Below are 56,853 nucleotides of genomic sequence, written 5' to 3'. Positions count from 1 at the left end.
GGTCGCCATCCCGGCCACGTCGACGCCGCGTCCCGTCTGCCGCGGCGACGGCCCGAACACGAAGGCGGACAACACGATCGCCACCGCCGCGATAGGCAGGTTCACGAAGAAGATCCACCGCCACGACAGCAGATCGGTCAGCACGCCGCCGAGCACCACCCCGATGCCGGCCGCCGCGCCCGCCACCGCACCCCAGGCGCCGAAGGCGACGCCCCGGTCGCGCCCGGTGTAGGTCGCGTGCAGCAGCGACAGCGTGGTAGCGAACATCGCCGCGCCGCCGACGCCCTGAAAAGCCCGCGCCGCCACCAGGATCGCCGACGACTGCGCGACCCCGCAGGCCAGCGAGGCGACGGTGAACACTACCAGTCCGGCCAGGTAGGTGGGTTTGGCGCCGAGCCGGTCGGCCAGTGACCCGAGCACCAGCAGCAGCGCCGCCAGCGCCAGCGCGTAACCGTCGATGACCCATGTCAGGCCGGACAGTCCGGTGCCGAGATCGTCGGCGATGTCGGGCAGCGCGATATTCACGATGGTGACGTCGATGAGCAGCATCAGCGTGCCGAGGCACGCGGCGAACAAGGGAAGCCATTTTCGCATGGCGAACTCCAGAACCTCGAGCGAACGATATCGACGACAAGCGTGGGACATGCTTGAATATCCACCTACTCAACCGCCACTTCACGTTGGATTCCGCATATGATGCTCGAAGATATCGACGAAACCTCCGTACTGGATCTGCTCGACAAGCAGATCGTGCACGGACTGGTCACCGACCCGCGCATCCCGTTCGCCCGGCTCGCCGGGATTCTCGGCGTCTCCGAGCAGACGGTGGCGCGGCGTTACCGCTCGATGCGGCAGCGCGGCATGGTTCATATCGCCGGACTGGTCAACGCGGTGCCGCTGGGCAGCACCCGCTGGATGGTGCGGCTGCGGTCCACCCCGGACAAGGCGCTGCGGCTGGCCGAGGCGCTGGCCCGGCTGCCCGATGTCAGCTGGGTGTCGCTGCTGTCGACCGGATCCGAGGTGACCTGCATGAGCCGCCCGCGCACGCTCGAACAGCGAGATCATTTGCTGCTCAACACACTTCCGCGCGCCAGCCAGGTGGTCGGGCTCGCCGCGTACGAGATCATGCACCGCTTCCCGCTGGACGAGGAGTGGCCGCGCTACGGGCGGCTGCTGACCGCGCGGCAGCGGCGTGAACTGGGCCCGGCGCGGCGGTGGCGTGACGACGCCGGACCCGAGACGGCGATGGACCTGTCGCCCGGCGACGAGGCGATGCTGGCCCTGCTGGCCCGGGACGGACGGGTCTCCTACGCGCAACTGGCCGCCGAAACAGGGTGGAGCGCAACCAGAGTCGCGCGCCGGATGGCCGAACTGGAGCAGGCGGGGGTCCTGTATTTCGATCTCGACTTCGCGATCGAGCGGATGGGCTACGCGACGCGCGGCATGCTGTGGTTACGGGTGCATCCGGGCGCTCTGGACACGGTGGGCCGGGCGCTGGCGACCTGTCCGGAGGTGACGTTCGTCGCGGTCACGACGGGCGCGACCAACCTGGTGGCATCGGTGGTCTGCCGGCACATCGCGCACCTGTACCGCTTCGTCACCGAGCGGCTGGGGCGGCTGGACGGCATCACCGACATCGAGATCACCCCCGCGCTGCGAGTGTTCAAACAGGCTCAGGCGCTGCTGCACACCGACCACGTCACCCTGGTGCCGCAGCCGAAACGCGGATAGCCGGGCAGACGGTGCGCGGGAGTCCAGGCGCGTCGCTTGCCTCGAACACGTGTTCGTCTAAGCTGTGCCACAGAACTTGTCGGTGCCGCCCTCTAACGTAGGCGTCAACCACAGCAGAGACCCACCCGTCGAGAAGGGGACCAGACGATGGCACCACAGGCTTACGACCGCGACAAGGCGCTCGAATTGGCGCTGGCACAGGTCGAGAAGAACTTCGGCAAGGGCGCCGTGATGCGCCTGGGCGAGGAAGCGCGCCAGCCCATCTCGGTGATCCCGACCGGGTCGATCGCGCTGGACGTGGCGCTGGGCCTCGGCGGGCTGCCGCGCGGCCGGGTGGTGGAGATCTACGGCCCGGAATCCTCGGGTAAGACCACCGTCGCCCTGCACGCGGTCGCCAATGCGCAGGCCGCCGGCGGTGTCGCGGCGTTCATCGATGCGGAGCACGCACTCGATCCCGACTACGCCAAAAAGCTCGGCGTCGACACCGACGCATTGCTGGTCTCCCAGCCCGATACCGGTGAGCAGGCGCTCGAGATCGCCGACATGCTGGTCCGCTCGGGCGCCATCGACATCATCGTCATCGACTCGGTGGCCGCGCTGGTACCGCGCGCCGAGATCGAGGGCGAGATGGGCGACAGCCACGTCGGCCTGCAGGCCCGCCTGATGAGCCAGGCGCTGCGCAAGATGACCAGCGCGCTCAACAATTCCGGCACCACCGCCATCTTCATCAACCAGCTGCGCGAGAAGATCGGCGTCATGTTCGGCTCGCCCGAGACCACCACCGGTGGTAAGGCGCTGAAGTTCTACGCCTCGGTGCGCCTGGACGTACGCCGCATCGAGACGCTCAAGGACGGCAGCGACGCGGTCGGCAACCGCACCCGCGTCAAGGTCGTCAAGAACAAGGTCGCACCGCCGTTCAAGCAGGCCGAATTCGACATCCTCTACGGCCACGGCATCTCCAAGGAGGGCTCGCTCATCGATATGGGTGTCGAGCACGGCTTCGTCCGCAAGTCCGGCTCCTGGTACACCTACGAGGGCGACCAACTCGGCCAGGGCAAGGAGAACGCGCGCAAGTTCCTGCTGGAGAACACCGACGTACGCGACGAGATCGAGAAGAAGATCAAAGAGAAGCTCGGCATCGGGGCAGATGTCACCGCAGACGCGGGCGCCGAGGCGCCCGTCGACTTCTAGCCGATGCCAGACCGGGAAGCGTCGGGGTCTCGGGAAGGCCAAGGCCCCGACGCGACTCGGCTCGATGCAGTGGAACGACTGCGCCGCCAGGCGGAGCAGTCGGAGCGCGGGGGAACGGGTGACCCAGTAGACGACTGGGCCGCGCCTGCTCCCGGCCGCCGTCCGAAACGACCGAAACGTGTGTCTCCGAGCGGTTCCGGCCCACAGGGGGTATGGCGTTCCGACACGGACCCATCAGCGAGACCCGTACGGGGAAGCGACTCGGCGGGCGAGGGTAGGAGCCCGGCGGGTGAGGGCGAGGTGGTGGCGCAAGCCAAGGCGGCGTGTCTGCGGCTGTTGATCGGTCGGCGAGGGGTTGACCGATCGGAGCTGACGCAGGCTCTGTCAGCCGAGGGGTATGCGGGCGATGTGATCCGGCAGGTGCTCGGCCAACTGGCCGAGACCGGTCTGCTCGACGGCTCCCACACCGTCCGTCGCCGCGCCGTCCGGGAAGACTCCGAGTCCGCGGGAGCGGGCGACGATATGGCGCAGTCCGACCAGGGAAGCGAGACGCCGCGTGCGGCCGGGGAGCGCCGAGGTCGGCGGAGTCGTAGCGGTGACGAGCGCGGGGGCGGGAGCGAGGCACAGGCCAAGGAGTTGTGTTTGCGGTTGTTGACCGACCGGGCGCGGAGCCGGGCCGAGTTGGCCGAGAAGTTGGCGGCCAAGGGTTTTGCGGTCGAGGTGGGTGAGCGGGTGCTGGATCGGCTTGCCGAGGTCGGGCTCATCGATGACGCCGCCTTTGCCGAGCAGTGGGTGCACTCCCGGCACACCTATGCGGGCAAGGGCAAGAAGGCCATCGCGCGCGAGCTGCATCGCAAGGGGGTGGACCCGGCCGACGCGGAACCGGCCCTCGCGGGCGTCACCGCGGAGGCGGAGATCGACCGTGCCACCAAACTCGTGCGCCGGAAACTCAACTCCTTGCCACCGGATCTGGACCGCGACAAGGCGATTCGCCGCTTGGTCGGCATGCTGGCCCGGCGCGGATACAACCAGTCCGCCGCCTACACGGTAGTGAAAGAGGAGCTGTCCACCGTCGATTTCGCGCCCACCCCGAAAACTTCGTCGCCCCGGATCGGCAGTACATCGCGACCATCGGCCGCCCCGTCCCCGGACGACGATCTCGGCGAGGCCCACGAATCCGAGGGCAACGAAACCGTAGACGAGCACGCGGCGGCCACCGAGCTGGTACGCCGGAAGCTACGCACCCTGCCGCACAATCTGGAGCGCGACAAGGCGATTCGCCGCTTGGTGGGCATGCTGGCCCGGCGCGGATACAACCAGTCGACGGCCTACACCGTGGTGAAGGCCGAGCTGTCGGCACTCGATTCCGAGCGCTGACCGGCGGCTACATTTTCCTGACCGATATCACTGCCGCAGTGCGCTACTCGACGTAGTGCCCGCGCTGGCCATGGGACCCGGCGGCACCCGGTCCGCACCCCAGCTGCGATGCACGTAGCCGACCACACGGTCCAGTTCCTCGCGCCCCACCGCCGCCGACTCGCCCGGCTCCAGCGGATCGAAATGGAAGATGTAGAGCCGGGACGCGAATTGCTCGAAGGGCAGCGACGCCTCGCCGAAGCGTTCCCCGTGCCCGGCGGTCCCGACGACCACGCCGTCGCCCCAGTCCTGGCCGCTGTCATTGTTCGGGTTGTAGAAGTAGACCCGCATCGTGTCCTGCGGGTCGAGAGTCACCCGCAGCACGGTGATCGCGTGCCAGCCGATGAAACGGGCCGCACTGTCGGTGACGGCGACGCCGGCCGGCTGCGGGTGGATCAACGGCTGATTGCCGTTGTAGTAGGGGTGATAAGCGGCGTAGAAGTGGCGGAGGAACTCTTCGAGATCGGTCAGATTGCCGGTCGCCACATCGACATTGATGCGGAATCCGCGCCCGGCCCACCAGCCGTGGAACTCCGGATTGACCCAGCGGTGCGGGTCGCCCGGACGACCGACGCAGCGCCGGCCCATCTCGGTGTAGATCCGGTCCAGGTGCGGAACCACCAGCAGCGACACCGGATCCAGGTCGGACGGCAGCCCGGCGGCCAGGCCCGCGCCGCTCTCGCGCGACGAGATCGGCTGCCCCTCGAAATGCATGACGACCTCGTCGTCGCGCGCCGCCCAGGCGACGGTCTGCAACAGGTAGTCCGGATCGTTGTACGCCCACATCGACAACGCCCGCGCCGATTGACAGGTCGGGTTGTCGCCCTGCCCGACCCCCAGCGGCTGCCCCAGCAGGGACAGCACGCCCGACAGCAGCCACGCCCGCGGCTCGGGCGCGGGCCCGAACACCGCGGACAAGCGCTGCCGTGCGTGCGGCGAGAGTTGCAGTCCCAGCTGCCGCCAGATCCCCGGAGCCACGGGCGGCTGATACAGAATGCCGCGCTCCAGCAGCAGCGCCAGCCCGTAGATGCACTGGGCCGTCTCGACGTGCACGACATCTTCGATGAGCTTGCGCACCAGCGCGTGATAGCAGAGCAGGCCATCGCGCCCGGTGTTCGACAACCCCATCGCCTCGGCGAGCAGGTACTCGCCCTTCCCGAGCAGAAAGCGCAGCAGCACCGCGTGATACGGCGAGACCAGCCCGGTGTCGTGCATTGATCGGGCGAAACCGGCCGCCTCGAACTGCAGCGTGCCGTCGTCCATCGTTTCCAGCCGGGCCCGATACACCTCCACGCCCGGATCCTCCCGGCAGGCGTCGGTGGTGCCGTAGAGGCTGCTGATCAACCGGTCGGCGCCGAGCCCGGTGGCGCCCAGATCGATGTCCGGATTGCTGCGGGCCACGGCGATCTGGGTGATCATCCGCTTCACCGCGTCGACCTGGATCGGGCGCTGCCGCAGAATCCGCCAGATCTCGTCCACCAGGTGCTCGAGCACCTTCTCGTACCCGACCTCCTCGACCAGGTAGCCGAGCAGACTCCGCGACACCTGCGCCATCCGCCCCTGCTGCGTCCGCTCGGCCTCCGTAGGCGGCGTCAGCAACAGCGTCAGGTTGGCCGCCAGCACCTGCGAAAGATGCTGCTGTGCCTGCTCGGCCGTGATCAGCGGATGCGCGTAGGCGCCCTTGGCCACGGCCAGCAGGCGCAGATCGCTCACCGTCTCCAGCACCACCGTGTCAGCGTTCGGGCTCCGCAGTGAACCGGTGCTCAACGCCGGAATCAGGATCTGCGGAGACGCCCAGTCCGTACCGAGGAACAGGCCGGAGTCCTCGATCCGTTCGGCGCGGTGCCGGATCGCGGCGCATCCGCCCGGGATGAGCAGCACTCGGCGCAGGGCGGCCAGCATCCGGGACAGTCTGGTCTGCTTGCCGAGATCGCTCGCGTCCGTGAGGGACTGCGTGGCGTCGTCCAGCTGAGCGAGCCGTCTGTCCAGGGTCGCACTGTCGCTGCTGGGTGAACTCAATTACAGGACCCTCCCGTGATCCGATGCTGCCGCGGATCAGATGTAGAAATCGAGTTCTTCCTGTCGCTTCAGCAGATCCCGCAGAGTGTACGGATCGTCACCGAAGAAGTACAGCAGCCCCCAATGGTTTCCGTACGCGGTGCGTTTGGTCACCTTGTCGGTCAGGGGAGCGGTGAGCTCGTGCGATTCGAAGTAATCGTGATCCTCGGTCTCCTCCGGCATGGACAAATGGCTGACCACGCGTCGACGTGGATACACGCCGAAACATCCGGCGTGGCCTCGTGCGTCCACCACTTCCTTGGGGAAGAACGCGTCTATCTCCGCCTCGGTCGTTTTCGGGTCGAAGGCCAGGACCAGCGCGTGGTAGGCGTTGAAACCGTAGGCCCGCTCCAGCAGTTCGAATACCTTGAAACCCGGTGGCCGGTAGGCGACTTCGCCGAAATACATCTCGCCGTCGCTGGTGACGAAGTACTCGGGATGGACGAAACCGAACTCGATGTCGAAGGTCTTGATCAGCTTCTCGACCTGCCGGGTGATCTCCGGCCGGTACTGTTCGAGTTCCGGTGTCGCCGGGACGAACACCGAATAGCCGAGCGTGACGTATTCGGAAATGTTGAGAAAACGGATGCGCCCCTTGTGGATCCAGGCCTCCACCGCGAATTCCCGCCCGTCCAGATGGGACTCCATCAGCAGCGGGAACTCGTCGTCGGGAATGGTGTCGATCTCATCCGGGGTGCGGATGATCCGGTGCCCGAGGCAGCCGGCCTTGTCGAAGGCCTTGATGTGGATCGGGTCGTTGGGATCGCCGTCCAGCTTCAGTAGGGTCTGGTTGACGCGCTTGAGGAAGCGGATGACGTCGTCGCGTTCGTGGGCCTCCTCGAAGATGCCCACGCGGATGCCGCCGAGCTGCGCCCGCCGCTTCATCAGCGACTTGTCGCGCAGCAGCATGGACTGGCCCAGCAGACGGGGGTTGTCGAGCAGCACGGAGTTGATCGCACCGGCCCACTCCACGGTCTCCTCGTAGATCGGAATGGCGACGTCCACCCCGCGTTCCTGCAGTGTCTCCGCGATCTCCACCGAACGATCGTTGAGCCGCTCGAAATTCCACGGGATGTAGGGGATATCGTGTGCGGCACAATATTCTTCGGCCCACTCCGGGGCCACCACGATATAGCGCCGGTCGAAGCGATCAATTGCCTCGACGGCGTTCAAACTCCAGCCCAACAGGGCCACATAACCTTTGTTCGGATCCTTGGCCTTCGACTGCTGTGTTGAAGTCGGCAAAACCTGTCCCCTCTCGACCTCGAGGCGTGGCGCGGTAACTCGATTTCTGATCGTTCGTCTCGCATCTCCTACTCGTGTGGCCGGCACATGGGCGCGCGCGATCGGATGCCGAGACGACCGGAAGTCGACAAGCAATCGACGGTTACGCCGACATGATTCGATGCGCCGGTACAGAACCCCGCTCGCCGTGGACATTCGGCCCGGATCTCCGTAGCGCCGTCATTGTCCGCGAATACCCGGTACGCCGCCGCTTCAAACAGCGCCACCGCCCTCGGCACGCCTCACGAACGGCCGAAACCCCTGCTGGAAGCCACATTTGGGCACCCGCTACAGTAGGGTGCCCACCCGACCCACATCCGAGATTTGCGCTCAGCGCGATGTGGTCAGATCCATCCCGGGCGCGGCATCGGTGAGGATCGCCGAGGCCGGAACCACCGCGTGCCCCTTGCGCCGCGACCGCAGCCGCTTCTCCAGCCAGGTGGCGACCCTGGTCAGCGACCAGTTCAGCGCGACCATGATAACCGCGATGACGATCAACGACGGCACGGTGTTCTGCTCGGCCGCACCGAGCTGCTGGCCTTGTCGCACGATCTCCTGGTAGGTGATCTGATAGCCCAGCGCCGTGTCCTTCAACGCCACCACCATCTGCGACACGATGGCGGGCAGCATTGCCGTAATCGCCTGCGGCAGCAGGATGATCCGCATCATCTGCACCTTGCGCAGGCCCAGCGCGACGGCCGCTTCGGTCTGGCCCTTGGGCAGCGACCGGATGCCCGAGCGGACGATCTCGGCGATCACCGAGCCGTTGTAGACGGTCAGCGCGATCACCACCGAGGTCAGCGCGTACTGGCTGGAGTCGGTGAGGTCGTACTTCGAGATCACCGCGTACAGGAAGATCATGAGAATCAGCACGGGAATAGCCCGGGCGAATTCGACGATCGCGCCCGCCACGATGCGTACGCTGCGGTGGTCCGACAATCGCAGCAGCCCGAAGATCATCCCGATCGCCAGCGCGAACACGATCGACAGCGCCGCGGCCACGATGGTCCCGCGCAAGCCGGGCAGGATGTAGGTCTCCCAGACCTCGCCGTCGATGAACGGCTTCCATTTCGCGGCGGTGAGCTGCCCCTTGTCGGAGAGCTTGGCGATCACGAGCCAGAGCAGCCCGGCGATCACGGCGGCGACCAGCACCGAGTAGACGGCGTACCGCACCCGGGCCTTGGGGCCGGGCGCGTCGAAGAGTACGGAGGCGCCTGAACTCATCGCTTCACCTCGAATTTTCTTGCCAGCCAGCCGAACAGGAGGCCGGTCGGCAGGGTCAGGATGACGAAGGCGAGGGCGAAGATCACGCCCACGACGATGACGTCGGCCTCGGTCTCGATCATCTCCGACATCAGTTTGGCGGCCTCGGCGACACCGATCGCGGCGGCAATGGTGGAGTTCTTGGTCAGCGCGATCAGCACGCTGCCCAGCGGCGCGATGACCGACCGGAACGCTTGCGGGAGAACGATATACCGCAGGTTCTGACCGAACGTCAGCCCCAGCGAACGTCCCGCCTCGGACTGGCCCAGCGGCACGGTGTTGATGCCCGAGCGCAGCGACTCGCACACGAAAGCCGCCGTATAGACGGACAAACCGACTACGGCGAAGCGAAAGTTGTTGGTCGCCAGGAAGTTCAGGTTGTTACTGTCGCCGGCCAGCTGAACGCCGAGGGTGGTGTACACGCCCAGCGAGCAGAAGACGAGGATGAGGGTCAGGGGCGTGTTGCGGAAGAGGGTCACGTAGGCGGTGCCGACCCAGCGCGCCACCGGCACCGGCGACACCCGCATCGCGGCCACGACGACACCGAGGACCACCGCCCCGACCGTCGACAACAGGGTCAACTTGATGGTCATCCAGAAGGCGTCGAGCAGCTGGTCTTGGTATCGGGAGATCAAGTCGAACACGGCGGACGTGTCCCTCCGATCGTCATGGGTGAAACTGGCTGGGCGAGAGGCGATCCCGATCCGAGACCGCCCCTCACGCGAAGGATCAGTACCGGTCGACCTGCGGCGGGGCCGAGGGCTGGAACCCGGTGCTGCCGAAGTTCTTGTCCAGCGAGGCCTTCCAGGCGCCGTCGTTGATCATCGCCTCGATGGCGTCGTTGATCTTGGCGCGCGACTCGGTGTCGCCCTTCTTCACGCCGATGCCGTACTTCTCGGTGGTGAACGGCTTACCGGCCAGCTTCAACTGGCCCGGGTTCTGCGCGGCGAAGCCGGCCAGGATGATGTCGTCGGTGGTCAGCGCGTCCACCGCGCCGGCCTTCAGCGCCTCGACACACAGCGAATAGGTGTCGTACTCCTGCAGCTGTACGTCGTTGGCGTAATTCTTCTGAATGTTCTGCGCCGGAGTGGAACCGCGCACCGAGCACAGCTTCTTCCCGCCGTTCAACGACTCCGGACCGGTAATGGAGGTGTTGTCCGAGCGAATGAGCAGGCCCTGACCGGCGAGGTAGTACGGCCCGGCGAAGTCGACCTTCTCCTTGCGCTGGTCGGTGATCGAGTACGTGCCGACCACGAAATCGACCTGCCGGTTCTGGATCAACGTCTCGCGTTGCGCGGAGGGCGCCTCCTTGAACGTGATCTTGTCCTCCGCCACGCCCAGCTTTCCGGCGACATACTTGGCGACATCGATATCGAAGCCGGAGAACGAGCCGTCCTTGTTGCGCAGGCTCAGGCCGGGCTGGTCGAACTTGACGCCGATGGTCAGTTTGCCGTCGGCGGCGTTCTCGGTCGCGGTTTTGGAACCGCCTCCGCCACAGCCTGTTACGGCGACCGCCACGGCGAGGGCGCCTATTCCGATTTGCAATGCACGGGTGATCCTCATCGATTTCCTTTTCTCTCGTGCAGTGACTAGGTTCCGGTCACCGGTCAGTGACTCAAGATCTTGCCGAGAAAATCCTTGGCGCGATCGGAACGCGGTGCGGTGAAGAACGCCTCCGGTTCGGCGTCCTCCATGATCAGACCGTCAGCCATGAACAACACCCGGTCGCCGGCACGGCGGGCGAAGCCCATCTCGTGGGTGACCACCAGCATGGTCATCCCTTCTTTGGCCAAGGACACCATTACTTCGAGCACCTCGTTGACCATCTCCGGATCCAGCGCGGAGGTGGGCTCGTCGAACAGCATTACCTTGGGGTTCATCGCCAGCGCGCGAGCGATCGCGACGCGCTGCTGCTGCCCGCCGGACAGCTGGGCCGGATATTTCTCCGCCTGATCGGCGATGCCTACCCGTTCCAGCAGTTCCATCGCCTTCCGGCGGGCCTGCTTCTTGTCGATGCGCCGCACCTTGATCGGCGCGAGCATCACATTCTCGAGAATCGTCTTGTGCGCGAACAGATTGAACGACTGGAACACCATGCCGACGTCGGCGCGCAGCTTGGCCAGTGCCCGGCCCTCGGCGGGCAGTTCCACGCCGTCGACGGCGATGGTGCCGGAATCGATGGGTTCGAGGCGGTTGATGGTGCGGCACAGCGTCGACTTCCCGGAACCCGACGGGCCCAGCACGATCACGACCTGCCCCTTGGGCACTTCGAGGTTGATGTCCTGCAGCACGTGCAGAGCGCCGAAATGCTTTTGCACGTCACGCATCGAGATCATCGGTGGCGCGTCGGCGTCGGCGGGAGTCGGCTCGGTGGCAGTGCCGGGTGTTGCATCGGCAGCGTCGGTCATGAAAACAGACCCTAGAGCGAAGGCGCTGGAAATGCGCAGTATTCGGGCATGCGTCGCGCTGTTGCCTCCTGCCTTTAACCCGAGCTTGACATTGGTGACCGGTATCACGCCCGCTCAGCGGCGGGTGGACGGGCCGGTCCCGAATTTCCGCGAGCCGATACCCTGGACGGGTGAATTCGTCTACGCAGGTTGGAGTGCGTTCTGCCGTCGGCGCCGAGCAGCAGCGGACCTACGAGGTCCGCACGCACGGCTGTCAGATGAATGTGCACGACTCCGAACGCCTGTCGGGCCTGCTCGAGGACGCCGGATACGTCCGGGCCACGCCCGGCGCGACCGCGGACCTCGTCGTGTTCAACACCTGCGCGGTGCGCGAGAACGCCGACAACAAGCTCTACGGCACGCTGGGACATCTGGCCCCGGTCAAGGCCGAGCGGCCGGGGATGCAGATCGCCGTCGGCGGCTGCCTGGCGCAGAAGGACCGCGACACCGTGGTGCGCAAGGCGCCGTGGGTCGACGTGGTGTTCGGCACCCACAACATCGGCTCGCTGCCGGTGCTGCTGGAACGCGCCCGGCACAACGAACAGGCCCAGGTCGAGATCCTCGAATCGCTGGAGGCGTTCCCCTCGACCCTGCCCGCCAAGCGGGAGTCCGCCTATGCCGGGTGGGTGTCGATCTCGGTGGGCTGCAACAACACCTGCACCTTCTGCATCGTGCCGGCGCTGCGCGGCAAGGAGGTCGACCGCCGTCCCGGTGACGTGCTGGCCGAGGTGCAGGCGCTGGTCGAGCAGGGCGTGCTGGAGGTGACGCTGCTGGGCCAGAACGTGAACTCCTACGGAATCAACTTCGCCGACCCCGACGAGCACCGTGACCGCGGCGCGTTCGCGAAACTGTTGCGCGCCTGCGGGACCATCGACGGGCTGGAGCGGGTCCGCTTCACCTCGCCGCATCCGGCGGAATTCACCGACGACGTCATCGAGGCCATGGCGCAGACGCCGAACGTGTGCCCGCAGCTGCACATGCCGTTGCAGTCGGGGTCCGATCGCGTGCTCAAGGCCATGCGGCGGTCCTACCGCAAGGCGCGGTATCTCGGAATCATCGAGAAGGTGCGTGCCGCCATGCCGCACGCGGCCATCACCACCGACATCATCGTCGGCTTCCCGGGCGAGACCGAGGAGGATTTCCAGGAGACCCTGGACGTGGTGCGGCAGGCCCGATTCACCAGCGCCTTCACCTTCCAGTACTCGATCCGGCCCGGCACGCCCGCCGCCACCATGGCCGACCAGGTGCCGAAGGCCGTGGTGCAGGAGCGCTACGACCGGCTCGTCGCGTTGCAGGAGCAGGTGTCGCTGGAGGCGAATCAGGCGTTGCTCGGCACCGAGGTCGAACTGCTGGTCGCCGAGGGCGCGGGCAAGAAGAACGCCGCCACCGCGCGCATGAGCGGGCGTGCCCGCGACGGTCGGCTGGTGCATTTCCGCCCGCCCGCCGACAACACCATCCGGCCGGGCGACATCGTCACCGTCGACATCACCGGGGCGGCCCCGCACCACCTGATCGCCGACGGCCCGGTCCACAGCCACCGCCGCACCCGCGCCGGTGATGCTCACGAACGCGGCATCACGCCCAAGACCGAGCCCATCGGTGTCGGCCTGGGCATCCCGCGCATCGGTGCGCCCGAGCCGGTCGCCGCGAGCGCGGGGTGCGACACGGGCTGCGGGGTCTGACCGATGGCCGATCGCGGCGAGGACGAAGCGAAGGACGACGGCGATCGTTCGCGGTCTTCCGGCGATGCTCGGCCAGACGGAGATACGACGGCCGGTAGTATCTCCTCCGATGCCGGTTCCGGTCCTGCGCGTGACGCGGCGGAGCGGCGAACCTCCGAGCCGAACGAGGAGCAGATGAATCCGGCCGAGTCCAAGGTGTTCGAGGAATTCCGCGACGATCTGGAAGCGGTCGAGCGCAAGATCGCGGGGGAGATCGATCCGGGGGCGCGCGCCATGGTGGTGGCGGTGTCGGTCTTCGTGCTGCTGCTGTCGCTGGTGCTGCCGCACGCGGGCAGCGCGCGCGGGCTCGACGTGATCCTCTACGACGCCACCGCCGAGGCCGAGCACATCGGCCTGCCGTCGCGGGTGTTCGAGTGGTTCGTGGTGGTCTTCGGGATCTGCTTCTCGTCGCTGGCGCTGGTGACGCGGCGGTGGGTGCTGGCCTGGATCGCGGTGGCCGGGTCGGCCGTCGGCAGCGTGTTCGGCGTGCTGTCGATCTGGCACCGGCAGACCCCCGGGCTGGGCAACTACGAGGGCGCCGGGCCGGGCATCGGCCTGATCCTCGCGCTGCTCGCGATCGTCGTGCTGACCTTCCACTGGGTAAAGGTGGTGTGGAGCCGCACCGCCCTGCACCTGGAGGCCGAGGAGAAGCGCCGCCAGGCCGCCGCGGAGCGAGAGAAGCGCGAGCGCACCTGGCTGATCGGCAACGAGGAAGACCACAGGAACGACGAATAACCCTGCGCCGCTACAGGCCGGGATCCAACATGACCACCGGGATCGTGCGCCCTGCCTGCTTCTCGTGATCGGCGAAGAACGGATACAGCCTTTTGATGTCGGCCCACACGCGGTCGTAGTCCTCGCCGCGCAGCGGTTCGGCTGTGGCCGAATAGGTTTCGTCGCCGAGTTCCACCGTCACGGCCGGGTTCGCGGCCAGGTTCAGGTACCACTCCGGGTGCTGGGGCGCGCCTTGGTTGGAGGCGATCACCAGCACCCGGTCGTCGTCGCGGTGGAACATCATCGGCGTCGTGTGCGGCGCGCTCGAGCGGCGGCCGGTCGTGGTGAGCAGCAGCAACCGATCACGGTGCATACCCTCGATCTCGGCGCCCGCACGGTACTGCGCGATCACCCGCTTGTTGATCTCCCGCACGTCCATCCGGCCCGACCTCCTCAGCGCTGGCTGACCGCGCCCTCGGCCGCCTCCGCCCATTCTCGCCACTGCTTGGCTTGCTCGAGGGCCTTCTCCTCATCGCGGGCACGCCCGGCCGCGCGCGCCTTGGCCGCCTGTTCCTCGAACTGCGCCACCCGCTCGCGGAACTGCGCGGCCCGGGCGACGGCCTCGGGGTCGGTGCGCCGCCACTGCTGGTCGACCGCGTCGCGTACCCGCCGCTCGATCGCGCGCAGCTTGCCCTCCAGGTCCTGCATGCGCTCGCGCGGGACCTTGCCGATCGCGTCCCACCTCTCCTGCAGTTCGCGCAGCGCCGCGCGGGCGTTGTCGAGGGCCGCCGACCCGGCGTCGAGATGGGCGGGGATCCGGTCCTCGTAGGTGCGCAGCAGTTCTTCCTTGGCGGCCGCGTTGTCCTCGAACTCCGCGTCGCGTTCGGAGGCCGCGGCGTTGCGGGCGGCGAAGAAGACGTCCTGCGCGCTCTTGAACCGCCGCCACAGCTGCTCGTCGGCCTCACGGGGGGCGCGGCCCGCGGATTTCCATTCGTTCAGTAGCTCGCGGAACACCGCGGCGGTACCGGCCCAGTCGGTGGAGTCGGACAACTCCTCGGCCCGCACGCACAGATCCTCCTTGCGTGTCTTGGCCGCCGCGCGCTCCCGGTCCAGTTCGGCGAAGTGCGCGCCGCGGCGGCGGTTGAAGGCCTCGCGAGCCTTGGAGAACCGCCGCCACAGCGCGTCGTCGACCTTGCGGTCCACGCCGCGGATCGTCTTCCACTCGTCGAGAATCTCGCGCAGCCGGTCACCGGCGGCCTTCCACTGGGTGGAGTCGGTGGCGATCTGCTCGGCCTCCGCGCACAGCGCCTCCTTGCGCTCGGTCTGCTCGTGGCGAGTGCGTTCCTTTTCCTCCATGGCGTGCGCTGCCGCCTCGTCGGAGTGCTCGATGATCGCCTGCAGACGCCGGGCCAGCCCGTCGACATCGCCGATGACCGACGCGGTCGGCAACGTTTCGGCAAGCGCGAGGGCGGCCGCCTTCGTCTTGCGAGCGTCGGTGCCGGCCGCCAGCCGCGCCTCCAGCAGCGCGACCTCGGTGGCGAGATCGTCGAACCGGCGGCCGAAGTGGGCCAGGCCCTCGGCCGCGTCGCCGGCCTGCCAGGAGCCCACGACGCGCTCGCCGTCGGCGGTCCGCACCCAGGCGGTGCCGTCCTCGTCGACCCGGCCCCACCTGCTGGGATCGCTCACCGTCGGCACCACGACAGGATGCGGGTGCTCCTGCGCGGGGCCCGGGGCGGGTTTGATCGCATGCGGCTTGGGGGACTCCGGTTTCCGCGATCCGGGCTTCGGCACGCCGGGTCGCCGCGGTGTGGCGGCGGGCTTGGCCGCGTCGGCGGGCGTGGGCCGCTTCGCGACGGAGTCGCTGGACCGCTGCGCCGTGCCGGTGTCCGGATGGGTAGCCTTCTCGGTTCCGCTGTTCTCGGTCATCGCTCCTCGTCCCTGCCGCGCGTCACGGCTGCCTGGTTACGCCCTAGCTCACCCCATTCAACCAGGCAGCCGGAGGATTTGCCGGGTCTTGCCGGCGGTGGCGCGACTCGAGCGGTTGCCGTGCGCTCCGACCCGCGTTACGGTGTGTGGCTTCGCGTCGCCATCGGCTCCGTGCCTGCGCCGGTCGCGACACCTGCGCGGCCGGTCGGCGGCGCCGCACCGCTGCTCGGTGCACCGCGTGCGAGCTGTTTGCCGACACCGTGTCCGCCGCGGCCTCGTCCACGGGGGTAGGCGAGGTCGGACCCGTCCGGACCGGCGAACCGCACCCGATGTTCGCGTCGCGCGAGCCGGAACGCCGGTGTCGCGCCGGGGTGGGAGGCACGGTCGCTACGGTGGACGCGTGTTTCGCGTCGCTGTGCTGATTCCGTCGCCACCCGTGCTGGTTCCCTCATTGTGCGGGGGGACGCCGGTGGCCGATGCCGGGCATCCGGCCGCGGAGGTGCCGGCTTTGCAGGCGGCGGTGCTGGCGGCCGGGCGGATATTGGCGGCGCGCGCAACCCGGTGGACCGTGGTCGGGACGGGCGAGGCGGAGGCGGTCCTCGATGCGGACGCGGCGGGGACCTTCGGCGGATACGGCGTGGACGTGCGCGTCGGGCTGTCGGACGCGGCGACGGTCCCTGCTGCCGGACCGGCCGACCCCGATCTGCCGTTGCCCGCCTTGATCGGCGGCTGGCTGCGCGGGGAAGTGGCGCCGAACGCGGTGGCGGAGGCACGGATCGTGGACACGCGCGCCGATCCGCAGTACTGCGCGGAGGCCGGTGCGAAACTGCGTCGCGAATTGGACGCGAGCCCGCAGGACCGCGGCGTGCTGGTGGTCGCCGACGGCGCGGCCACGCTGTCGACGCGCGCGCCCGGCTATCTCGACCCCCGCGCCGAAGGCGTACAGGAGGGCATCGACCGCGCCCTGGCGGCGGGGGACCGGTCGGGGCTGGCCGCGTTGGACGAGCGTCTGTGCGCGGAACTCGACGTGTCCGGGCGGGCCGCGTTCCAGGTCCTGGCCGGGCTGTTCGACGTCGACGAGTCCGCACCCGAGGTCGAAACCCTTTACCGCGCGGCGCCTTTCGGCGTGGGCTACCAGGTGAGTGTGTGGCGCCCGGGGTCCCGGTCGTGACGACCCCGATCGCCGTGGTCGGCCCCACCGCCACCGGAAAATCCGAGCTGGCGCTGGATCTGGCGCAGCGCCTCGACGGCGAGATCGTCAACATCGACGCCATGCAGCTGTACCGCGGCATGGACATCGGCACCGCGAAACTGCCGGTGGCACAGCGCCGCGGCATCCCGCACCATCAGCTCGATGTCCTGGAGGTGACCGAAACCGCCACGGCCGCAACGTATCAGGCCGCGGCCGCCGCCGATGTGGAGGCGATCCGGGCGCGCGGCCGCACACCGGTGATCGTGGGCGGCTCGATGATGTACGTGCAGGCGTTGCTGGATCAGTGGGAGTTCCCCGCCACCGACCCGCGGGTGCGGGCGAAATGGGAGGCGGTGCTGGCCGACGGCGGCGTCGAGGCGGTGCACGCCGCGCTGCGCACCGCCGACCCGGTGGCGGCCGCGACCATCCTGCCCACCGACGGCCGCCGCCTGGTGCGCGCGTTGGAAGTGGTCGAACTGACCGGACGCCCATTCGCCGCCTCCCAGCCGCGGATCGGCGAACCACGCTGGGGCACAACCATTCTCGGCATCGACCGGGAGACCGCCGAACTCGATGCCCGGATCGAGACCCGGACGGCGACGATGTTCGACCGCGGCTTGGTCGACGAGGTACGCGGTCTCATCGATCGCGGCCTGCGGGAGGGGCAGACCGCCCGGCGCGCCCTCGGATACGCCCAGGTGCTGGCCCATCTCGACGGTGAGTACGACCTCGAGCAGGCGCGAGAGCAAACCTATTTCGGCACTCGCCGCTACGTGCGCCGCCAGCGTTCGTGGTTCCGCCGCGACCCTAGGGTCCACTGGCTGGACGGCGCCGACCCGGACTTGACGACCACGGCCCTGGCTCGCGTGTCCGCCGAAACACGCGGCGGCAAGACAGCGCCCAGCAGCCACAACGGTGACCCTCGGTAGCCGCATACCGAGCGCATGCCACCTCTCCGGCCACCAGTCGCGCCGCGGTATCGTGCGCGGGATCGATCGCCCCGTACGAAATGTTCCGGCGGTGCCGGATGTTGGCGTGAGGACCATGAAGATGACCGAGCAGATCGAACCGCGGGACGGCGTCGCGTTCGCGAAGGGGCACGGCACCCAGAACGATTTCGTCGTCCTGCCCGACCCGGACGCCCGGCTGGACCTGCCCGCCGAACGGGTGGCCGCCCTGTGCGACCGGCAGCGCGGGATCGGCGCCGACGGGGTGCTCCGGGTCGCGCGCGCCGGAGCCCTGGTCGCGAACGGCGTGCTGACCGAACTGCCCGAGGACGTCGCGCCCGGCGACTGGTTCATGGACTACCGCAACGCCGACGGTTCCCTCGCCGAGATGTGCGGCAACGGCGTGCGAGTCTTCGCCCACTACGTGGTGGCGACCGGGCTGGACACCCGCACCGAGTTCGTCGTCGGCAGCCGCGCCGGCGCCCGCCCGGTCACCGTGCACGCGGCCGGCCCCGTGCACGGCGAGGTCACCGTCGCGATGGGGCCGGTGCGGGTGCTGGGTGAATCCACCGCCACGATCGGCGGCCACGCGCTGCGCGGGCTCGGCATCGACGTCGGTAATCCGCATCTGGCCTGCGTGGACGCGGAGTCGACGGCCGACGCGCTGGCGAAGCTGGACCTCGGCGTGCCGCCCGGGTTCGACCCGGAGCTGTTCCCGCACGGCGTGAATATCGAGATCCTCACCGCGCTGGACGCCACGGGCGCGGTGGACATGCGGGTCTACGAGCGCGGAGTCGGCGAGACCCGCTCGTGCGGCACGGGGACCGTCGCGGCGGCGGCCGCCGCGCTGTCCCGCCAGGGTTTCGCGCTCGACAGCGAGCGCGGCGAGGTGCGGGTGCGGGTGCCCGGCGGCGCGGTCGTCGTCGACTTCGACGGTGGATCCGCGTGGCTGCGCGGTCCCTCGGAACTCGTCGCGTCCGGCCATCTGGCCGCGGACTGGTGGTACGGAGCCTGACCGCGCGATCGCGCCCACGCGGGCAGCCGATAGGCCCCCGGAATAACTGACGTGCGCGGGTCCGTTGAGTCGTGGGAGCATGGAGGTGTATGAGAAAACCAGAAACGTACGAGTTCACCCCGATCGAGGAGCTCGACGACACCGATGAGGCCCGCGACGGCTGGGCCTCCGATCCGACGGTCGGCGAACTGCAACTCGAGGAGCGCAGCGCATTGCGCCGCGTCACCGGGCTGTCCACCGAACTCGCCGACATCACCGAGGTCGAGTACCGCCAGCTGCGCCTGGAGCGCGTCGTGCTGGTCGGCGTCTGGACCGAGGGCAGCGCGGCGCAGGCCGACGCGAGCATGAGCGAACTCGCCGCGCTCGCCGAGACCGCGGGTTCGGAGGTGCTCGAGGCGCTGATCCAGCGTCGCGACAAGCCCGACCCCGCCACCTACATCGGCTCCGGCAAGGCCGAGGAGCTGCGCGCCGTCGTGCTCGAGACCGGCGCCGACACCGTGATCTGCGACGGTGAGCTGACCCCCGCACAGCTGACCGCGCTGGAGAAGGTCGTCAAGGTCAAGGTCATCGACCGTACCGCGCTGATCCTGGACATCTTCGCCCAGCACGCCACCTCCCGCGAGGGCAAGGCGCAGGTGTCGCTGGCGCAGATGGAATACATGCTGCCGCGGCTGCGTGGCTGGGGCGAGTCGATGTCCCGGCAGGCAGGCGGCCGGGCCGGTGGCGCCGGCGGCGGCGTGGGCACCCGCGGTCCTGGTGAGACGAAGATCGAGACCGACCGCCGCCGCATCCGCGAGCGCATGTCCAAGTTGCGCCGCGAGATCAAGGAGATGAAGACCGCCCGCGACACCAAGCGCGCGCGGCGCACCTCCAGCGGCGTCCCGGCGGTCGCGATCGTCGGCTACACCAATGCCGGGAAATCCAGCCTGATGAACGCGCTCACCGGCGCGGGCATCCTCGTGCAGGACGCGCTGTTCGCCACCCTGGACCCGACCACCCGCCGGGCCGCCCTCGAAGACGGCCGCGAGGTGGTGTTCACCGACACCGTCGGCTTCGTCCGGCACCTGCCCACCCAGCTGGTGGAGGCGTTCCGCTCGACGCTGGAGGAGGTGACGGGCGCCGATCTGCTGCTGCATGTGGTCGACGGTTCGGACCCGCTGCCGGCCGGTCAGATCAAGGCCGTGCGCGAGGTGATCACCGACGTGCTGCGGGAGTCGAACGCGATCAGCCCGCCGGAACTGTTGGTGGTCAACAAGATCGACGCGCTGGAGCCCGGTGAGCTGGCGCAGCTGCGCGCCCAGCTGCCCCAGGCCGTGTTCGTGTCGGCACGCACCGGCGCGGGACTGACGGAGCTGCGCGACCGGCTGGCCGAGGTGCTCGGCGCGCTGGACGTGGAAGTGAGCGTGCTGCTGCCGTACACCCGCGGCGACCTACTCGCCCGCATCCACGCCGACGGCCGCCTGCTCGACTCCCAGCACGAGGAGGGCGGCACCCGGATCCGGGCGCGCGTGCCCGCCGCGCTGGCGGCGGTGCTGTCGGATTACGCGCACGCGGGGACGGCGCACCTGCCCGGCTGAGTCACAGGGAGGGTTCTCTTGGCCGACGATCCGTGCGTCCCGCCGGGGCTCGCGGGCGCCTTATCCGATGGCGCTCCGCTGCGAATACCGTTGCGCGACAGCGATATCCGCGCCTTCGACGCGCTGACCGCGCCGATGCGGGCCTGGGTGAGCCCGGTATTCCACGGCCTGGACAACATCCCGGCCGACGGGCCGGTGCTGTTGGTGGGGAATCACAATTTCCTCGGCATCGACACCCCGCTGCTGTGGCCGGAGATTGCGCGCACCCGCGGGCGGCTGGTGCGCGGGCTGGCGGAGAATGTGCTGATCACCGTCCCCGGCGTGCGGCACGCGCTGCACCGCGTGGGTTGCGTGCGCGGCAACCGGGCCAACTGCCGGACACTGCTCGAGCAGGGCGAGATGCTGCTGGTGTTTCCCGGCGGCGGCCGGGAAGCCGTGCGCCGCAAGGGCGAGAAGTACGTGCTGAAGTGGGCGGGCCGCACCGGATTCGCGCGAATGGCGATCGAAACCGGTGCGCCGATCGTCCCGGTGGCCATGGTCGGCGCGGACGACGCCTTCGACATCCTCCTCGACGGTCAGGGCGCGGCCCTGCGCCCGCTGCGAACGCTGGTGCAGGCGCTCGGATTGCCGCCGAACCTCACCCCGCCCCTGGTGACGGGCTTCGGGCCGACGTGGATCCCGAAGCCGGAGCGGTTCTACTACTCCGCCGGCACGCCGATCGAGACCACCCCCTGGGCCGACGCCGACGATCTCGACGCGGCCGCCGAGGAACTACAGGCGGTCGTGCGCAAGGCGCTGGAAGAGGAGCTGACCTTCCTGCTCGCCGAGCGCGACAAGGACCGGGGCCGCACGCTGTGGGGCCGGGCCCGCGGTGCGCTCGGACTCTAGCCAGGTTTACCGGGGTTCAGGTCCACCCGCTCGGCCGAATTCCCGCAGGTAGTGCTGTTCGGACCGGTTTTCGGGGATCGAAGTGAACCGTGATTCGACTTCCGGGTACCGTATGGGGGAGGCGATGACGCCGATGTGGCATTAGGAGGTTGGCGGTGGAGCGCACCCTTTTCGAACCGGAGCACGATCTGTTCCGGGAGTCGTACCGAAAGTTTCTCGACCAGCATGTCGCGCCGAATCATGCGAAGTGGGAAGAGCAGGGCGTCGTCGACCGCGAGGTCTGGCTGGAGGCCGGCAAGCAAGGATTCCTCGGCATGGCGGTGCCGGAGGAGTTCGGCGGCGGGGGCGTGAAGGACTTCCGCTACAACGCCATCCTCACCGAGGAGACCACCCGCGGCCAGTACTCGGGTCTGGGCTTCACGCTGCACAACGACGTGATCGCGCCGTACCTGTTGGAGCTGGCGAACGACGAGCAGAAGCAGCGGTGGCTGCCGGGCTTCTGCTCCGGTGAGATCATCACCGCCATCGCGATGACAGAGCCCGGCACGGGTTCGGATCTGCAAGGTATCAAGACCCGCGCGGTCCGCGACGGTGACGACTGGATCCTCAACGGCGCCAAGACCTTCATCACCAACGGCATCAACTCCGACATCGTGATCGTGGTCGCGCAGACCGATCCGGAGAAGGGGGCGATGGGGTTCTCGCTGCTGGTCGTCGAGCGCGGCATGCCCGGCTTCGAGCGCGGCCGCAACCTGGACAAGATCGGGCTGAAGGCGCAGGACACCGCCGAGCTGAGTTTCACCGACGTCCGGGTGCCCGGCAAGAACCTGCTCGGCATCGAGGGCCAGGGCTTCATCCACCTGATGCAGAACCTGCCGCAGGAGCGCCTGTCCATCGCCGTCATGGCCGCCGCCGCCATGGAGGGCGTGCTGGATCTCACCTGCCAGTACGTGCGCGACCGCAAGGCCTTCGGCAAACCGATCGGCGCACAGCAGAATACGCGTTTCGTGCTGGCGGAACTGGCCACCAAGACCACCGCGGTCCGGGTATTCGTCGACCGCTGCATCGAACTGCTGAACCAGGAGAAGCTGACCGTCGAGGAAGCCGCCATGGCCAAATGGTGGAGCACCGAGGAACAACTCGACCTCATCAGCAAATGCCTCCAACTACACGGCGGCTACGGCTACATGCGCGAATACCCGATCGCCAAGGCGTACATGGACGCTCGCGTCCAGACCATTTACGGCGGCACCACCGAGATCATGAAGGAGATCATCGGCCGGGGGCTGAAACTGTCCTGATCGGGTTGTTATCCGGCATCTATGACCGTCAGCGACCCGTTCGGATATTCCGATCGGGTCCTGGCGAGCACTTGGAAGTGACGCAGTTTCGACCAGGCCTTGTAGTCGCCGACGACGACGAGCCGACGGCGTGCGCGAGTGACCGCGACGTTCAGCAGATTCGGTGTGCTGGAGGCCCAATTGCGTGCCCCGTCCTCGTCGGCGGATGTGCCGAGAACGAGGATGACGACGTCCGCTTCCTTGCCCTGAGTGGTGTGTATCGTACCGAGCCGACTCGGCGAAAGCCTTATCCCGTTCTTGCGCAGATACTTTCGAAGTTCACTTGTGACGTCGCGGAACGGACTGACAACGAATACCGAATCTTCCAGGCGGCGTTGCAGTTCGGCCTGTGATGCTTCGTCGCTGACGGTCCAACCCGGCGGCCTCGAAGGCCGGCTGCGGACTTCGTCGCGCATGCGGCGCTGAATACCCGTGCGGAGCTTCTTCAGCGTATCCAGCACGTGGGCGCCCTCGTGCTCATTCCACTTGCCGCCACCTTTGACGGCGGGGACATCGAACCAGAGGTTCTTTTCCAATAGATCGAATTCGGCTTTCCGGGTGACTCCGTAGACCATCGTGCCGTCGTAAGCGATCGCATTGCTGACACTGAACATCAGCCTGTCGCAACGGCGGTGCACCCGCAACGGTGAACCAACCCACGTCTGTCCTTCTCGATCGGAATTGGGCAGCCACATGCCGAATCGGTTGGTGCGGTCGGAGATTGTCTGCACCGACGAGCCTCGCGGGGACCATTGGTCGTCGACCTCGAAGTGGTGGTTCAGCCTCTCCTGAGCGGAGGCAGGCAGCGTGATCACCGGTTCGAGTTGGCGTGGGTCGCCCACAACGACGACTCGTTGTGCTCGCCAAATCCCGCCGACCGCGGCTTGCGGCGTCGCCTGGCCCGCCTCGTCGATGAAAAGCCAACCCAGCGCTTCGCGACCCAGCGATTTGAACATCGTCGGGATGGAGGCGAAAGTGGTCGACACGACCGGCACGATGAAAAACAGCATCTGCCATGCGGCCAGAACCGTGTCGCGGGAGAGGTTGTCCGGCGCCACGCCCTTGACCACATCCATAGCTCCGAAAAGATTGCTGCGCACAAGCTGCGGCTCGGAAGTCAGCACGGCCCGATGCAGATTCAACGCCGCCAGGAACAGCCGTGATCGTGCCGCAGCGAACTCCTCGTCCATCCACGGCGACGACTTCTCACGCTGCTCCAACGCTTGGCGATCTGTCGCTTCCGCGCTCCATTCCGGACCGGGCACCGTACCGGGCCAGCGCAGCCGCGCGGCGTCGAGTTCCTGTTGGTGGAGACGAAGTTCAGCCTTGCGGTCATCTACCGCGCGCTCCGCGCGCCGGACAAGGTCGATCGCCTCTTCGACATCGAGGTTCAACCTCGCGAGTTGATCCTGCGACTGGTGCAAGGCTGATTTTGCTTCACCGAGCTTACGGTCATGTTGGTGTACGGCCGATTCACATGTGGCGCAGTGGTTTTCAGCGTCCTGCAGGCCGCTACGGAAATCGTGAAGAGTCTGCTGGAGTTCGCGGGCTCTTGCCGTCCAGTTCTTGTAGACCCCGCGTTGCCCCCGCATCCACAGGCCCATTCGTTTCATCCACGAAGGTCGCATGGCTTGATGCAGTTTGGCTGCCTCTGTCTCGGCCTGGAGATGAGCGGTGGTCCGGCGAACCTTCTCCACAGCGTTGTCCAACTCGCCTCTTGCCGTCGCGGCTGTTGCCTCGGCTTGCTCGATATCGTCTTCTGCCGCCTGGATCTGCCTTTCGAGACCAGGCCGCTCCGCGTTCAAATGCTCGACTTCCTGATGACGCTGTCGTGCAGCGGCAGTCAGGGATTCGAGGACCGGGTCGGGCCGGTTGAGACGTTCGAGTAGATCGCAGACCTGCTGCCTCTCATCCCCCAGGCGTTGCACCTCGGCGGAGGCAGTATTGAACTGCTCGACGGCCGTCTCCCACGGAATGACACTGTCGACGTCCTCGTTCTCGGAGGAGGCGACCCTCTCGAGAAGATGCTTGAGTCCACCTCCTCGTTGTCGTTCGCCGGCGAGTACCACCAGAAAGCCTCGACAAAGCGCCGCCGGTGAGATCGCTTTCCCAAGCGGGCTGCCACCGCGCCCCAGCAATCTCTGTCCGCCGCCACGGTCGCTGGTCCGGACAGGTAGTCCGCGTCGGGAAAGGACTCGCGGTTCACCGCAGCGACGCTGGGAACCTCGAGCGTGATGTTCTCGACAGCACCGTTGTTGGACGAAGCGACGACAATCTCGAATCCGGTGAGTTCGGGTATCAGCGGACGGATTCGCTTCGTGTAGGTGACATTCTCCGGCCGCCATGTCAGTTCGGAACTCGCGAAAGCGTCACTGGCCTTGCCCAGCTTCGCAAGTCGAGATGCACGTTCGACGACGATGGCGGCGATCAAGTCTCGCAGCATCGTGGTCTTGCCGGTTCCGGGAGGTCCGTTGACGGCATAAAGGCCGCGGGATTCGGAACTCCCCAGGCCGTTGAGCATCTCGTTGACCGCGAACTGCTGGCTGAGCGTCAATGGGTGAGCCGGATCTGCCGGCCACCGCCCCGGCGGCATCGACCGGGGCGATACAGACCGCAGGAGAGTCGCGGGGTCGGAGCGGACGTCGACGCGCCGAGTGGTGTCGATGGACTCTGCAGGCGTCAGATACGCGGTGAGAGCCCGGCCCGGATCCACCGCCGCGATCGACTCGGCGACGTGCTGGAGGTCATCGGCGTAGAAGCTGTTCAGGAATTCATCCGAGGCAGCGTCATCCGCATATCGCGTCGAGACGGACCATCGCTTGATGCGGACTGTCGCCGGTTCGAGCGCTTCGCTGACACCGAGTGCATCGGCCACGCCGCGGGTAAGCGCAGCGAGGTCGTCGATGGTCAGCATCTTCGAACCGACCGGCGACTCCGGATCCAGCTCGAGACCGTCGACACCGCTGCGGCCCTTGTTCTCGACAACGTTGGTGAGAGCTTCCGCCGCACGTTTTGCGGCGGGTTCCCCCACCTTTTCGATAGCCTTGCCGCCGAGCTGGCCGATCGCCGGCGTCAGCGCCAGACCGACCAGGGCCGGAATTCCTGTTATTCCACCGGTTACGAGGTCGAGTGCCACTCGGGTGGCGACGCCTGCCACCGTACCGAGCTTTCGGCCCGTGCCGGCAGGCGAGTCGGTCAGCTTGATCCGGCCGTCGCCGATACCCAATAGCAGCGCGAGAAGGTTCTTGTGATCCTTGTCGAAGCCATCGAGCCACCCGGAACTGCCCGGACCCGGTTTCAAGGTCCGACCGACCGCCCACGCGCACGACGACAACGTGGTGGAGTCCTTGAACAGATGTCCGGTGTCGTCAACGGTGAAGCTGAGCAACGCGCTTTCGCCCGCGTATCGGCCGTCGAGATCACGCTCGAGGTCCGGCGTCCGCAAAACCTTGCGGAAGACCTCCCGGATCCTCGCGATCTCGAACACGCCCGCGTAGACGGTATACCGCCAAACCCGCCCAGGTTCTGGAGGCCCCGACTGTTCGGGCTCCCACGGCAGTGGCTGCCCTCGATGGACGTCACGGATACTCTTGCGAGGGTCAGGTGCGTCGACAGTGGGAGGACTGAAATACTCGACAGCACGCCAGTATCGGACGATCCGTGCCTGGCGTTCCGCTTCGACATTCCGACGACGCATTTACCCCCCGATCGCGTGAAGTCTGTTCCCACCTCACGAATTACGCTACAGGACAGCGTGATTGGCCGTGGCGAATCTGTCGCTATGGCCCGTACCGATGCCTGCCGAGCTGTCAGCGATCTGCGCGCGGTCGAGCAACTGTGGCCGGTGTTCGCCGGGTGGCCGCCGGACAAGGCGGTGGACCCTGTTCGGCGTTCGCACCGGTCGGTATTCGAGGTTATGGCCCGACACGTTGCATCATGGAATTACTCGAAGTGTCAATGCGGGTGATGACGGGGGGCCTTATACATGGCTACGGCACCGCAGCCGGAATATCGGGCTGCCCGCTTCTCGGATCTCAAGCACGTCGCGGCCATCGAGTCGGACGTCTTCGACGCCCCGTACCTGTACCTGATGCTGCGCCAGCTGTTCGACCTGCACGGATCCGAATGGCTGGTCGCCGAATTGGAGGGCGTGACGGTCGGCTACGCGCTCACGCTGGCCGAATCCCATCGCGCCCTGCTGTTCACCTTCGCCGTGCACAAGGCTCATCAGGGCCTCGGTTACGGCCGCGGTCTGCTCGACCGCGCCCTGCAAGCCTGCAGGGCCCTCGGCACCGAGGTCATGTACCTGACCGTGCGCCCGGACAACCATCCGGCCACCAATCTGTTCAAGCAGGCCGGTTTCGAATTCGTCGAACACGACGACCGTTACTTCGGCCCCGGCGAACCACGCGATGTCTTCGAGTACCGGCTGCACGGCTGATTACCAGTCCGACTCGAAGGTCCTGTGCCGCAAGGTGTTCAGCGTCTCGACGGCGATGCTGTCACGCAGCCGGGCGACGAGGAGGTTCCACTGCCGGGAGAGGCCGGGGTCGGCGTGGAGATCGCGCCACAGTGCGCGCAGCGGCGGGGGCGTGTGAGCGCCGGGCATCCACAGGCCGGGCAGGTGTTCGAGCAGCGCGGTGAGAAGATTCGTTCGCTCGCTGCTGTGCGTGGCGAACCGGTCCGCCTCGTCGAGAGCATCGGCGAGCACGGTCAGCAACCAGTCGTGGATCGCCAAGTCCTCGCAGAACCATTGTGCCGCTTCCAGTTCGCTCTCGTGGCGCACGGTCAGCCGGACCGAGCGCGTGCGGTCGTCGTCCAGACGCACCGCCGCCACCGGTCCGGCGCTGCCGCCGATCCGTGCGGTCCAGCGCAGCCGTGTCGTGCCCGCCTGCACCGGAGGTTTCTGGTCCAGCCGGGGATCGGCGCGGAGGCGGGCCAGCAGCCGTTCGCTGATGGAAGCCAGGTCCAGCACCGTGTTGCCGCGCGGGCCCGTGAGATAGCCGTCGACCAATGCGGTTGTGGCCGTGTCGCGATCGGGAACGGACAGGCGGCCGATGACCTCGGTGACGCCCCTGCGATCGAGGTAGTACGACCAGGGCCGACGACGCCGCTCGGCAGCCCGCACGACCCGAGTGTGGCTGGAGCACTGCAGTATTCGGCCACCCGACAGCGCCACGGCGACCGCCACTGTGCCGACGACGCGCACCACGTCCCCACCCAGCCGCAGATCGCAATCCACGCCGACCGCGGTGGTCGGCGACACGGCGAGAGCGCCCGGCCGTTCTCGTCGGCGCACCGTGCGGCCGGGGAGCAGCGCCAGCAGTTCACCTGTCTCTTCCGGCGTGAGCGCCTTGGCCGAGGGCAACAGGCACGTTCGAATCTCACCCAGCACGACCAGGGGTTCGGGCATGTCAGGAACCATCGAGCAGCAGCACGGACAACCGGTCGCTGACCCGGCGCGGCACCGGCACCGCCTCCTCCGACCCGCGGGCAATGGTCTGCTCCACCACGTCGTCGTCCAGGTCGAGGTGATCGAGCACCAGCCGGACGGCGTGCTCGTCGCCGAGGTAGCGCTTCGGCAGCATCGACAGGGCCTGGTAGGCGGCGAACGGCGCGGCGTCCGGGGCGAGTTGTACCACCGGCGGCACATCGTGCCAGCGCCGCGGCCACGACTCGTCCCGCCACGGCTGCGGATCCACCACGGCCGCACCGTGATAGCGCAGCATGCCCAGCCGTAGCAACTGCCAGACGGCGGACAGCAACGGGGCGGACCATCGCGTCTCCGTCGCGCCGCCCACGACCTGGGTGCTCCACAGTTGTACGTCCAGGAAGACGGAGTGCTCGCGTCGGCCGAACTCCTCCGGCGGCCGGTAGGCCCGCCCGCGCATCGCTTGTGCCGCATCATGTTCCGAGGAACGGCGGCCATTGCACAGCCACCCGGTGCGGGCGGTGGGCGGGCGGCCGCCGTTGTCGGGTGGCGTCGGCTCGGCGACGAGGCAGGCGGCGACCATCTCCGCCAGCGGGATCGGTGCACCGACCGGCCCACCGTCGACGAATCGGGAAGTCCGCCGACACGCGGACCGGCGTGCCAGATAGTCGATGGCCAGGCCACTCTCGGCGGCGGCCGACAACAGCCGGCCCACGACCTGCGCCGGATCGGTGTCGGGCTGGAGACAATCATCGATCAGGTAGCACGTGCTGACCCGGGCGCCCGCACCGAACCGACGGCGAGCCGACTCGGCGAACGCCGACACCAGCGGAACCAGGCCGCGGAAGCTTCGACCGCACCCGTCCGATATCGTCGAGGATCTCGCCGGGGCCGAAGTGCCCGACCTCGATCGACAAGTGCGACAACGGAATCGGCGCGCACCGCGGTCGCTCGGCCGCTTCACTGTATCCCTGCATGGCATCTAGAGCCTTTCCCAGGTGGCGTTATCGACCAGTCGGCGCGCCAGGTCCGTGTAGGCCGCCGCCGTCTCGGCATTGGCGATCTGGGCGTTGACGTCGCTGTCGAGAATGAGCTGTTCGCGCCAGTGCAGCACGGGCTCCATCGGGGTCGCGCCGAGCAGCGCCGTGGTGCCGAGCCGGTGTGCGGTGGCGAGCCGGCGCAGCGCGGCGTCCTGCTCCTGCAACCACGCCGACTGGGCGGCACGCTGGGCGGTGGCGGGAGAATTGGTGACCGAGACGGCGGTGCGGACATAGCGGAGCGAGCCGAGCAGGTCGTCTCGATCGTGTCCCCACTCGGTGCCCGTCTGCAGCAGTCCGTGCGGCCCGTGCACCAGCCCGGCCGCCGCCAGGATGTGCTGACGGGTCCAGCGATGGAAGATCAGCCAGCGTGTGGTCCGTCGCCGCAGCTGCGGCAGAGCCGTGGCCCGCAGGGCGATGTCGAGCGCGGCCGACCGTCCGGCGCTGAGATCCACCATCACCACGTGGAACTCCTGCTGGAGCGTCAGCAGCAACTCCGCGCACCGGTCGACCACCGCGTCGTCACAACCGAGGAATTCGCCGCCGCCCTCGTCGCCGGGCAGCAATACCAGGCGTCCGGAACGAGATCCGGTGCGCCGCAACCGCGCTCGGTCGGTCGCGGTTCCGACGTCGATACGGGTGACGGTGCCGTGCTCACCGAGCAGGTACGAGTGCAGCCCGCCGCCGTGCACGCCGTTCCCGACCGCGCCGATCTCGAACAGCGCGCCCGCGGTGGGGGAACCGAAGTCGAAGTCCACATAGGCCACACTGCGCCCGGACAAGGTCAGCCGGTACGCGATATTGCAACTGGTCACCGAGCGTCCGGTGCCGCCCTTGTCGGAAGTGGAGAACACCAGCACGCCGCCTCCTCACCGCGTGGCGTCCTGGCGCGCGTACACCAGTTCGTCCAGCTGGATCAACGCCTGGGTGGCCAGGCTGCACGCGGTGCCGGGGCGGTCGCGAAGCACGTGTCGCGCCCGGTCCAGCGATTGCCGGATACGGTCCACGGCGGCGCGGGCCGGGGAGAGGTCGTCGCCCGCGACCTCGAGCTCCTCCTGGTTCAGCAGACGTTCGGCCTCGCTCAGCAGATCCACCGCGCGCGCGATCGTCGTCGGCGAGGACAACGGCGGTTCCTGATAGGCGCGATAGGCGAGCACCAGGCATTCCATCACCCGCTCGGTGAGAAACCAGGAGGGACCGTCGGCGACGATCTCCGCGGAATCCAGCAACCGGCCGGGGTCGTCCCACAGCCCGGCGGCGGGACCGTGACGCAGCGCCCGTCCGTCGAGGTTGTCCATGGCCGATTCGGCCAGCGCCATCAGCCGGTCCCGGGTGTCGACCTCGGTGCGCAGATGCGCCGCCTGCAGGCAGCGTTTCAGCATCATCGTCACGAAATCCGGTACGTGCCAAAGCAACCGGGGTCCGTCGCAGATCTCGTCGCTGCCGGTGAGCCGCAGCCGGACGCCGGGATGGTGCAGGATCGCGGCGGGGTCGGCGGTGGTGACCCGGCTGGTGATGCGGCCGCGCCGGGCGAGCTGGTCGAATACGGCCACCGCGCGGGTCAGATCTTCGGTGCTGTCGCGGTAGATCAGATCCTGGATGAGCATGGCGGTGACCACCAGGCTCGAATACTCCGACTCCTCGCCGTCGGTGGTACGCCAGGGAATGTCCTCCAGCGGCCAGCGACGGCTGTCGAAACGCGCTACCGCGGACCAGTAGTTTCGGGTCAGCTCGAAGCGCAATTGCAGTGCGTCGGCGAGTTTGCGCTGTTCGTCGGTCAGCAGATCCAGCTCGCGGATGCGTTGCGACGACAAGTCGATGATGCCGTCGAGAGCTACCGCGGTGAAGTAGAGGTAGGGGCGCGGCTCGGCGTAGCCGGGCACGGTGCCGATCCGGCCGGGGACGAAGGTCACCGCCTCGGCTCCGCGGACGATGCCCCAGCTCCAGCCGCATTCGAACAGCCGCGTCTCGTCCGCGACATCGATATCGGTGGTCCGGCCCAGCCTGACCTCGTTGGCGGCCTGCACGCGCAGCCGCTCCAGCCGCGCGGACAGCTGCCTGATGACCTCGTCGTCGGGCGCGGCGCGCTGGTTGATCATCTCCAGGATGGTCTGCCCGGCAGGCGATTTCGGATCCGGGGTGTGAATGACGAAGCTGCGCACCAGGCCCGCCATCGCGCTGGTGAGCCGCGCGCCGACCCGCTCCATCACCAGCGGGATCCGCTCCCGCAACCGGCGCGCCTCCAACTGGACCTCGGCGCTGACGGACCGCTGGAAGCCGCGCAGGAAACGCAGCGCCGCGATGCACAGGCTCAGCGACATCGAGTACGAATCGACGACCTCGATGTCCAACTGGGCGTCGGTGGGCGGCGTCTCGTCCGCGCTGTGCAGGTATCCGCCGGCGGCGAAGATCGGCTGACCGTCGGCGCCGGTGTAGCGAGCGAGATAGTCCTCGAGCAGCCCCACCAGGACGCCACCGATACGGCCCTCTTCGCCGAAGGGAGCGAGCGCGGCCTTCACGTCGTCCGCGATATCGTCGGGCTGATCCAGCGCGAACGCCTCGATCTCCGTCGCCGGATACAGCAGGCACAGTAGCTGTTCGGCGTCGCTGATCGAATTGGCGCCGTCGCGCCCGCCCCAGCTCCACTTCTCGTCGCGATACGAGCAGTCGAGCACCGCCCGCCACAGATCCAATAGTTGTTGCCGCGGGCGGATTCTCATAGGCCCCTGTCCCTCACCCCGCATCCGGCCGTCACCGCCGAACGTCACCCTAAAGTGTGCTCCGCGGGGTCCACGCCGGTCCAGAAAATGACCGAAAGCCAACAACCCCCGAGACAGCCTGCGGGGCACCGTCTTCCACCCCCAGGCCTCGCCAGTGGCGCGTACGCCGGGGGTGGGTGGTGGTGCGCGCTAGGGTGGCGGGTGTCGGAGTGTCGGTGTGATTCGCCTGGAGGCAGCTGTGGATTCGAATTCGGTGCTGGGCAGGGTGGTGCGGGGCTTCAATGCCGGTGTGGTGGCGTTGACCGAGGCGCCCGTTGTCGGGCCGTTGCTGGGTAAGAGCTTCGTGACCATCACGTATGTCGGTCGCAAGTCCGGGAAGACGTTCAATACGCCGGTGAACTATCGGCGGGTGGGGGACGAGTACGTCATCGGGGTCGCCATGCCGGACAAGAAGAGTTGGTGGCGGAACTTCCTGGGCGAGGGCGGGCCGATCACCCTGCATCTTGCCGGCGTCGACCGGCACGGGCACGCCGTGAGCAGCCGCGACGAGCGCGGCCGGGTGAGCGTGCGGGTGCGCCTGGACGAACCGAACTGATCGAGTCGGCCGCGGCCGCCACGGCGCGGATCGCCTTGTGACAGCGCCCCAACCGTGGACCCGGTGGTTCGTGAGTTGTCCATCCGGGGATGCGGCGGCCGACATCGGGACTTAATGTTGTCGGTGCGCAAGGTTGTTGCTTCTACGGTCGCAGGGGGACCGGGCACAGTGCCCGCGCGGGGCGGGCACCAGCCGTGGATACGCGTGATCCCTGATACGAACGTGGATGGTTTTCGGTCGCGTCAGGCGTGGTCGAATTCGTGGTTGCGCACCCCGTGGTGGAAGGCGTCGAGTTCGTCCTGGTCGAAGACGAGCTCGACGCCGTCCACCGGTTGTGGTGTGGCGGCGCGGAAGACGTACCGTCCGTCGGCGCGGTGGGTGACCGCGAGCGGCGAGCGGGCGCCGGTGCCGCGCACGGTGTCCTGAAGGGCGTCGAACTGTTCATCGGTGAACAGCAGCAACTCCTCGACCGGCAGGGCCGTGGCTGGAGTGGTGTGGTCGGTGGCGCGCTTGTCGTCCCAGACCGCGGTCCAACCCTGCTTGCGCGCGACGCGCACGCAGTTCTGGTTGGGTGAGCTGGCGCTCGCCTTGCGGAACTCACCCGCGGTGAAGGTGGGTAGCAGCGTCATTGGTGGTGCCCTTTCTACAGAGTAAAGCTGCAGACGCGCGAAGCGGACGCCCGTGCGACTGCGGGTATACCTATGGCTTATAGCCAACCGCCGCGAAATTACACGGCCGTGCCGGATCTTGCGGATCGACCGGCCGCTCGGGCCGCCAGTCCGGCGCGTAGACGACACCGGGCTCGACGAGCTCGAGACCGTCGAAGAAGGCGGCGAAATCGTCGCGGTTGCGGGGGATGGCCGGGTCGGAGGTGTTGCGGTACAACTCCACGAGTTCGCCGATGCGCTCCTTGAGTTCCGGATCGGCGTCCTGCAGCGAGCTGTGACTCATGGCGACATAGCTGCCGGCCGGAATGCGTTGCCGCAGTTGCCGCATCAGCTCGTAGGGACCGTCGCTGTCGGGGACGAACGGCCACACGCTGACGATGAGCAGCCCCAGCGGCTCGTCGAAATTGATCAGGCGACGAGTCTCCGGATGATCGAAAATGATGTCGGGGCAACGCAGATCGGCCTCGACGATGGCGGTGTGATCCAGGATCTGCTGCCGTAGTAGCAGGTCGTGGGCGCGGTTGACCGCCTCCATGTCGTTGTCGACGTACACCACTCGGGCGTCGGGCACGGTCGCGCCGACCACCTCGTGGGTGTTGCCGACCGTCGGCAGCCCGGAGCCGATGTCGAGGAACTGCCGAATGCCTTGCGCCACCATGAATTTGATGGCGCGCTGCAGGAACTCGCGGTTGTGGTGGGCCCAGGTGTCGGCGTACGGGAAGACCTGGAAGATGCGCTCGCCGAAGATCTTGTCGACGTCGAACACGGCCTCGCCCGACAGGTAGTAGTGGTACATCCGGGCGGCCGACGGCCGGCTGGCGTCGATCTCGCGGGACTCGAAGTCGCTCATGACAACCCCCATTACTCGTTGTGTTTACGGACGACTCGTCACGTGGTGAATGTCTTGCGGCGGAACGATCGCGCGATGTGCTCGATGAAGCTGCGGGAGTCCTCGGCGCTCAGGGCCGCGGCGGACAGTCGCGTCCACACCGTTTCCCGGGCGGTCACCGCCGGCTTGTCATTGATGTAGCGAATATCGCCCTGGCTCTCCGCGATCGCCATGTCCAGATCCCCGGCGGCGCCCGGCGACGGGACCCGGACCAGGGTGAAGCGGTCCTCCATGCCGGCGCCGTGGGTCGTCACGGTGAACGGCAATACCTGAATGAGGATGTTGGATCGTTTGGACAGCGTCAGCAGATGCTCGAGCTGCTCCAACATGACTGTGCGGCCGCCGTATTCGCGGCGCAGGCACGATTCGGACAGGATCGCCCGGAACTGCGGCGGTCGCGGCCCGAGCAGGATCTCCTGCCGCGCCAGGCGCGCCTGGACCGAATCCTCGATGGTGATCTGCTCGAGGCCGGACTCGCTGGGTTGCTCGGGCTCGTGCAGGGCGCGGATGTAGGACTCGCACTGCACCAATCCGGGCATGATCTCCGCCTCCGCGACGCGCAGCAGGCTGGCGTGCGCCTCCAGATCGACCAGCAGGCGGAGGTCTTCGATATAGGCGCGGCGGTATCCGGAGTTCCAGAAACCGCGCTTGTGATTGTCTCGGCGCAGTTCCTTGAGGGCCTCGAGGTAACCGGGATCGGTGAAACCCAGTTCTGTGGCCAACCGCTCCAGGTCGCCGACAGTAATCGAGCCGACGCCGTTGGTAAGCATGGCGATTCGGCTCTGACTGGTCTCGATGATTTTGGCGGCCTCGCTCTGACTGACCGCCGCCGTATTGATCATGTGCTCGATCTCGCGGCCCAACAACAGTTTTCGCGCCGTGCGTAATCGTGTACCCATGCCGGTCGGCGTGCCGGCGAACCGAGACGCCTGAACCCCTTCCGCCCCAGCCTCTTTCGCTATTGTGATAATCACGCTAGCATCTATCACGTTCACAGTATCACAATGCAAGTATTTAGCGGGCGTCGTCGGCAGGGCTCGACAGCGTCTCGGTGGAGGGGAAGTCGCATGCCGACTACCACGCGAAGGTGTTCGGCGCCTTGCTGTTCGGACGAGGAAATGGCCTGCCCCGCGCCGGAATTCACCGACGCGGTGGCGCGCCGGATCCTGCACGCCGAGCACGCGGTCACGTGTGGGCGGTGGCTCGCCGCGGTGGCATACCTGTCCGCCGGGCTGGACGACGACTGACCGTGCGCGAGTGCAGGAGTCCGTGGTGACGGCGGTGGTGATGGTCGCGATGGTGTGCGGCTCGGTGCTGGCCTTGTCGGCCGCCGCGCTGTGGCAGGGCCGGTGGCCGTGGCACCCCGGAGACGCCGAATTCGACGACGCGCCGGCGACGCCCGTTTCCCGAGGAGACACAATGGACGTGTCCGTATGGCCGATCGGCTGGCCGCACGAGGCCCCGGACGAGCCGATGTCGGTGAGCGACGCGCATCTGGCCATGCAGCGGCACCGTTCCTGCCGGCGCGAGGAATGTCCGCGCAAGCGCGCCGCTTATCACACTCTGGTGGCGGCCGGTCGCTTGAAACCCGATTCCGGACGGGTGCAATAACGCCGGTCGTCAGTTGCCGTAACTGCGGGCGACGAGTGCGGAGCGGAGGTACCAGAGTCCGCTGGCCTGGGTGGGGTCGAAGCCGGTGAGTTGCGCGATGCGCTTGAGGCGATAGTCGACGGTGTTGGTGTGCACGTGGAGAAGTCGGGCGGTCTTCTGCCGATTGAGGTTGTGCGCGATATGGGTTCGGAGAGTTTGCAGGAGTTCGGCGTGGTGGTCGAGGGGTTCGAGGATGGACCCGAGATATTCGCGGCCGGGCCCGGGGCGGGTGAGCTGGTACTCGAGAGCGAAGTCGTCGAAGCGGTAGAGGCCGGGCTCGGAGTGCAGGCGGGTGACCATGTCGAGCAGTTGGTGCGCCTGGTCGGCCGCGGTGGGAATGGCGTGGGTGGGTCCGGTGACGACGGTCGCGGTGATCGGCACGCGGGCGGCTCGGGACAGCGCGGTGATGAGTTCGTCGAGTTCTTCGGTGTGGGGGAGGAGGAGGGTGCCGCCGTCGGTGGAGAGGAGGTGGAGGGGTGTGGTGTGGGTGGTGGTGGCGAGTTGGGCTTGGAGTCGGCGGAGTTTGCGGCGGGCGATGATGTGGGGGTTGAGGGTGGGGTTGTGTTCGTCGGGGTGTGGGGGGATGTGGAGGGCGAGGGTGTGGTAGGTGTCGGTGGTTTCGATGCCGCATTCGCGGGTGAGGGTGGTGGTGGGGTGTCCGCTGAGGAGGGCGGTGGTGAGGGTGTGGACGGCGGTGTGGTGTTCGGTGACGACGGTTTTGAGTTCGCGGACGTAGGCGGTGGAGACGGTGGTGGTCATGGTGTCGAGGATGTCGATGATGAGGGTGGTGGCGTGGGTGAGGGTGTGGTAGTCGGTGGGGGTGAGGGTGGTGTCGGTGTCGGTGTTGTGGGTGGTGGTGTGGAGGGTGTTGGTGGTGTGGGTGATGACGAGGTCGAAGCCGATTTTGACGCCTTCGTGGATGGCGTGGTGGATGGTGTCGATGGGGATGCCTTCGCGGGCCCAGGTGGTGGCGGCGTCGGTGAGGCGTTGGGTGTGGTGGGGGAGGTTGTGGCCGTCGAGGATGGTGATGGCGAGTTCGAGGCAGGTGCGGGTGATGGTGGTGATGTCGCCGTGGAGGGCGTCGCCGGGGAGGGTGGCGCAGGGGGCGATGTGTTCGATGAAGTGGCCGACGATGTGTTGGGAGAGGGTGCGGACGTCTTTGAGGGGTGAGGTGAGGGGGTGTCCGGATATGGTGAGGCCGGCCCGGCCCGGAGTGGCAACAGACAAGGAAAAGCTCCTTCCACCCCCGTTAACTACCGTGCGGTAACAATGTAACCGTTTCGATATGCGGCAGTGCAGGTTTCACAACCGTTCGTGACAATTGTGGAGAATCCCTCCGGCGTACTTCGTGAGCGGTCACAGTGGCCTTGTCCGCTGCCGTCCGGCATATTTCACAAAATCGTTTGATTGGCCGGTATACCGGTGAGTATGCGCTTGAGTACCTTGCCCGTTTCCCCGCGCGGCAGCGCCGGGAGGAACGTCACGTCCCGCGGCACGGAGAAGCGACTCAGTCGGTGCCGCACATAGGTCCGGATCATGTCCGGATCCAGGCCCGAGCCTTCACGTTTGACGATGAAAGCCGCCAGGCGCTGGCCGAATTCGCGATCGGGCACGCCCACCACGGCGACATCGGTGATCTGCGGCAGATGTGCGAGCGCCTCCTCGACCGGGCGCGGGAAGACGTTCTCGCCGCCGGAGATGATCATCTCGTCGTCGCGGCCGGCGATGAAAAGCCTTCCGGCAGCGTCCAGGTAACCCAGATCGCCGGTGTCGAGCATGCCCTCGGCCTCCTCCGGCGGCGCCGAGTTGACGTAGCCGTCGAACAGCATGTGATTGCCGACGTAGATGCGCCCGGTGACGCCGACGGGCACCGGCTTCAGGTCCGATCCCAGGACCCCGACCCGAGTGCCCAGCGGCGGCCGCCCCGCGGTCGTGGGCGAGGTGCGCAGATCCTCCGGGGTGGCGATGGTGGCCCACGAGACCTCGGTGGAACCGTAGACGTTGTAGAGGATGTCGCCGTAGGTGTCCATGAAGCGCAGCACGGTGGCGCCGGCCAGCGGCGCACCGCAGCTCGCGACGACGCGCAGGCTGGAGGTGTCGAAGCGGGCCCGCACATGGGTCGGCAGATCCAGGATCCGCTGCACCATGGTGGGCACGAGAATCAGTGTGGTGATCTGGTTTTCGTCGATCAGCCGCAGGGTGTCGCGCGCGTCGAACTGCTCCGGCAGCACCACCGTGGACCGCAGCGGCGTGCTCAGTTGCAGCGCGGCCAGGCCCCAGGTGTGGAACAGCGGGGCGGGAATCAGCATGACCTCGTTCATCCGCAGCGGAATGCGCGACAGCAGCGCCGCGATGGTGGCGAAACCCTTCGGATGCGGTCGGCGGGCGCCCTTGGGGGTGCCGCTGGTGCCGGAGGTCAGCACGATCAACCGGCCGCCGCGGGCCGGCTTGCGGAAGCTGCTGTGGCCCTGTGCGATCAGGTCGTCGATGGTGTCGTGGCCGGGACCCGGACCGCGGTCGGTGAAAACCCGCTGGATATCCGAGTGCAGATAGTGCACCAGCGATTCCAGTTCGGTGTCGACGAACAGATGCTCGAGCCGGTGCCGCTGCACGATCTCCTCGATCCGCCGGGCGGACAGCCCGGCGTTCAGCAGCACCACGTCGACACCGAGTTTGCCTGCGGCGACCATGGTTTCGACCATGCCGGCGTGGTTGCGGGCCAGCAGGCCGATGGCGTCGCCGGCGCCCAGGCCGAGACGGGCCAGCGCCGCCGCCAGGGCGTGGCTGCGCTCGTGGACCTCGGCGAAGGTGCGGGTGCCGTGGTCGTCGACGAGCGCGGTCCGCTCCGGCGTGTACGCCGCCGCGGCGGCATAGCCACCCGCCAGATTGAAACCCCATTTGGCAAGGCGGCTCAGCTGTTTCGCGCTCCGGCCGGGCCGGTAGCTGCGCAGCACGCCGGTGACGACCATCTGGCGCGCGACGTCGGCATGGCGGCGCAGCGGCGTGTTCTCGCCGTTGATCACCATCGATGTCGGTGCGCCGACGATCAATTCGGTCATCCGCCGCAACCCGTCCTCGGCCCAGGCGACGATGTCGGCATTGGACATGGCGGCCACCGCGGGGTGAATGCGGCCGGGTGCGAAGAAGGTCAGGGTGAGCCGGGTGCCGTCGCCGGATTCGGTGTTGCGCAACCGGACTGCCGCGAAGCTGCCCGTCGCGGCGCACTCCAGCTCCAGCGTCTGGGCGGCCGGGGCGACGATGACGGTGGCCGCGAACGTGCTGATCCCGGACGCGGGGGTGCCGATCCGGAACTGCCACAGCGGATGACCGGCGATCGTCTCGAGCCGATGGCACGCGCCGATACCGAGGAATACTCGTGAATAGCTCTGCGGATCTCTGAGTAGATTCCACACGGATTTGCGGGCGACCGGCAATTCCACGGTCGCATCGATGACGTCGGTAGCCAACTCCGTACACTTCTCGCAGGCCGGTCCGAAGGGCCGGACCGGCGGGAACTCATTTGTAACCGGCGGGGTCCGCGCCGCTCGGGAACGGCCTTCCGAAGCGTATTCCGGGGTACGAGTCGGACGTGTTACCACCTTATACCTGCGCATTTTACCGAGCGGCCGACCTGCTGTGCGTCGTATTGCCCATAGTTGTGACGACTCCCTGAGTAACCCGGCCCGGGTTTGTGAGCCGGTCGCGGGTGTCGTGCGCCGGCAGTTTGCGGAGGCGGGCCTCGGCCCGCGGGCTCACTTGCCCTCGGACACGGGAACATCGCTGTGCGACTGCGGGTCTCGCGCTCGCCGCCGCGCGGAGCCGGGCGCGGGCGCATAGTATTGTCGCGGATCGACGTTCCGCGGGCCGCGGTTGGTGAACCTTCCCAACGGCGCCGTGAATGTTCGAGCCGCTCAGTAAGTTACGAAGCTGGGGGAGTAGTGCGGGGGACGGGGTGCGAAGGAGCACGCATGGCACATCGAGTACTGGTCACGCGCGTCGATGATCTCGATGGGGAATCGACGGCCGACGAGACCGTGGTGTTCGGACTGGACGGGACGACGTACGAGATCGATCTGTCGGCCGACAACGCGGCACTGCTACGGGAACAGTTGCGGCAGTGGGCCGAACGGGCCCGCCGGGTGCGCCGCACGACGATCGCGGCGCGGAAACCGACGACGATGGTCGCCGTGCAGTCGACGGCGGCGCGCAAATGGGCCCGCGAGAACGGCGTGACGGTTTCGGCCCGCGGCCGGGTGCCGGCGGAGGTGCTGCGCGCCTACCTCGACGCGGGCGCCGCGGGCGCCGTGGCCGACTGAGCCGATCCGGGCAAACGAACCAGCAACCGATCAGCACCCATCCGTGCCGCGTGTCGCGCCGAATATCGGGCAGTACCTGCTGATTCCACGTGAATCGCCAGGGCCGGAGTATCGATAACCGTAACGCGAACGGGAAGGATGAGGGATGATCCCGCATTTCATCGATCAGCTCATGAGCACGATTTCCGAATTCCTCGGCAAACTGCTGATTCCTTAGATGAGCGGGCCGGGGCGGCGTTCGCGGCCGCCCCGGTTTCCGGTGTCAAGGTTTGACCGCGACCGCGGCGTAGCCGTCCAGCGCACGGACCTCGGGCAGCGGTGCGTCGGGATCCGGCCGCCAGCGAGCCATATGCACCAGGCCGGGATCGACGAGCGTCAGATCGCCGAGCAACTCCGCTATCTCGGCGCGGGACCGCGGTCGAATGCCACGGCCGGTGGCCTGCTCGGCCAGCGCGAACATGCGGTCCACGGGCTCGCGGTCGCCCTCGGCGGTCAGATGCGACAGCACCACCCGGCTGCCCGGCGCGATCATGGCGGACAATCGCTTGAACAGCGTCGCCGCGGCGGCGTCGTCGGTGACGGAGTGCAGCACCGACACCAGCAGTATCGCCATCGGGCGGGTGAAATCGAGCATCGCGGTCACCTGCGGATGGGCCAGCACGCCGTCGATATCGGTGAAATCCGCCTGCACCACCGTGGCCTGCGAGTTTTCCGCGAGCAATCGGCGGCTCACTGCCACCGCCACCGCGTCGACATCGATATACACCACGCGCGCGGCCGGATTGGCGCGCAGCGCGATCTCGTGCACGTTTCCCGCGGTCGGAATACCGGAGCCGAGATCGAGGAATTGATCTATACCGGCGTAGGCCAGATATTCGACGGCGCGTTGCAGGAATCCGCGGCCGGCCCGGGCGGTGTGCGCGAGTTCCGGGACGATCTCGACCAGTCGGGCGGCGATCCGGCGGTCCGCGTCGAAGTTGGTGAAGCCGCCGAGGAGATGGTCGTAAACCCTTGCGGGGCTGGGCCTCTGGGGGTCGATAACATCGGCCGCCCAGTCGGGTAACAGAGGTTGCACGGGCTCATCGTAAGCCGGGTAGGACCGCACCCGCGGTGATGTCGTGATTGTGCAGTACCCACCGATTCGGTCCCGCCGCCTTGGCCCGATAAAGCCCCGCGTCGGCGGCATCCAGCAATTGCTCGGCATCCGCCCCGGCCACCGGGGTGACGACCGCGCCGATGCACGCCGAGATGGCGAGCCGGAGGTCGTCCACCGGGATCGGCTCGGACAGCGCGTCCAGCAGGGCGGTGGTCGCGGTCGCGACCCGGGCGGCATCGCACGGCGGCGGGAACAGCACCACGAATTCGTCGCCGCCGACGCGCGCCAGCATCGCGCCCCCGGCGTGCTCGGCCAGCCGGAGCGCCACCGCGGCCAGCAGCCGGTCGCCGACGCCGTGCCCATAGGTGTCGTTGACGGTCTTGAAACCGTCCAGGTCGATGAAGCCCAGCCCGATCCGGTCGCCGGGATGCGCGGCAGCGATGATCTCCGAGATGTACTCCACCAGCCGGCGGCGGTTGGGCAGGCCGGTCAGCGGATCGTGGCGGGCCTGACGGCTCAGCTCGGCCTGCAGCGCGCGGCGCTGGGTCGTGTCCTCGCCGACGACGAGCAGATACGCCGAGCGTCCGCCGGCCGCCGGGACCAGCGTGATCGCCCACGCCGCCCACCCGTCGCCATCGTCGGGGCGGGTGTAGCGCAGTTCCAGTCGCATGGTGCCGGATCCGACGGCCAGCAGTTCGTCGGTGATGCGCGCCCGGAGCTCGGCGCGGTCGTCGGGATGGACCAGTTCCGAGACCGCCAGCCCGCGTAGCCGGTTCACGGGCAGGCCCAGCATGGTGCCCAGCGCCGGATTGGCGTCGACGACCCGGCCCGCGGTGTCGCCGATGCCGATGGCGACGGCGGCGTTGTCGAACAGGACCCGGAAGCGGACCTCGGCGGCTTGGCGCGCGTCGGCCATCGCCGCGTGCAGCATTTCCTGGTGGCGTGCGCGGGTGGCGAGCAGTTCCACGGTGTACCCGTTGGCGAGTTCGCCGAGGGCGGCGATCACCCGGTCCTGCCGCGCGGCCATCGACTCGGCCAGCGGGGCCAGCGCCCGCGCGGTCCGGCCCAGGACCTGCGGATCGGTCAGGTTCGCGCGGACCAGTTCGGCGCCCACCTCGGCGGCGGCCTTCGCGTCGAACGGCTCGGCGGCGATCGCCGTCGTCAAGCGCTCGACGAGGCCGGCCAGCAGCGCCTCCAACTCGGCGAGCGGCATCGGCACGAAACCGGTGTCGGACACCGCAATTCGCCACCGCCGGGCCAACGCGGCGACGGCCTGCTCGCGTGTCATGCCAACTACCCCCGCCCGGAATCAGACGTGCACTCGGTGACATGTGGGAACGGCTCGGTGCCGAACCATGATCACAGGCTACCCGCCCCAGGATCCGGCTGGGCGAGCGCGTCTTCCACTCCGGAAAGCCCCGCCGAGACGACGACCGGGTCCGGATTATCGCGCGCGGTGGCGCGGTAATCCGGACCCGGCCGGAACCTCATTACCAGGGCAAAAGCCCCGATCAGGAGTTACTTGTTCGCTTTGTGATAGGCGGCGACGATCTCGGAGGAAATTCGGCCGCGGGCGGACACGTTGTAGCCGTGTTTCTTGGCCCATTCCCGGATCGCGACGGTCTGTTCCCGGTCGGCCGCGGACTTCGGCCGTGCCACCGTGCCGGACTTGACCCGGCCGACCTTGCGGGCCTTTTCGGCCCAGGGTTCCAGAGAACCCCGCAGCTTACCGGCATTCAACGTGGAGAGATCGATTTCGTAGGCCACGCCATCAATCGAGAACTGCACGGTCTCATCCGCTTTGGACTTCCCGTCGTAATCGTCGATGAGCGTGACGGTGACCTTCTTGGCCATGAGTCAGCCCTTTCGCACAGACACTGCTCTACTCGGATTGTGTATACCGTACCGCAGCGCGGTCCCGAGTAGCGAATCCGGCGCTATTCGGCGTTTCCGGCGGGGAATGTGCGAAAGGCTGAAACAATCGGATCCGGGAGGAATTCTCTGGGTCCGCGGGATTCGGAACTCCGTCGTCTTCCGGCCCGTTTCCGGGTGGAATCCCAGGTCAGTCGACGCGGTGACCGCCGGTCGGGTTGCCGTATCGGGCGTCGGCGCAGCCGTGCAGGAGTTCCGCCAGCGTGCCCATCAACTCGTACAGGGCTTCCACCGCGGCATTTTCCTCGGGCTCGGCGGACCAGGTGGAGGTGGCTGTCATCGGATGCCTTTCGCGAGGTGGTGGGTGGTCCGGCGTTGATAGGCGTCGCCGGCGCGCAGGACGGTCGCCTCGTCGAAATGCCGGCCGCTGATCGACATGGACAGCGGAGTGGCGTCGCCGGACAAACCGATCGGTACGGCCAGGGTGGGATTTCCCAGCGGATTCCAATAGGGCGTGTGCAGTGAGGACAGCGCGCCGAGCGGGCGCAGCGGATCGAGGGAGGCCAGCGGCGGTGCGCCGAGGTGACCGGTCGGTGTGACGACCAGATCGACCTCGCCGAGCAGATCCGCCATTCGCCGCCGCGCCACGTGCCGGACTCGTTGCGCCTGAACATAATCCGGTCCGGTGACCGCGGCCCCGCCCGCGAGCACGATGCGGGTGCCGCGGCCGTAGTCGGTCCAGCGGTCGCGTAAATCTCCGCGGTGGTAGGCATGCGCCTCGGCCAGCATCACCACCAGATCGATGGCCACCAGTTCGGGGTACATCGGCACCTCGACCGGGACCACGGTGGCGCCCGCGGCGCGCAGCGTGTCGACGGCTTCGGCGAAGAGCCGGGGCTGCGCGGGGTCGATCCCGCCGTCGGCATAGCGGTCGAGAGTGTCGACGCCGACCCTGACGCCCTGCAGGTCGCCGGTGAGCGCGGCCGGATAGTCGGCGACCGGGACATCGGCGCTGTACGGATCCTCGGTGTCCGGTCCGGCCAGCACGGACAGCAGCAGCGCGCAGTCGGCCGCCGACCGGGCCAGCGGGCCGACGTGGTCCAGGGTGTAACCCAGCGGCACCACCCCGGATTTCGGCACCCGGCCGAAGGTGGGCTTGAGTCCGGTGACGCCGTTGAACGCCGCGGGGATGCGGATGCTGCCTGCCGTGTCGGTGCCGATCGCGGCCAGGAAGTGCCCGGCCGCGACGCCCGAGCCCGATCCGGAGCTGGAGCCACCGGCCCACCGATCGCGGTCCCAGGCGCAGCGCGGTACGGGGAACGGCTTGTCCGGGTCGGGGACGCCGATCGCGAACTCCATGGTGCTGGTCTTTCCGGTGATCACCGCGCCCGCCTGTTCGAGGCGCCGGACCACCGCGCAGTCGCCGATCCCCGCCGCCCAGGCCGGGTCCAGCACCAGGCTCTGCGCCGTCGTCGGGGCGGCGGTGTGCGCGAGAATATCCTTGACGCCCAAGGGAATTCCGGCGAGCGGCGGCACCTCGGCGCCCGCGGCCAACTGCCGGTCGACCGCCGCGGCGCGCGCCAGCGCGCGCTCGTCGCAGCGGGCCAGGTACACGCCGAGGTCGTCGGGCGTCGCGAGCGCCCGCTCGGTCAGTTCGGTGGCGGTGACGTCGCCGCGCCGCAATGCGGCCGCCGCGTCGGTCACCGTGTCGAACGAAATCGGGTGGGCTGCTGTCTCGGTCATGCGGAATCCTTCCGTAAGTGGGCACCGGTGAGGTCGAAGCGGGGAATGTGGCCGATCTCGATGAGCAGCTCGTTGCGGCAGGCGCCGAGCGCGTAATCGACCACCCGGCCGGACCGGTCGCGGATGCGCTGCTGGATCAGCAGCACCGGCTCGCCGGGGAGTGCGTGCAGCAGCGCGGCCGTGTGCTCGTCGGCGCCGGCGGCCTGCACGCCGACATCGCAACTCGCCGTATCGATGCCGCCGGAATGCAGCAGCGCGTAGAAGTCGCGCCGGAATCGGGACTGGTCCACCCGGGCGGCCTCGGGGGCGCGAATGTAGTTGGTGAACACCGCCATCGGCCTCCGGTTGGCGAGCAGCACATACTCGACGCACAGGCAGTCGTCGCCGATCGCGGTGTCGTCGAGTTGCCCGGCGATCACCCGCGGCGCGGGTGTCCAGGCCCAGTGCAGCAACCGCGGCGTGATCCGTCCGACCGCCAGGTGGTCGTCCAGCACGCGGTCCTGTGGCGGCAGCGCGCCCGGGACCACGTACTCGGCGCGCACGGTCGAGGTGCCCAGCCCGCGGCGGCGTTCGATCAGCCCGTCGCGGCGCAGCAGATCCAGCGCCTCCCGCAGCACGTCCCGGGGCGCGCGATACTGCGCCATCAGCTCGGTCTCACCCGGCAGCCGCCCGGTGCCGAACTCCCCGGCGCGCAGCGCCGCGCGCAGCAGATCACGGACCCGCCGGGCCGCCAGATGGGACGCCGCGGGCAGCAACTCGCGCACTTGATCGCCGAACACCGCCCGCTCGCACGCCGCGTCGGGGAGGGACTCTCGATTGCCGCCGGACGCTCCGGGATGGAGATCGCCGTGGCCGGATCGGATTGCACCGGAGGACATGGCCGTAGCGTGCCGATCGCTCGATTACGCGGCGCGACATCGCGGTAAAGGTCGGGTTACGCGGCTGGATGCGGTGTCCTGCGGCCCGTCGACCAGCGTGTTCGTCGGGACGACGGGGTGGTTCCGCGAGTCGGCGCGCATCCTGTCGAGCCGTTCCGACTCGTGCGCTGCCCGCTTGCGCGACAGGGTCGGCCATATTCCGGCAAGCGAGATCGTCGGGCATGTCGGTTGCGACCGCTCGCACCCGCCTCGTTGGCGCAGATCGTCTAACTATTGCGTTGTATAGTCAGAAAATGAATGTTCCTGGAGGACAAATGGTTTCAATTCGGTCGGCGTATGACGCGGTGCAGCAAGCCTGGACCGGGCAGGACTGGCAGGCGTGGGAGGCCACCTGCGCCGCGAACTACCGGTTCGACCCGTTTGTCGGGTTGGGGCTGGATCTGCCGGGGACGCTGGCGTGGAGCCGGGCCTGGTTCGCGGCCTTCCCGGACTACACCGAGGAGATCGCCGACCTGCACGTCGGCGAGGACACGGTGGTGGCCGAGTTGATCGGGACGGCGACCTCGGGCGCCGACTTCGTACTCGGCGGCGCGACGCTGCTCCCGGCCACCGGACGCCGGTTCCGGATCGACTACGCCAAGGTGCTCGCGTTCGACGACGAGCTGAAAGTCGTGCGGGACCGGCAATACCAGGACCGGCTCGACCTCTACCAGCAGTTGGGCGTGCCGATGCCGGGTCGGGGTGGTCGCTGAGGCGACGACGGGAGGATCCCGTTCCCGGCCGGATTCAGTTGGCGCTGTGGGGGAGCAGCGCGAGGATCTCCTCGGTGGTGGCGGTTTCCCCGAGGCGCGGGAAGATCTTCGCGACGCTGTGCGCGTGTGAGTCGGCGTCCCGGTCGGCACTGGCGTCGGTGGCGACGGTGACGTGATAGCCGTGTTCGTAGGCCGCCCGCGCGGTCGATTCGACGCCGATACTCGTCGCGACGCCGCCCAGCACGATGCCGGTGATCCCGCGGCGGCGCAGTTGCAGGTCCAGGTCGGTGCCGTGGAAGGCGCCCCAGTTCCGCTTGGTGACCACGATGTCGGTGGGCTGCACGTCGAGTTCGTCGACCAGCGTGTCCCAGCCCTGCGGCGCGGGCGACGTCGGGCGGCCGACCTCGGTGCGTCCCGGCGGCGCGTCTGCCCAGTCGGGGGCGAACGAGACCCGCACGAGCGCCACCGGCTGCCCCGCGTCGCGGAAGGCGCGGGCCAGTTCGGCGCCGCGCGCGACCACGTCGGAGGCGTTGTGTGGCACCGTGGCCGCCCCGACGATGCCCCGCTGCAGGTCGATGAGCACCAGGGCGGTGTGCGGATCCAGGGTGGTGGCGGGCATGGGTTCCTCTCCGTCGTGCGGTTCTCGAGCACAGGCAAGTGTGCCCGATCGGTAAATGGTCGATCGACCGACCAGCCTCTTGTATATATAGCGATGCGTGCATATGATCGCGAATGGCGCGGACGAACGAATAGGGGAGATGATGGGCGCAGGACACGGACATGGTCACACTTCGGCGCACTCGCACGCGCAGGCGTCGCCGGACAGCGACACGCGGTGGCTGGCTGGGGCGCTGGCGGTGATCGTGGTGTTCCTCATCGGCGAGGTCGTGGTGGGCGTGATCGCAGGGTCGCTGGCCCTGCTGTCCGATGCCGCGCACATGCTGACCGACGCCGCCTCGATCGCGTTGGCGCTCTGGGCGATCCGGCTCGCCGCGCGGCCCGCCGCCGGCCGGATGACCTTCGGCTGGAAGCGAGTGGAGATCCTGTCCGCACAGGCCAACGGGCTGACTCTGCTGCTGCTGGCGGTGTGGCTGGGCTACGAGGCGATCCGGCGCCTGGCCGATCCGCCGGAGGTGACCGGTGGCCTGGTGTTGGGTACCGCGCTGGTCGGCATCGTCGTCAATCTGGTGGCGACCTGGATGATCTCGCGTGCCAACCGCACCAGCCTGAATGTCGAGGGCGCCTTCCAGCACATCCTGACCGACCTGTTCGCCTTCATCGCGACCGCGGTCGCCGGCGTGGTGATCGTCGTGACCGGATTCGCCCGTGCCGATGTCATCGCCACGCTGGTGGTGGTCGCCCTGATGGTGCGTGCGGGGGTCGGGCTGGTCCGCGCGTCGAGCCGGATCTTCCTGGAGGCCGCACCCGCCGACCTCGATCCGGCCGATATCGGCCGGGCCATGGCCGCCCGGGACGGCGTCGTCGAGATCCACGATCTGCACATCTGGGAGATCACTTCCGGGTCGCCCGCGCTGTCGGCGCATGTGCTGGTCGAACCGGGCCGAGACTGCCACGCCGTGCGAGAGGACTTGGCGCAGTGGCTGATTCGCGCGCACCACATCGAGCACGCGACGCTCCAGGTGGACCACGCCCAGCCCGAACTGATCGAACTCGGCGGCCGTTCGCCCGCGCATTGCGAGGACGCCCACGGCGCCTCGCATTCGCGATGGGATTCGCTGACCGCCCGGCACTGACCTCGAACACGCGGTACCGCCGCCGTTCCGCGGAATTCCGCCGGTGCGGGTGGACCATGAGGTCATGAAGCGATCTCGCACGCTCGAGTTCCGCATCGTACTGGTCGCCGGGTCGGCCGCTGGCCTGTTTCTGGCCGGCGCCGGGTCCGCGGCGGCGGCGCCCATGGTCACCTTCGAGGGTGGCGCCATCATTACCGCGCACGTCGTCGGCGCGAAGCCCGGTGACGACTGCCAGATCGCGGCGCGGCACATCGACGGGCCGTGGCGGCGAGTGCCCGCCGACGGGGTCGTCGATCTCGAGTCGGGCCCGGTGCCCGCCGGACGGCACATGGTGCGGATCCTGTGCGAGGACCGCGACCGGGGCGACGCAGCCACGCACCTGGTCGGCCGGGCGACCGAGGTGCGTACCGGGTGATCCGCCTCAGATCTTGCGGATCACCGTGACGACCTTGCCCAGGATCTGCGCGTCGTTGCCGGGAATGGGTTCGAACAGCGGGTTGTGCGGCAGCAGCCAGACCTGCTTCCCCGCTCGCTTGAACGTCTTCACCGTGGCCTCGCCCTCGATCATCGCCGCCACGATGTCGCCGTTGTCGGCGACGTTCTGCTGGCGCACGACCACCCAGTCGCCGTCGCAGATGGCGGCGTCGACCATCGACTCGCCGACGACCTTGAGCAGGAACAGCGAACCCTCGCCGACCAGCTCGCGCGGCAGCGGGAAGACATCCTCCACGGCCTGCTCGGCCAGGATCGGGCCACCGGCGGCGATCCGGCCCAGCACCGGGACGTAGGTCGGGACCGGCTGGCCGACGGACTCCGACTCCAGCGGGCGCAGCTGCGCGACCTCACCGGCGGCCGCGCGCAGCGCCGTCTCGTCCAGGCCCCGGACATCCACCGCGCGTGGACGATTCGGATCGCGGCGCAGGTAGCCCTTGCGCTCCAGGGCGCGCAACTGATGGGCGACCGAAGAGGTCGAGGTGAGTCCGACCGCGTCGCCGATCTCGCGGATGCTGGGCGGATAGCCGCGCTCGCTGACCGAGGTGCGGATGACCTCCAGCACCTTGCGCTGGCGGACGGTGAGGTCCGCCCCGGTGGCGGGCGAATCGGCGCCGTCCGTTTCGGTGGCGGGGGCCTCCACGTCGGGGTGCCCGCCTACCGTGCGTTCGCTCACTGTCGCCGTCCTCCGTTCATGGATGTTCTCGGTTCGGCCCCGGCGCCGCGGATCCGGCTGCGGGCGCTCGTCATGGGTCTCACCGGGTTTCGTGCTTCGAATGTAGTCGGCCGGCCACCAGGTATCAAACATCTGTTCGACGCATGTCGCGCGAAGCCGTGACTTTGTCGGTGCCCCGTGGTAAGAATCGAACATCAGTTCTTCGAACAGATGAGCGAACGCCATCGTCCCGCCATACCACCTGGAGGTCTGTCCGATGCGCACTGCGATCAGCGAAATCGACTCCGCCGGAGGCGATCTGGGCTTCGACACCGTCCCGCGCCTCCCCTCCGTGCCGACCCGCTCGTGGCCCGCCGAGCCCGCCCGCCCGGATCCGGATCTGCGGCGGCCGGGCGGCGACCGCCCCCGGGCCGCGGTCGTGCGTTACGAGCGGCCGCGCACGGAGCTGTCGCGCGGCCCGCACCCGTTCGACCGGGTGGAGCGGGCGCGGCTGGGCTTCGCGACACTGGCGGTCACCGCGCTGGTGAGTGCCGCGGTGGTATGCGGCCTGATCGGGGTGGCGCACCTGCGCGCGAGCGCGTCGGCCGGCGAGTCCACGCAGGTGGTGCAGGTCGCTGCGGGAGAGTCGCTGTCCGAGGTGGCGGCACGGGTGGCGCCGGATGTTCCGGTGCGGGATACGGTCCGAAAGATCGTGGAACTCAACGGTTTACGTGGCTCCGAGGTGTCCGCGGGGCGCACGCTGATCGTGCCGGCCTCGAGCCGTTGACCGGTGCGGCGCGGCCGCCGCGGGGCGGTCGCGGGCGCTGCGGCCGGTCCTCCCGGTGCCTTCCGGGCCGGTCCCGAGCGGGGTTGTCCGGGGTGTACCCGGCCATCGTCGCTGTCCTGCGGGTATCCTCGAGATTGCTGCACACGAACGCAGCATGCGCTGGACCCATGCGGTGATGATCGATATCGCCGTGACCGATGCAGGCATCGACGAAGGATCTCGGATGCATTGCCCGTACTGCCGGCACCCGGATTCGCGGGTTGTCGACTCGCGTGAGGCCGAAGAAGGCTCCGCCATCAGGCGTCGTCGTGCCTGCCCCCAATGCGGGCGGCGATTCACCACGGTCGAGACCGCGATCCTATCCGTGGTCAAGCGCAGCGGTGTCACCGAGCCGTTCAGCCGTGAGAAGGTCATTCGTGGCGTGCGGCGGGCGTGCCAGGGCCGCGAGGTCGACGACGATGCCCTGAACCTGCTCGCGCAGCAGGTGGAGGACGCGGTGCGGGCCAAGGGGTCTCCGGAGGTGCCCAGCCACGAGGTCGGGCTGGCCATCCTGGGTCCGCTGCGCGATCTGGACGAGGTGGCGTATCTGCGTTTCGCCTCGGTGTACCGATCCTTCAGCTCCGCCGAGGATTTCGAGCAGGAGATCGCCGATCTGCGGCGCCACCGCGCCGAGCACACGGTCGGCGTCAGCGCGGACTGAACCCGAAACGGTTCAGCCGACGGGTTTCCGGGCCGGTGTCGCGCGCACGGCGGCGATCACCTTCTCGATTCGCTTGGCCGACACCGGATATGGCGTGCCGAGCTGCTGCGCGAACAGGCTGACCCGCAATTCCTCTGTCATCCACCAGATCTCGGTGACATCGCGGGCGGTGCGGCGAGCCTCCGGCAGCGCGTCGAGCAGTCGCTGGTAGGCGGTGTGCGCGCGATCCAGTTCGGCCATGCCGCGCCGGTCCCGGTCGGCCGAGGCGGGCAGCGCCTCCAGCCGCGCGACCGCGCCCTGCAGGTAGCGGGGCAGCTCCCGCAGCCGGGCACTGCCGAATTCCCGGACGAAACCAGGGAAGACCAGCTCGTCGAGTTGGTGGGTGACGTCCTCGGTGATCTCGCGATCGGTGGTGTCCGACAACGCGGTTCGCACCCGATGGGCCTCGGCGAGCACCGGGACCACCAGCCGGACGATCCGCGCGACGGTCTCGGAGAACCGCGGCCGGATCCTGTCCACGAGCGCCCGGAACTCCGCGGGATCGCGAACCGGACCGCCGTTCGCGGCGATCAGTTCGTCGGCGGCGCAGGCGCGGCAGTCCTCCACCAGCGCGTCGAGCGAGCCGTACGGATTCTGAGTCAGTGCCAGCCGGTCGGCCGGGGACAGGCCCGCGGTGACGGCGCGCGGTGAGGACGGCAATTCACCCAGGACCAGCGCACGGGTTCCCGCTCGCATGGCGGCGGCCTGCTGTGCCGGTGAGGACAGCACCCGCACGGCGACGCCCTCGCCCTCGGGGACCAGCGCCGGATACCCGGTGATGGTCTGGCCGCCCACTTCGCGGCGCACGGTCGGCGCGAGGGTGCCCAGCGACTCCGACGTCCATACCGTCGCCGGGGCGCGTTCGGCGCCGGCGGTGGCGCGGGCGACCGATTTCGAGACCTGGTCGGCCAGCGCCGTTTTCAGCGCGGCCACGCTCTTGCCACGATCGAGCACCGTGCCGTCGGGCGCGGTAGCGGCGAAGGTCATGCGCAAGTGGTCGGGCAGAGCCGCGGGATCCAGGTCGGCCGGGGTGATCGTCACCGAGCCCAGCCGCGACAGCTCCCGGGCCAGGCCGGTGCGCAGCGGCTCGGCGCGCGGGGTGAGGCGGGCGAGCGCGGCGCGGGCGAAGTCCGGGGCCGGAACGACGCTGCGGCGCAGATATTTCGGCAGCGTTTTGATCAAGGCGGCGGCCAGTTCCTCGCGCATTCCGGGCACCAGCCAGTCGAATCCGACGGCGCGGACGTGTGCCAACTGCGCGACCGGAATATGCACGGTGACACCGTCATCCGCCTGCCCGGGCTCGAATTGATAAGTGAGGCCGAAGGTCAGCTCGCCCTGCCGCCAGCTGTCCGGGAATGCGGTCGGGTCCAGCCGCGCCGCGTCCTCGTTCACCACCGTCGAGGTCGAGAAGTCCAGCAGCGCAGGATTATCCCGTTTCGCTTTCCGCCACCAGCTGTCGAAATGCCGCACCGAAACGATATCGGCGGGCAGGCGCTGATCGTAGAACTCGAACAGCACCTGATCGTCGACGAGAATATCGCGGCGGCGCGCCCGGTTCTCCAGATCGGCGACGTCGTCGAGCAATTCCCGGTTGCGGTGGAAGAACTCGTGGCGCGTCTGCCATTCCCCTTGCACCAGTGCGTGTCTGATGAACAGTTCGCGGGAAAGCGGTGCGTCGATACGGCCGAAATCGACGCGCCGCTGGGTCACCAGCGGAATGCCGTACAGGGTGACCCGCTCGTACGCCATCGCGGCGCCGCGCTTGGTGGACCAATGCGGTTCGGAGTAGGTGCGTTTCACCAGATCGCCGGCCAGCCGCTCGGCCCATTCCGGTTCGATGCGCGCGGCCATGCGGCCCCACAGGCGCGATGTCTCCACCAGTTCGGCGGCCATCACCCAGCGCGGTGGTTTCTTGGCCAGCGCGGAGCCGGGGAAGATCATGAACTTGGCGTTGCGCGCGCCCAGGAATTCCCGGGTCTCGGCCTCCCGCACACCGATATGGGACAGCATGCCCGCCAGCAGCGACTGATGGATGGCCGTGGCGTCCCACGGCAGCGCGTCGGTCTCCTCCCGCACCGTCGCGACCTTCCCGTCGCTGTGCCAGCCCAGGGCCTTGGTAATGGTGCGCAGCTGACCGTGCAGGTCCTGCCATTCCCGGATGCGCAGGTAGTGCAGGAACTCGTCGCGGCACCGCCGTCGGAACTGGTTGGACGACAGCGTGTTCCGCTGCGTGCGCAGGTAGTCCCACAGGCGCAGGTAGGCCAGGAAGTCCGAGTCGGCCACCGTGAACCGGGCATGCTTGGCGTCGGCGGCCTGCTGGAACTCGGCCGGGCGTTCGCGGACGTCCTGGATCGACAGCGCCGCCACGATCACCAGTACCTCGGGCAGGCACCCGTTGCCGTTGGCCTGCACCAGCATTCGACCCATGCGCGGATCGACGGGAATCTGGGCCATCTCGCGTCCGACCGGGGTCAGCATCAGATCGCCGACCATGGCCGCGTGGCGGCGGCGTTGCTGCCCGGATTTCGTTGTGCTCTCGGCGTTCTCGTCGTCGTCCCCGGACTTCCGGGCGAGTGCGCCGAGTTCCTCGAGCAGCGCGATGCCGTCGCGGATCGCCCGCTGGTCCGGCGGTTCCACGAACGGGAAGCCCTCGATATCGCCGAGACCGAGCGCGGCCATCTGCAGAATGACGGCGGCCAGGTTGGTGCGCAGGATCTCCGGCTCGGTGAACTGCGGCCGCGCCTCGAAATCGGCCTCGGAGTAGAGGCGGATGCAGATGCCGTCGGCGACGCGGCCACAGCGACCGGAGCGCTGCCGGGCCGACGCCTGCGAGATCGGTTCGATCGGCAGTCGCTGCACCTTGGTCCGCATCGAATAGCGCGAGATGCGTGCGGTTCCCGGGTCCACGACGTAGCGGATGCCGGGCACGGTCAGCGAGGTCTCGGCCACATTGGTGGCCAGCACCACGCGACGGCCGGTGTGGGACTGGAACACCCGGTGTTGTTCGGCCGCCGACAGCCGCGCGTACAGCGGCAGGATCTCCGTGCGGGGGAGTTTCAGATCGCGCAGCGCGTCTGCGGTGTCGCGAATCTCACGCTCACCCGACAGGAACACCAGCACGTCGCCGTCGCCCTCGGCGAGCAGTTCGCTGACCGCGTCGCCGACGGCGTCCACCGGGTCGCGGGCCGTCACGGAGTCGCCGCTGCCCGATTCCTCGTCGTCCTCGGTGGGCGCCGGGGCGTTCGCCAGCAGCGGGCGATAGCGGATCTCCACCGGATACGACCGACCCGATACCTCGACGATCGGCGCGGGTCTGCCCTGCTCGTCGGAGAAGTGGCGTGCGAACAGATCCGGATCGATCGTGGCCGAGGTGATGATCACCTTCAGATCCGGCCGTCGGGGCAGTAGCTGCTTGAGATACCCGAGCAGGAAGTCGATGTTGAGGCTGCGCTCGTGAGCCTCGTCGATGATGATCGTGTCGTAGCGGCGCAGCAGCCGGTCGCGCTGGATCTCGGCGAGCAGGATGCCGTCGGTCATCAGTTTGACCAGCGTCCGGTCGGAGGCCTGGTCGGTGAAGCGGACGGTGTAGCCGACCACGTCGCCCAGTTCGGTGCCCAGTTCCTCTGCGATGCGCTCGGCGACGGTGCGCGCGGCCAGCCGGCGCGGCTGGGTGTGCCCGATGGTGCCGCGGATGCCGCGGCCCAGTTCCAGGCAGATCTTCGGGATCTGGGTGGTCTTGCCCGAGCCGGTCTCGCCGGCCACGACCACGACCTGGTGTGCGGCGATGGCCGCGGCGATGTCGTCGCGACGTGCCGATACCGGTAGCTGTTCGGGATAGCGGATCTCCGGGACGGCGGCGCGGCGGGTCGCGATGCGCTGTTCGGCGGCGGCTATGTCGTTCTCGAGGTCGCCGAGGTCGCCGCCGCGGGCCTTGTCGAGCCGCCGGCGCAACCGGTGTTCGTCGCGGATCGAGAGATCGGCCAGGCGGGTTCGAAGCTCGCGGGGAAGGGCGGCGGTCCTGGTCATTGCACCAACCAGGGTAGCGAAGTCGGCCGTGGGAGATCGCGTCGCGGGGGCGGCGGAGATCACCGAACGATTGCTATCGGGTCGCTGCCGTTCCTCGCATACCGCCCGGTATGTCACCATCGGTCCATGACCGCTGGTTTCGGAACGCCGATGTGGGTCCGTGCCCTGCGCGTTGTCTCCGTGCTGCTGGGGATCGCGGCCCTGCTCCGTACACAGGTTCGTGCGTTGGGTGCGCGCGTTTCGACCGGGCTGCGCCGCCCGGTCGTCCGGCTGCGCGGCGACGGCGGGCGGCGGCGGTTCGCCGGTTCGGCCTGAGTCGGGGTCGATGGCGGGGCCCGGGTCGGCTCGGGCCCGAGCCGACATTTGCCGGAAGTCTGCCGAGGATTCGACTGTCGGGCTGTCGCGCGTGCGAGGATCGTGGTCATGGTCACCGGAGCGGGGACGCCGTGGTGGATTCGGTTGCTGCGGACCGGGTTCGGAGTGCTGGGCGTCGTCGCCCTGTTGTGGATTCCGTTGCGCAATGCGAGCGGGTTCTCGGCGGCAAACTATCTGAGCTATTTCACGATCGAATCGAACATTCTGGGTGTCGTGGTGTTGTTGGTCGGCGGGCTGGCCGACCCGGGCTCTCGGCGTTGGCAGTCGGTGCGTGGGGCGAGCACGCTGTACCTGTTGATCACGGGGGTGGTCTACGCGCTGCTGCTGGCGCGGGTCGACGTGATGCTGAGCGACAAGTGGATCAACGACGTCCTGCACCGGGTGCTGCCGATCGTGCTGATAGCCGACTGGCTGCTGGTGCCGGCCCGGCTGGGTGTGACGGCCCGGCTGATCGGTGGCTGGCTGGTGTATCCGGCGGTGTACGGGGTGTACAGCCTGGTGCGCGGGGCGATCGTGGATTGGTATCCGTACCCGTTTCTCGACCCGCGCGGGCAGGGGTACCTGTCGCTGTTGATCGGGCTGGTGTTGCTCGCGGCGGTGTTCGCTTTGCTGGCGAGTGCCGTGGCCGGGCTGGGCGCGCTGGTTTCCCGGTCCGGGCGGTCCGCTCCGGTGTCCGCCGGGCACGAGGGGAGTGCCTGGCACGGGTAGTCTCGCGTGGGGTACCTGCGGCCCGATTAGCCGGAATTCGCCCGTGTCGGCCCGAGGCGAGGAGAGGAGCCCGAGATGGGTGCGCTGTGGCACGGTTTCGCCGATATGGGAGCGATCGAGCGCGACGGAGCCTTCGTGGTGGCTCGCGGTGCGGGCGCCTACGTCTGGGACCAGGCCGGGAACCGCTACCTCGACGCCACCGCCGGGCTGTGGTTCACCAACGTCGGGCACGGCCGCCGCGAGATCGCCGACGCGGTCGCGGCGCAGCTGTCCGAGCTGGCGCACTACTCCAACTTCGGCGACATCACCGCGCCGGTGACACAGGCGCTGGCGCGGCGGCTCGCGGAGCTGGCACCGGTGCCGGGCAGCAAGGTCATGTTCACCTCGGGTGGTTCCGATTCGGTCGACACCGCCGCCAAACTGGCCCGCCGGTACTGGCGCGAGCTGGGGCGGCCGGACAAGACCCTGATCGTCGGCCGCCGGCTGGCCTACCACGGCATGCACGTCGCGGGAACGGCGCTGGGCGGCATTGCCGTCAACCGGGAGGGGTACGGCGAGCTGATGCCCGACGCCCGCACCGTCGAATGGAATGATCCGCAGGCGTTGCGCGAGCTGATCGACGAGGTGGGTGCCGACCGGATCGCGGCGTTCTTCTGCGAGCCGATCATCGGTGCGGGTGGGGTGTATCCGCCGCCGGAGGGTTATCTGACCGAGGTGCGCCGGTTGTGCCGAGAGCACGACATCCTGTTCGTCGCCGACGAAGTCGTCACCGGGTTCGGCCGGATCGGCGGATCCTGGTTCGCCTCTTCGCGTTTCGGCCTGGAGCCGGACCTGATGACCACGGCCAAGGGACTCACCTCCGGCTACCTTCCGATGGGCGCGGTGTTCGTCGCACCGCGGGTCGCGGACCCGTTCTTCGCCGGCGGCGTGTGGTTCCGCCACGGGTACACCTACGGCGGC

53 protein-coding genes and 1 pseudogene (2 of these 54 running past the window's edge) are annotated in these 56,853 nt (G+C 68.2%); 25 read left to right on the top strand and 29 right to left on the bottom strand.

All coding sequences use genetic code 11. From position 1 onward, the window contains the following. A protein-coding gene (locus ACFMRZ_RS11095; protein ID WP_400179068.1) for a DHA2 family efflux MFS transporter permease subunit crosses the window boundary here: on the bottom strand, positions 1–594 show its 5' portion. The gene continues 813 nt to the left of window position 1, outside the view; only the first 594 of its 1,407 coding nucleotides appear in the window; the start codon lies at positions 592–594; its stop codon lies off the left edge, out of view. Between the two features lie 99 nt (positions 595–693). On the opposite strand from ACFMRZ_RS11095, the gene ACFMRZ_RS11090 reads away from it, so the two are divergent. From ACFMRZ_RS11090 to ACFMRZ_RS11075, 4 genes and pseudogenes are all read left to right on the top strand, one after another. Then, positions 694–1,731, top strand: a complete 1,038-nt coding sequence (locus ACFMRZ_RS11090; RefSeq protein WP_400179067.1) for an Lrp/AsnC family transcriptional regulator — start codon at positions 694–696, stop codon at positions 1,729–1,731. 147 nt (positions 1,732–1,878) lie between these two features. Then, the gene (recA, locus tag ACFMRZ_RS11085) at positions 1,879–2,922 is read left to right on the top strand and encodes a recombinase RecA (RefSeq protein ID WP_400179066.1); all 1,044 of its coding nucleotides are present in this window, start codon (positions 1,879–1,881) and stop codon (positions 2,920–2,922) included. A 522-nt stretch (positions 2,923–3,444) separates the two neighbouring features. After that, positions 3,445–3,990 (top strand): annotated as a pseudogene (gene recX / locus ACFMRZ_RS11080) (recombination regulator RecX); the annotation flags it as partial. Further along, positions 3,973–4,299 carry a hypothetical protein gene (locus ACFMRZ_RS11075; RefSeq protein WP_400182826.1) on the top strand — a complete coding sequence of 109 codons (327 nt, stop codon included), beginning with the start codon at positions 3,973–3,975 and terminating at the stop codon, positions 4,297–4,299. The pseudogene recX and the gene ACFMRZ_RS11075, both read left to right, overlap by 18 nt. Before the next feature lie 27 nt (positions 4,300–4,326). Here the strand turns inward: ACFMRZ_RS11075 and ACFMRZ_RS11070 are convergent, their stop codons facing one another. The 6 genes from ACFMRZ_RS11070 to ACFMRZ_RS11045 all read right to left on the bottom strand — a co-directional run bounded on the left by ACFMRZ_RS11070 (position 4,327) and on the right by ACFMRZ_RS11045 (position 11,279). Next, positions 4,327–6,357: a hypothetical protein gene (locus ACFMRZ_RS11070; protein ID WP_400179065.1), complete on the bottom strand. Its 2,031-nt coding sequence runs from the start codon at positions 6,355–6,357 to the stop codon at positions 4,327–4,329. Between the two features lie 36 nt (positions 6,358–6,393). Beyond that, positions 6,394–7,641, bottom strand: coding sequence for an acetyl-CoA carboxylase biotin carboxylase subunit family protein (locus ACFMRZ_RS11065; protein WP_400179064.1), 1,248 nt, complete (start codon positions 7,639–7,641; stop codon positions 6,394–6,396). A gap of 369 nt (positions 7,642–8,010) precedes the next feature. Beyond that, positions 8,011–8,904 (bottom strand): amino acid ABC transporter permease, encoded by an 894-nt coding sequence (locus ACFMRZ_RS11060; protein WP_400179063.1) that lies wholly within the window; start codon positions 8,902–8,904, stop codon positions 8,011–8,013. Next, positions 8,901–9,587, bottom strand: a complete 687-nt coding sequence (locus tag ACFMRZ_RS11055) for an amino acid ABC transporter permease (RefSeq protein ID WP_280274502.1) — start codon at positions 9,585–9,587, stop codon at positions 8,901–8,903. Before ACFMRZ_RS11055 ends, ACFMRZ_RS11060 begins: the two co-directional genes overlap by 4 nt. A gap of 85 nt (positions 9,588–9,672) precedes the next feature. Then, entirely contained in the window at positions 9,673–10,506 is an 834-nt protein-coding gene (locus ACFMRZ_RS11050) for a glutamate ABC transporter substrate-binding protein (protein ID WP_400179060.1), read from the bottom strand. 44 nt (positions 10,507–10,550) lie between these two features. Beyond that, positions 10,551–11,279 (bottom strand): amino acid ABC transporter ATP-binding protein, encoded by a 729-nt coding sequence (locus ACFMRZ_RS11045; RefSeq protein WP_280274507.1) that lies wholly within the window; start codon positions 11,277–11,279, stop codon positions 10,551–10,553. Between the two features lie 266 nt (positions 11,280–11,545). On the opposite strand from ACFMRZ_RS11045, the gene miaB reads away from it, so the two are divergent. Together miaB and ACFMRZ_RS11035 are read left to right on the top strand one after the other, a co-directional pair. Next, positions 11,546–13,072 carry a tRNA (N6-isopentenyl adenosine(37)-C2)-methylthiotransferase MiaB gene (miaB, locus tag ACFMRZ_RS11040; RefSeq protein ID WP_400179059.1) on the top strand — a complete coding sequence of 509 codons (1,527 nt, stop codon included), beginning with the start codon at positions 11,546–11,548 and terminating at the stop codon, positions 13,070–13,072. 174 nt (positions 13,073–13,246) lie between these two features. Beyond that, a complete protein-coding gene (locus ACFMRZ_RS11035; protein ID WP_400182825.1) occupies positions 13,247–13,846 on the top strand; it encodes a hypothetical protein in 600 nt (199 codons plus the stop codon). 10 nt (positions 13,847–13,856) lie between these two features. Here the strand turns inward: ACFMRZ_RS11035 and ACFMRZ_RS11030 are convergent, their stop codons facing one another. Together ACFMRZ_RS11030 and ACFMRZ_RS11025 are read right to left on the bottom strand one after the other, a co-directional pair. After that, positions 13,857–14,264: a nitroreductase family deazaflavin-dependent oxidoreductase gene (locus ACFMRZ_RS11030; RefSeq protein WP_400179057.1), complete on the bottom strand. Its 408-nt coding sequence runs from the start codon at positions 14,262–14,264 to the stop codon at positions 13,857–13,859. A 14-nt stretch (positions 14,265–14,278) separates the two neighbouring features. Continuing rightward, positions 14,279–15,751: a DUF349 domain-containing protein gene (locus ACFMRZ_RS11025; protein ID WP_400179056.1), complete on the bottom strand. Its 1,473-nt coding sequence runs from the start codon at positions 15,749–15,751 to the stop codon at positions 14,279–14,281. Positions 15,752–16,151: 400 nt separating this feature from the next. Here ACFMRZ_RS11025 and ACFMRZ_RS11020 point away from each other — a divergent pair, with 400 nt between their 5' ends. The 6 genes from ACFMRZ_RS11020 (at position 16,152) to ACFMRZ_RS10995 (ending at position 22,671) form a co-directional block, all read left to right on the top strand. Continuing rightward, positions 16,152–16,922, top strand: a complete 771-nt coding sequence (locus tag ACFMRZ_RS11020; protein WP_400179055.1) for a hypothetical protein — start codon at positions 16,152–16,154, stop codon at positions 16,920–16,922. Continuing rightward, entirely contained in the window at positions 16,919–17,872 is a 954-nt protein-coding gene (miaA, locus tag ACFMRZ_RS11015; protein ID WP_400179053.1) for a tRNA (adenosine(37)-N6)-dimethylallyltransferase MiaA, read from the top strand. The genes ACFMRZ_RS11020 and miaA overlap by 4 nt, the downstream gene beginning before the upstream one ends. A gap of 121 nt (positions 17,873–17,993) precedes the next feature. Then, positions 17,994–18,905 (top strand): diaminopimelate epimerase, encoded by a 912-nt coding sequence (gene dapF / locus ACFMRZ_RS11010; protein ID WP_400179052.1) that lies wholly within the window; start codon positions 17,994–17,996, stop codon positions 18,903–18,905. Between the two features lie 89 nt (positions 18,906–18,994). Then, a complete protein-coding gene (gene hflX / locus ACFMRZ_RS11005; RefSeq protein WP_400179051.1) occupies positions 18,995–20,482 on the top strand; it encodes a GTPase HflX in 1,488 nt (495 codons plus the stop codon). An 18-nt stretch (positions 20,483–20,500) separates the two neighbouring features. Then, entirely contained in the window at positions 20,501–21,370 is an 870-nt protein-coding gene (locus ACFMRZ_RS11000) for a lysophospholipid acyltransferase family protein (RefSeq protein WP_400179050.1), read from the top strand. 155 nt (positions 21,371–21,525) lie between these two features. Continuing rightward, positions 21,526–22,671, top strand: a complete 1,146-nt coding sequence (locus tag ACFMRZ_RS10995; protein ID WP_400179049.1) for an acyl-CoA dehydrogenase family protein — start codon at positions 21,526–21,528, stop codon at positions 22,669–22,671. An 8-nt stretch (positions 22,672–22,679) separates the two neighbouring features. Here ACFMRZ_RS10995 and ACFMRZ_RS10990 read toward each other — a convergent pair whose 3' ends face one another. Further along, positions 22,680–24,638: a DEAD/DEAH box helicase gene (locus tag ACFMRZ_RS10990; protein WP_400179048.1), complete on the bottom strand. Its 1,959-nt coding sequence runs from the start codon at positions 24,636–24,638 to the stop codon at positions 22,680–22,682. Then, positions 24,554–26,197 (bottom strand): hypothetical protein, encoded by a 1,644-nt coding sequence (locus ACFMRZ_RS10985; RefSeq protein ID WP_400179047.1) that lies wholly within the window; start codon positions 26,195–26,197, stop codon positions 24,554–24,556. The genes ACFMRZ_RS10990 and ACFMRZ_RS10985 overlap by 85 nt, the downstream gene beginning before the upstream one ends. Before the next feature lie 498 nt (positions 26,198–26,695). On the opposite strand from ACFMRZ_RS10985, the gene ACFMRZ_RS10980 reads away from it, so the two are divergent. After that, on the top strand, positions 26,696–27,151 hold the full coding sequence (locus ACFMRZ_RS10980) for a GNAT family N-acetyltransferase (protein ID WP_400179046.1): 456 nt from the start codon (positions 26,696–26,698) through the stop codon (positions 27,149–27,151). Here ACFMRZ_RS10980 and ACFMRZ_RS10975 read toward each other — a convergent pair whose 3' ends face one another. The 4 genes from ACFMRZ_RS10975 to ACFMRZ_RS10960 form a co-directional block, all read right to left on the bottom strand. After that, on the bottom strand, positions 27,152–28,123 hold the full coding sequence (locus tag ACFMRZ_RS10975; protein ID WP_400179045.1) for an SCO2521 family protein: 972 nt from the start codon (positions 28,121–28,123) through the stop codon (positions 27,152–27,154). Between the two features lies 1 nt (position 28,124). After that, positions 28,125–28,967, bottom strand: coding sequence for an SCO2522 family protein (locus ACFMRZ_RS10970; RefSeq protein ID WP_400179044.1), 843 nt, complete (start codon positions 28,965–28,967; stop codon positions 28,125–28,127). A gap of 156 nt (positions 28,968–29,123) precedes the next feature. Further along, positions 29,124–30,038 (bottom strand): SCO2523 family variant P-loop protein, encoded by a 915-nt coding sequence (locus ACFMRZ_RS10965; RefSeq protein ID WP_400179042.1) that lies wholly within the window; start codon positions 30,036–30,038, stop codon positions 29,124–29,126. A 9-nt stretch (positions 30,039–30,047) separates the two neighbouring features. Next, entirely contained in the window at positions 30,048–31,898 is a 1,851-nt protein-coding gene (locus ACFMRZ_RS10960) for an SCO2524 family protein (RefSeq protein WP_400179041.1), read from the bottom strand. Between the two features lie 238 nt (positions 31,899–32,136). On the opposite strand from ACFMRZ_RS10960, the gene ACFMRZ_RS10955 reads away from it, so the two are divergent. After that, on the top strand, positions 32,137–32,493 hold the full coding sequence (locus tag ACFMRZ_RS10955; protein ID WP_400179040.1) for a nitroreductase/quinone reductase family protein: 357 nt from the start codon (positions 32,137–32,139) through the stop codon (positions 32,491–32,493). Positions 32,494–32,735: 242 nt separating this feature from the next. Here the strand turns inward: ACFMRZ_RS10955 and ACFMRZ_RS10950 are convergent, their stop codons facing one another. The 3 genes from ACFMRZ_RS10950 to ACFMRZ_RS10940 form a co-directional block, all read right to left on the bottom strand. Beyond that, positions 32,736–33,122: a hypothetical protein gene (locus tag ACFMRZ_RS10950; RefSeq protein ID WP_280274485.1), complete on the bottom strand. Its 387-nt coding sequence runs from the start codon at positions 33,120–33,122 to the stop codon at positions 32,736–32,738. A gap of 70 nt (positions 33,123–33,192) precedes the next feature. Then, positions 33,193–34,011, bottom strand: coding sequence for an SAM-dependent methyltransferase (locus tag ACFMRZ_RS10945; protein WP_400179039.1), 819 nt, complete (start codon positions 34,009–34,011; stop codon positions 33,193–33,195). 38 nt (positions 34,012–34,049) lie between these two features. Beyond that, positions 34,050–34,949, bottom strand: coding sequence for a Scr1 family TA system antitoxin-like transcriptional regulator (locus ACFMRZ_RS10940; protein ID WP_400179038.1), 900 nt, complete (start codon positions 34,947–34,949; stop codon positions 34,050–34,052). A 168-nt stretch (positions 34,950–35,117) separates the two neighbouring features. Here ACFMRZ_RS10940 and ACFMRZ_RS10935 point away from each other — a divergent pair, with 168 nt between their 5' ends. After that, positions 35,118–35,297 carry a hypothetical protein gene (locus tag ACFMRZ_RS10935; RefSeq protein ID WP_400179036.1) on the top strand — a complete coding sequence of 60 codons (180 nt, stop codon included), beginning with the start codon at positions 35,118–35,120 and terminating at the stop codon, positions 35,295–35,297. A gap of 10 nt (positions 35,298–35,307) precedes the next feature. Beyond that, entirely contained in the window at positions 35,308–35,661 is a 354-nt protein-coding gene (locus ACFMRZ_RS10930) for a hypothetical protein (RefSeq protein WP_280274481.1), read from the top strand. Positions 35,662–35,670: 9 nt separating this feature from the next. Here the strand turns inward: ACFMRZ_RS10930 and ACFMRZ_RS10925 are convergent, their stop codons facing one another. Both ACFMRZ_RS10925 and ACFMRZ_RS10920 read right to left on the bottom strand, forming a co-directional pair. Then, positions 35,671–36,927: a PucR family transcriptional regulator gene (locus ACFMRZ_RS10925; RefSeq protein WP_400179034.1), complete on the bottom strand. Its 1,257-nt coding sequence runs from the start codon at positions 36,925–36,927 to the stop codon at positions 35,671–35,673. Between the two features lie 164 nt (positions 36,928–37,091). Further along, entirely contained in the window at positions 37,092–39,167 is a 2,076-nt protein-coding gene (locus ACFMRZ_RS10920) for an AMP-binding protein (RefSeq protein WP_400179033.1), read from the bottom strand. A gap of 501 nt (positions 39,168–39,668) precedes the next feature. Here ACFMRZ_RS10920 and ACFMRZ_RS10915 point away from each other — a divergent pair. Next, positions 39,669–40,016, top strand: a complete 348-nt coding sequence (locus ACFMRZ_RS10915) for an Lsr2 family protein (protein ID WP_400179031.1) — start codon at positions 39,669–39,671, stop codon at positions 40,014–40,016. A 262-nt stretch (positions 40,017–40,278) separates the two neighbouring features. Here the strand turns inward: ACFMRZ_RS10915 and ACFMRZ_RS10910 are convergent, their stop codons facing one another. The 6 genes from ACFMRZ_RS10910 to ACFMRZ_RS10885 all read right to left on the bottom strand — a co-directional run bounded on the left by ACFMRZ_RS10910 (position 40,279) and on the right by ACFMRZ_RS10885 (position 45,605). Then, positions 40,279–41,091 (bottom strand): SAM-dependent methyltransferase, encoded by an 813-nt coding sequence (locus ACFMRZ_RS10910; RefSeq protein ID WP_400179030.1) that lies wholly within the window; start codon positions 41,089–41,091, stop codon positions 40,279–40,281. Between the two features lie 4 nt (positions 41,092–41,095). Further along, positions 41,096–42,400 carry a diguanylate cyclase domain-containing protein gene (locus ACFMRZ_RS10905; protein WP_400179028.1) on the bottom strand — a complete coding sequence of 435 codons (1,305 nt, stop codon included), beginning with the start codon at positions 42,398–42,400 and terminating at the stop codon, positions 41,096–41,098. A 230-nt stretch (positions 42,401–42,630) separates the two neighbouring features. After that, complete coding sequence (locus ACFMRZ_RS10900) at positions 42,631–42,966, bottom strand: Lsr2 family protein (RefSeq protein WP_187687828.1); 336 nt, start codon at positions 42,964–42,966, stop codon at positions 42,631–42,633. 208 nt (positions 42,967–43,174) lie between these two features. Continuing rightward, a complete protein-coding gene (locus ACFMRZ_RS10895) occupies positions 43,175–43,324 on the bottom strand; it encodes a hypothetical protein (RefSeq protein ID WP_400179026.1) in 150 nt (49 codons plus the stop codon). Then, positions 43,321–44,727: an amidase gene (locus ACFMRZ_RS10890; protein WP_400179024.1), complete on the bottom strand. Its 1,407-nt coding sequence runs from the start codon at positions 44,725–44,727 to the stop codon at positions 43,321–43,323. Before ACFMRZ_RS10890 ends, ACFMRZ_RS10895 begins: the two co-directional genes overlap by 4 nt. Beyond that, positions 44,724–45,605 (bottom strand): GntR family transcriptional regulator, encoded by an 882-nt coding sequence (locus tag ACFMRZ_RS10885; protein ID WP_400179023.1) that lies wholly within the window; start codon positions 45,603–45,605, stop codon positions 44,724–44,726. The genes ACFMRZ_RS10890 and ACFMRZ_RS10885 overlap by 4 nt, the downstream gene beginning before the upstream one ends. Positions 45,606–45,919: 314 nt before the next feature. On the opposite strand from ACFMRZ_RS10885, the gene ACFMRZ_RS10880 reads away from it, so the two are divergent. Next, complete coding sequence (locus ACFMRZ_RS10880; protein ID WP_400179021.1) at positions 45,920–46,357, top strand: ester cyclase; 438 nt, start codon at positions 45,920–45,922, stop codon at positions 46,355–46,357. Positions 46,358–46,391: 34 nt separating this feature from the next. On the opposite strand, the gene ACFMRZ_RS10875 is transcribed toward ACFMRZ_RS10880, so the two are convergent. Continuing rightward, entirely contained in the window at positions 46,392–46,976 is a 585-nt protein-coding gene (locus tag ACFMRZ_RS10875) for a hydrolase (RefSeq protein WP_400179020.1), read from the bottom strand. Positions 46,977–47,118: 142 nt separating this feature from the next. On the opposite strand from ACFMRZ_RS10875, the gene ACFMRZ_RS10870 reads away from it, so the two are divergent. Then, positions 47,119–48,111, top strand: coding sequence for a cation diffusion facilitator family transporter (locus ACFMRZ_RS10870; protein ID WP_400182824.1), 993 nt, complete (start codon positions 47,119–47,121; stop codon positions 48,109–48,111). A 64-nt stretch (positions 48,112–48,175) separates the two neighbouring features. Then, positions 48,176–48,526, top strand: a complete 351-nt coding sequence (locus ACFMRZ_RS10865) for a hypothetical protein (RefSeq protein ID WP_400179019.1) — start codon at positions 48,176–48,178, stop codon at positions 48,524–48,526. 6 nt (positions 48,527–48,532) lie between these two features. On the opposite strand, the gene lexA is transcribed toward ACFMRZ_RS10865, so the two are convergent. Then, positions 48,533–49,246, bottom strand: a complete 714-nt coding sequence (gene lexA, locus ACFMRZ_RS10860; RefSeq protein WP_400182823.1) for a transcriptional repressor LexA — start codon at positions 49,244–49,246, stop codon at positions 48,533–48,535. A 289-nt stretch (positions 49,247–49,535) separates the two neighbouring features. Between lexA and ACFMRZ_RS10855 the strand changes: the two genes are divergently transcribed. Then, entirely contained in the window at positions 49,536–50,045 is a 510-nt protein-coding gene (locus ACFMRZ_RS10855) for a LysM peptidoglycan-binding domain-containing protein (protein WP_400179018.1), read from the top strand. Between the two features lie 223 nt (positions 50,046–50,268). After that, a complete protein-coding gene (gene nrdR, locus ACFMRZ_RS10850) occupies positions 50,269–50,745 on the top strand; it encodes a transcriptional regulator NrdR (RefSeq protein ID WP_280270676.1) in 477 nt (158 codons plus the stop codon). A gap of 12 nt (positions 50,746–50,757) precedes the next feature. Here the strand turns inward: nrdR and hrpA are convergent, their stop codons facing one another. After that, positions 50,758–54,810: an ATP-dependent RNA helicase HrpA gene (hrpA, locus tag ACFMRZ_RS10845; protein WP_400179017.1), complete on the bottom strand. Its 4,053-nt coding sequence runs from the start codon at positions 54,808–54,810 to the stop codon at positions 50,758–50,760. Positions 54,811–54,936: 126 nt separating this feature from the next. On the opposite strand from hrpA, the gene ACFMRZ_RS10840 reads away from it, so the two are divergent. From ACFMRZ_RS10840 to ACFMRZ_RS10830, 3 genes are all read left to right on the top strand, one after another. Further along, complete coding sequence (locus ACFMRZ_RS10840; protein WP_280270659.1) at positions 54,937–55,125, top strand: hypothetical protein; 189 nt, start codon at positions 54,937–54,939, stop codon at positions 55,123–55,125. A 108-nt stretch (positions 55,126–55,233) separates the two neighbouring features. Further along, positions 55,234–55,893, top strand: a complete 660-nt coding sequence (locus tag ACFMRZ_RS10835) for a Pr6Pr family membrane protein (RefSeq protein WP_400179015.1) — start codon at positions 55,234–55,236, stop codon at positions 55,891–55,893. A 75-nt stretch (positions 55,894–55,968) separates the two neighbouring features. Further along, a protein-coding gene (locus tag ACFMRZ_RS10830; RefSeq protein ID WP_400179014.1) for an aspartate aminotransferase family protein crosses the window boundary here: on the top strand, positions 55,969–56,853 show its 5' portion. Its footprint extends 339 nt past the window's final position; only the first 885 of its 1,224 coding nucleotides appear in the window; its start codon is at positions 55,969–55,971; its stop codon lies beyond the right edge, outside the window.

Origin of the sequence: Nocardia sp. N2S4-5 (assembly GCF_044628355.1) — a bacterium.
GTDB classification, from domain to species: Bacteria; Actinomycetota; Actinomycetes; order Mycobacteriales; family Mycobacteriaceae; genus Nocardia; species Nocardia wallacei_B.
Note: the sequence above shows the minus strand (reverse complement) of the source record. Positions and strands in the feature narration are given on the sequence as shown.

Coding starts and splice junctions, on each gene's coding strand:
- ACFMRZ_RS11090 (WP_400179067.1), top strand. CDS start 694: ATGATGCTCGAAGATATCGACGAAACCTCCGTACTGGATCTGCTCGAC.
- recA (WP_400179066.1), top strand. CDS start 1,879: ATGGCACCACAGGCTTACGACCGCGACAAGGCGCTCGAATTGGCGCTG.
- ACFMRZ_RS11060 (WP_400179063.1), bottom strand. CDS start 8,904: ATGAGTTCAGGCGCCTCCGTACTCTTCGACGCGCCCGGCCCCAAGGCC.
- ACFMRZ_RS11050 (WP_400179060.1), bottom strand. CDS start 10,506: ATGAGGATCACCCGTGCATTGCAAATCGGAATAGGCGCCCTCGCCGTG.
- ACFMRZ_RS11045 (WP_280274507.1), bottom strand. CDS start 11,279: ATGATCTCGATGCGTGACGTGCAAAAGCATTTCGGCGCTCTGCACGTG.
- ACFMRZ_RS11035 (WP_400182825.1), top strand. CDS start 13,247: ATGAATCCGGCCGAGTCCAAGGTGTTCGAGGAATTCCGCGACGATCTG.
- ACFMRZ_RS11030 (WP_400179057.1), bottom strand. CDS start 14,264: ATGGACGTGCGGGAGATCAACAAGCGGGTGATCGCGCAGTACCGTGCG.
- ACFMRZ_RS11025 (WP_400179056.1), bottom strand. CDS start 15,751: ATGACCGAGAACAGCGGAACCGAGAAGGCTACCCATCCGGACACCGGC.
- dapF (WP_400179052.1), top strand. CDS start 17,994: ATGACCGAGCAGATCGAACCGCGGGACGGCGTCGCGTTCGCGAAGGGG.
- hflX (WP_400179051.1), top strand. CDS start 18,995: ATGAGAAAACCAGAAACGTACGAGTTCACCCCGATCGAGGAGCTCGAC.
- ACFMRZ_RS10980 (WP_400179046.1), top strand. CDS start 26,696: ATGGCTACGGCACCGCAGCCGGAATATCGGGCTGCCCGCTTCTCGGAT.
- ACFMRZ_RS10975 (WP_400179045.1), bottom strand. CDS start 28,123: ATGCCCGAACCCCTGGTCGTGCTGGGTGAGATTCGAACGTGCCTGTTG.
- ACFMRZ_RS10960 (WP_400179041.1), bottom strand. CDS start 31,898: ATGAGAATCCGCCCGCGGCAACAACTATTGGATCTGTGGCGGGCGGTG.
- ACFMRZ_RS10950 (WP_280274485.1), bottom strand. CDS start 33,122: ATGACGCTGCTACCCACCTTCACCGCGGGTGAGTTCCGCAAGGCGAGC.
- ACFMRZ_RS10945 (WP_400179039.1), bottom strand. CDS start 34,011: ATGAGCGACTTCGAGTCCCGCGAGATCGACGCCAGCCGGCCGTCGGCC.
- ACFMRZ_RS10940 (WP_400179038.1), bottom strand. CDS start 34,949: ATGGGTACACGATTACGCACGGCGCGAAAACTGTTGTTGGGCCGCGAG.
- ACFMRZ_RS10935 (WP_400179036.1), top strand. CDS start 35,118: ATGCCGACTACCACGCGAAGGTGTTCGGCGCCTTGCTGTTCGGACGAG.
- ACFMRZ_RS10915 (WP_400179031.1), top strand. CDS start 39,669: ATGGCACATCGAGTACTGGTCACGCGCGTCGATGATCTCGATGGGGAA.
- ACFMRZ_RS10905 (WP_400179028.1), bottom strand. CDS start 42,400: ATGACACGCGAGCAGGCCGTCGCCGCGTTGGCCCGGCGGTGGCGAATT.
- ACFMRZ_RS10900 (WP_187687828.1), bottom strand. CDS start 42,966: ATGGCCAAGAAGGTCACCGTCACGCTCATCGACGATTACGACGGGAAG.
- ACFMRZ_RS10895 (WP_400179026.1), bottom strand. CDS start 43,324: ATGACAGCCACCTCCACCTGGTCCGCCGAGCCCGAGGAAAATGCCGCG.
- ACFMRZ_RS10890 (WP_400179024.1), bottom strand. CDS start 44,727: ATGACCGAGACAGCAGCCCACCCGATTTCGTTCGACACGGTGACCGAC.
- ACFMRZ_RS10885 (WP_400179023.1), bottom strand. CDS start 45,605: ATGTCCTCCGGTGCAATCCGATCCGGCCACGGCGATCTCCATCCCGGA.
- ACFMRZ_RS10880 (WP_400179021.1), top strand. CDS start 45,920: ATGGTTTCAATTCGGTCGGCGTATGACGCGGTGCAGCAAGCCTGGACC.
- ACFMRZ_RS10875 (WP_400179020.1), bottom strand. CDS start 46,976: ATGCCCGCCACCACCCTGGATCCGCACACCGCCCTGGTGCTCATCGAC.
- ACFMRZ_RS10870 (WP_400182824.1), top strand. CDS start 47,119: ATGGGCGCAGGACACGGACATGGTCACACTTCGGCGCACTCGCACGCG.
- ACFMRZ_RS10865 (WP_400179019.1), top strand. CDS start 48,176: ATGAAGCGATCTCGCACGCTCGAGTTCCGCATCGTACTGGTCGCCGGG.
- ACFMRZ_RS10855 (WP_400179018.1), top strand. CDS start 49,536: ATGCGCACTGCGATCAGCGAAATCGACTCCGCCGGAGGCGATCTGGGC.
- nrdR (WP_280270676.1), top strand. CDS start 50,269: ATGCATTGCCCGTACTGCCGGCACCCGGATTCGCGGGTTGTCGACTCG.
- hrpA (WP_400179017.1), bottom strand. CDS start 54,810: ATGACCAGGACCGCCGCCCTTCCCCGCGAGCTTCGAACCCGCCTGGCC.
- ACFMRZ_RS10840 (WP_280270659.1), top strand. CDS start 54,937: ATGACCGCTGGTTTCGGAACGCCGATGTGGGTCCGTGCCCTGCGCGTT.
- ACFMRZ_RS10835 (WP_400179015.1), top strand. CDS start 55,234: ATGGTCACCGGAGCGGGGACGCCGTGGTGGATTCGGTTGCTGCGGACC.